Raw genomic sequence first — 57,671 nt, 5'->3', positions numbered from 1 at the left:
AGCATCTCCGGGTCCACCGCCTTCAGGCCGGTGACCATGGCGATCACGACCGGGAAGAACGCGATCAGCACGGCGACCAGGATCTTGGGTCCCATCCCGAAGCCGAGCCAGACCACGAACAGCGGTGCGATCGCGATCTTGGGGATGACCTGGGCGAACAGCAGGACAGGGTAGAGGGTCTTCTCCACCGTGGCCGAGTAGACCATCACAACCGCCGCGAGGATGCCGACGGCGGTCGCGATCGCGAAGCCGAGCAGCGTCTCGTACGTGGTCACCCAGGTGTGGTGCCAGATGTAGCCCCACTTGCCGGTGAGGACGTCGAAGGTCTTGCCGGGCGAGGGAACCTGGTAGGGCTCGACCAGCTCCAACGCGGTGATCGCCCACCAGGCGGCCACGCAGGCCGCCAGCAGCGCCACCGGGCGCCAGGCCCGGGTGAACCCGTCCCGTGCCCGTTCCGCGGCGCCGGGCCGGGTGCGCTCGGCGACCCCCGCCACCTGCGCACCGGAGACCGTGCCCGAACTCACCATGAGCGACCTCCATCGATGGCGTGGTAAGCGCATTCAGAAAGCGCTTTCTGTAGTACGATATGGACGCCCGATAGCCAGGTCAAGAGGGCCGGACGGGGCATCGTTCCTGATCGGGAGGAGCCAGGGTGGCGGGGGAACAGGCGCACGTGACGCTGCTGGACGTCGCAAAGCAGGCGGAGGTCTCGCTGGCGACCGCCTCGCGCGTTCTGAACGGCACCTCCCAGGTGCGGGCGGACCTGCGCGAACGCGTGCTGGCCGCCGCGGCGGCGCTGGCGTACACGCCGAACGCGCACGCGCAGGCGCTCGCCGGGGCGTCCAGCCAGGCCATCGGGGTGATCTGCCACGACGTCAGCGACCCCTACTTCGCCGCGATCGCGCGCGGGGTGATGCGCACCGCGGCCGAGCACGGGCAGCTGGTCATGCTGGCCAGCACGTTCCGCGACGCCGCCCGCGAGATCGACTACGTCGCCATGCTGCGCGCCCAGCGGGCCCGCGCGATCCTGCTGATCGGCTCGGGCTTCGAGGACCGCAACTGGGAGAACGCGATGGCCGCCGAGCTCGACCCGTACCTGCGTTCGGGCGGGCGGGTCGCGGTCATCAGCCGCCACCGCAGCCTCAAGGTCGACGCGGTCCTGCCGGAGAACCGCGAGGGCGCCGCCGAGCTGGCCCGCTCGCTGCTGGCGCTGGGCCACCGCGACTTCGCGGTGCTGAGCGGGCCACACGCGCTCACCACCGTGTCCGACCGGCTCGCGGGTTTCCGTGACGGACTGGCCGAGGCGGGCGTCTCCGTGGCCGACGACCACGTCATCGAGGCCGCGTTCACCCGCGACGGCGGGCACGCCGCCGCCACCGAGCTGATGCGCCGGGGGCTGCGTCCCACCTGCGTCTTCGCCGTCACCGACGTGATGGCCATAGGAGCACTCACGGCGTTCCGCGACGCCGGGATCAGCGTGCCGGACCAGCTGTCGCTGGCCGGGTTCGACGACATCCCGATCGTCGGCGACCTCACCCCGCCGCTCACCACCGTCGCGCTGCCGCTGAACGAGATGGGCGAGCGCGTCATGAACCTCGCCCTGCGCGAGCCGCGCGGCCGCCGGAGCCGGGTCGAGCGCGTTCCCGGCCGGGTCGTGATGCGGTCCAGCACGGCCGCTCCGCGCTGACGCACCTGGCCGAACGCCCCTGAATGTCCCTGCCGGGAGGTAGTGTCTCGCGGCGTGGAGATTCAGGCATTGCTGGACGGGCTGGCCGATTCCGACGACGAGCAGGTCAAGGCGGCGAGTGCCGCCCTGGTGGAGCTCGGCGCCGCGGCGGTCGGCCCCGTCCTGGCGGTGCTGTGCGACGAGTCGTCGGCGGTCGACTGGGTCACGAGCGCGGTCGTGCTGCGCGGCATCGGGACGCCCGCGCTGGGCCCGCTGACCGAGGCGATCGCGGCCGCGCCCACCCGCGAGGTCGCGCGGCGTGCGGGCTGGGCGTTCTCCGGGTTGCAGGTCGACGACCTGACCGCGTTCCTGCCGGCCCTCCACCATCCCCACCCGAGGGTGCGCGACAACGCGGCGTACGTCTTCCAGTGCCGGCCCGAGCCCGCGCTCCCCTACGCGGCCGAGCTGCTCGACCTGCTGGACGATCCGGACGACGAGGTGCGGCAGCGCACGCGCTGGGCTCTGGAGAAGCTCGGGCCCGAGGTGATCCCGCTGCTGCAGGACCGGCGGCGGACGACGCGGGGAGCGTCGCGCCGCCATGCGCTCGAGGCGCTGGCGGCTGTCGGCGGGCCCGGCGTTCTGGACGAGCGGGACCTGGCGGTCGTGCGCCGGTTGATCCGGCTCAAGATGCGGAGGGAGGAGCCCGAGCCCATGCATCTGTGCGGCTCGTGGTTCGCCCTGCCGACCGGCGACCAGGAGGCGGTCCTGGACGCGTTCGACCTCGGAGCGGCCGAGCCCGTCACGATGCGGCTCGGCGCGGCCGCGTGGAACCACGACTCCCATGCGTGGGACGTCGACCACGGCCGATGTTCCCGCGTGTACGTCAGCCCACGGCTCGACGGCTGGACACTGATCTTCGGGGAGCCGTCCGACGACGCCCACCGCTCCGAGCCCGGCACCTACGAGGAGCGCCGTGCCGCCATGCTCGCCAGGTGCGCCGCGCTCAGCCTGCGTTTCGGCACGGCCCACTGGTACGGCATGAGCGACGGCGACGGCTGGACCGGCTGGTGCGTCGCCGAGGGCGGGCAGATCACGCGCTACTACGACGTGCACGAGCCGGACGAGCAGCTCGGGCCGCCCCATCCGGCCGAGGCGGGCCTTCTGCTGCCGCATGTCGAAGGCCTCCCCGACGAGGCGTTCGACGGCGTCGACACCGGAGACCCCCACGCCCTCTTCGCGGCCTACGAGGCAGCCAAGATCAAATACGCCGTGCCCGACAGCTGCGACGCGGCCACGTTCGCCGCGCGGGCGTCGGTCGATCCGGGATCGCTCGGTCCGCACACCCGGGTCGAGGGCCACGGCGTGCTGGCCCTCACCGGCTGTGGCCGCGAGCGCGGCCATCCTCGCGGCGCCCTCCCGATCTGATCCGGTGACTCGGTGACCCGATGACCTTCATTACGGCATCATCGCCCCATGGAAGGACAGATCCGCCTCGCCGGACCCGGTGACGCGGCTGCGCTTCTGGAGCTGCAGTCGACGCTCGACCGCGAGTCCCGCTTCATGGTCCTGGAACCCGGCGAACGCCCCACCGACCCTGGTGACCTGCGCGACCGCCTCGCCGAGCAGCGCCGTCCCGGCGGGGACCCGTCCTACACCTACATCGCGGCCGACACCGGCGAGCTCGCGGGCTATGTCAGCGTGACCGTGCTCCCCTACGTGCGGGCCCGGCGCAGCGGCTACGTGGTCATGGGCGTCCGGTCCGAACGCGCCGGGCAGGGCATCGGGCGGGCGCTGCTGGACGCGGCCGTCGAACACGCGCGGGCCCGCGACATGCGGCGGCTCGAGTTGAACGTGATGACTCACAACCGCGTCGCCATGAACCTCTACCTGAGCTGCGGGTTCATGGTCGAGGGGCTGCGCCGCCGCATCCTGTGGATGGGCGGCTCCGACATCGACGAGTACTACATGGGGCTGCTGCTGTAGCCGGATCGGCGAGCCGAGCCGAGCCGGGCGGAGCGGTCAGGTCGCCGCGAGTTCGTCCCGGTCGGCCTGCGCGGCCTGCTCGTCATGCGCGGCCTGCTGGTCCTGGGCGTCGAGGATGGCGCCGCCGTTGGCCTCCGACCAGCGGGTCAGCATCGCGATGGGCTCGACCAGCGTGCGGCCGAGGTCGGTCAGGGCGTACTCCACCCGGGGCGGCGCCTCGGCGTAGGCCTGCCGGGAGACCAGCCCGTACTGCTGGAGCCTGCGCAGCGTCTGGGTCAGCACCTTCTTGGAGATGCCGCCGATGAGGGTGACCAGGTCACCGTGGCGGAGCGGGCCGTCGCTCAGGCCGTAGATCACGACCACGGCCCACTTGTCGGCGATGATCTCGACGGCCAGCCGGGCCGGGCAATCGGCCAGGAAGACGTTGCCGTACTCGTCGCGGGAGGTCACGGACCAAGGTTACCTACCGGTTCCCATCGGATACCTACTCTCATCCGCATGAGCACATCAATGAAGGCGATCGTTCAGAAGTCGTTCGGCGGACCCGAGGTCCTGGAGCTCGCGGAGGTGGAACGCCCGGTCCCGCTGGCGACGGAAGTGCTGGTCAGGGTGAAGGCGGTCGGCACGAATCCGGTGGAGCCGTTCATTCGGGGCGCCCACTTCCCGCTGCTCGGGGAGCCGCCGTTCATCCTCGGCTGGGACGTCTCGGGCGTGGTGGAGGACCTGGAGCCGGGAGTGACCCGCTTCGAGGTAGGCGATGAGGTCTACGGGATGCCGTTCTTCCCTCGTGCGGCCAACGCCTATGCCGAGTACGTGGCGGCGCCGTCGCGTCATTTCGCACGCAAGCCCGCCGGGCTCGACCACGTGCAGTCCGCCGCGCTGCCGCTGGCCGGGCTGACCGCCTGGCAGAGCCTGGTGGACACCGCCGACGTACGGCCGGGGCAGCGCGTCCTGGTGCACGCGGCGGGCGGCGGGGTCGGTCATCTCGCCGTCCAGATCGCCAAGGCGCGCGGCGCGTACGTGATCGGCACGGCGAGCGCCACGAAGGCGGATTTCGTGCGCGCGCTCGGCGCCGACGAGGTCGTCGACTACCGCAAGGTGGACTTCACCGAGGCCGTACGGGACGTGGACGTGGCCCTCGACACCGTGGGCGGCGACACCGCGCGGCGGTCGATCGAGGTGCTGCGACCGGGCGGCCTGCTGGTCACGATCGTCGGACGCCGCGACGTGGAGCTGGCCGAGCGGACCCGTGCGGCCGGGCGCCGGTTCGCGGGCATCGCGGTGGAGCCCGACCAGGTGGGGCTGGAGGCGCTGACCGAGCTCGTCGAGGCGGGGAGGCTGCGGGTGCACGTCGACCAGACGTTCCCGCTGGAGGAGGCCGCCAAGGCGCATCAGGTCCTCGAGTCCGGAAGCACCCAGGGCAAGATCGTCCTGACCGTCTAGCGGAGCTCGGCGGTGGTGATGAGCCGGATCTGCGCGTCCGTCCAGGCCCGGACCATGCGCGCGGTGTCGTCTCCAGCCAGGGCCGCGGCCAGGTCCGCGACCTTGGCGGAGGCGGCCCGCAGGCCCGCCTTCTCCAGGTCCCGCGCGGTCCGTTCGATCCGGCCACGCAGGCCCGGCGACACCTGGGCGAGCCCGTGGTGCGCCGCGTCCGCGCAGGCGGTGAGGGCCGCGTCGAGCGCGCCGGTGAGCGGGTCGGAGCCCGCCGCGGCCGCCTTCTCCAGAGCGGCGTCGCCCTCCCCCGGCGCCAGGTCGGGAACGGTGACGCCGTCCCGCCCGAGCACGGCGATCGGGTCGATGATGAGCGTCCCCCGCGACCGGCGCAGCGTGCCGCTGACGAAACGCGGCTCGGCGCGCAGGGCGGCGTCGAGCGCGTCCAGCGCCCCGGGCCGGACGGGATCGTAGGAGATCGAGACGACCGCGGTCGCCCCCTGGCCGTCGGCGATGACGGCGTCGAGCCGCTGGTCTCCCGCGTGGTAACCGATCTGGCGCAGCTCGGCGATCTCGGCCACCCGGACCAGCTCGGCCTCGATCCGCGGGCGGATCAGGCGCGGCGGCAGCAGGCTCAACCGTTCGGCGGCCCGCGTGAAGTCGCGGATCATGATCTGCTCGGGCAGGTTCTCCCAGGCCCTGCCGAGCGGGGTGACGGTCGTCTTGGCCACCCGGCCGATCGCGAGCCGGACCGAACGGCTGGCGCTGCGGGTGGCGCTCTCGGAGACGATGTTGGCGGTCGCGAACGTGCCGAGCGCGACCCCGGCGACGCGGCGCCCGGCCAGTGCGCTCCCGGTGATCTCCTCGGCCCAGCGGCGCTTCAGCGTCAGCACGATGCCCGCGTCCGGCTGGGCCAGGTAGACGTGCGCGGTGCGTTCGCCCTCGTCGCCCGCGACCCGGCAGCCGAGCGAGGTCAGCCGTACGCGGCGCAGCGGCGTCTCGGCGGACTCCTCGGTGCCCAGCACCTGGGATCGCGGCGAGGAGCCGTCGGCCCGGTGGCGGGCGTGCAGTTCGGTGATCAGCTCGGCGAGCCGTTCGGCGTGGTGGGCCGCGTGGCGGTCACGGTAGGCGGCCAGCTGCTCCACGATCTCCTCAGCCGCCGCGGCGGGCCAGTGCAGCCGTTGAGCCGTGAGGTCCCGCGCGACCCGTTCGAGGGTGGCGGCCAGCAGCGGCCCGGCGTGCCTGACCCCGTCAAGGAGGATCTGGTCGGCGATCTCGAGCGTGCCCGACAGGTCGCGGGCCGGGCCCGGCCCGCCCTCCCCCACCTCCAGACGCACGTCGTCGCCGGTCAGGCCGCGCTCGTCGGCGGCGCGGAACGCCCAGACCGCGAGCGCGACGACCTCGGCGCGCCGGCCCGCCGCGGCGTCGGTGTGCGCGTACGACAGCTCGTTCGGCACGAGGAAGCGGACGGTGCAGGTCGGCAGCTCGACGCTCGGTTCCGGGTCGGCCTCGGTGGCGCGGTGAACGCGGGCGACGTAACCGGCGTTGAGCGTACGGCGCGCGGCCGCGACCGGTCGCTCACCCAGCACCCGAGCGAGCGTCTCGTCGTCGATCTCGCCGGGCGACCACGACGCCCCGCTCCCGCTCCCCGCCGGGACCTGATCGGAGCCTTGCTCTGCGGCGCGCTGGTAGGCGAGCACCAGGCCGATCTGGTGGCGGCAGACGCCGTTGGCCGCGCAGGTGCAGGTCGCGGCCTCCAGGCCCGCCCCGGCGGGCAGCGCGGTCTCGGTGCCGTCGGGCAGCCGCCCGCGCACGGTGCCGTCGGGGTCCACGGTGACCTCTGGCGCCGTCCCGGCGTCGAGGTCCTTGGTCGCGCGCTTGACCAGGCCACGGTTGGCGAGGGCGGCGAGCGCCTCGGGGGTGAGCGCGAGCAGGTCGGCGCGGGCGGTCATCTCTGCCTCCCGAGGGGAGACGACCCCCCACGCCCCCCGGAGCGCTCGCTCCGCTCGCTCATCGGGTGATCCTCTCGGCCACGAACGCGGCGAGCTGCCCGGGCGTCATGGCGCCGACGTGCGCGCCGACGTCGGCGAGGCGCTGGGCCATCTCGTGGTCGTAGGCGGGCGTGGCCTCCTCGTCGAGCGCGGCCAGGCCCAGCACGTGCGTGCCGTTCTGCACCAGGCCGTTGACCGACCGGACCAGGCGGCCCGCGTCGCCGCCCTCGAAGAAGTCGCTGATCACCACGAAGATCGTGCGGCGCGGGTTCTCGATCAGGGAGGCGCCGTAGTCGACCGCCCGCGCGATGTCGGTGCCGCCGCCCAGCTGGACCTTCATCAGCAGCTCCACCGGGTCGGTCACGTCGGAGGTGAGGTCGACGACGTCACCGGCGAACGCGACCAGATGCGTCTTGAGGCCGGGCAGCCCCCACAGGCAGGCGGCCGTGACCGAGGCGTGGATGACCGAGCCGGCCATCGATCCGGACTGGTCGACGAGCAGGATCAGCTGCCAGCGCTCCATGTGCCGGTTGACTCGCGAGACGAAGCGCGGCTCCTCGATGTAGACGCGGCGTTCGTCGGGCCGGTAGTGCCCGAGGTTGGCGCGGATGGTGCCGTGGAAGTCGAAGTTGCGCGACTGCTTGAACCGGCTGCGCTGCCGTGACCGGGTGCCGGAGAACGCCCGCCGGACGTCGGTGGCCAGCCGTTCGAGCAGGTCGCGGACGACCGCCTCGACGATGCGGCGGGCGAGGGCGAGGACCTCGGGGTTCATCAGGTGCTTGGTGCGGAGCACGGCGCGCAGCAGGGCCGGGTTGGGCTCGATCCGCTCCAGCACGGACGGGTCGGTGACGACGTCGAGGATCTCGTAGCGCTCGATCGCGTCCCGTTCGAGCCGCTCGATGGTCTCCTTGGGGAAGAGCCGGTGGACGTCGTCCAGCCAGTCCACGGTGGTGAGCTCGGCCTGCCCGGAGCCGCCTCGCCGCGGCCCCTTCCGCACGCCGCGCTTCTCCAGGTCGCCGTCGCGGCCGTAGAGCCAGTCGAGCGCGGCGGCCTGCCCGGCGGCGTCGCCCTCGGGGGTGCCGCAGGCCTGATCGGCGGGCGCGCCGAGGATGAGCCGCCAGCGTTCGAGGCCCGGATCGGTCACGACAGCCCCTCCCCCGCCAGCAGCCGCTCCACCTTCTCCTCCAAGGCCCGCGCCTCGGCGATCAGGAGCGGGTCGCCGCCGCCCTTCAGCAGGCTGCGCGCCGAGCCTTTGAGCCCGCGCAGGTCGAGCAGGCCCTTGGCGATCGTCTCGCGCTCGCGCGGTGGGAAGTACTCGAACGCCTGCCGCAGGGCGGGCAGCGCCACCAGGAAGTCCTCCTCGCCGAATCCGCTGACCATCTCGTCCAGGACGGTCAGCACCCCGGACTCGGTCAGCACCTCCTCGCGGGCGAGCGCGAACAGCCCGGCGAGCCAGTCGCCCAGAATGTGCGGACCGGCGGCGCCCCGTACCGCGCGGACCGGGTCGGCGGCGTCGCCGAGCGACCAGCCGAGCCCGAACGCGCCGCCGCGCAGGTCGGGCGGAGCCTCGGCGTTGAGGCTGATCCGCCGGGCCACGCCGGTGGCGACGTCCCGGTCCAGCCCGAGCGGCCCGGCCGCGTGAACGAGGGCGTCGCGGGTCGCGGCGAGCGCGTTCAGGCGCCCGAGGTCGGCGGGCGCCGGACCGCCGCGCACCCCCTCGACCAGCCACAGCACTCGGGTGACGCAGAGTTCGACGACCGTGCCGAGCAGCGCGCTGCGCGCCGTGCCGAGCAGCCGGTCATGCCGCCAGAGCCCCAGTGAGGTGGCGAGCACGCCTCCGAGTCCGGCGACGTCGGAGGCGCTTCCGACGCTCGCCGTGATGACCTTGGTGATCTCGTCGGACAGGTCCATGCAGCCGCAGAGCGCGGTGTCGAACAGGACTCCGCCGAGCCGTCCCATGTCCGTGCCCGCGGCGGCGGTCCGTTGGCCCAGCACGGCGGCGGCCGCGTCGAGCAGCGTCGCGCCGTGCGCGCCCGCCTCGATGAGCGCGGACAGCCGCATCTCGTCGCGGGTGAGCGTCCAGCGTTCCTCAAGAGTCGGGTCGTCGCCCGCCGCCGGACCCGAGTCGCGTTCCACCCCGGGAATCCCCAGGACGCTGAGCCGGTGCAGCACGCGGCTGCGCGCCAGGTCGGCGTCGTCGCCGAGGCTGAGCGTCACCGTGCCCTCGTGGTCGAGGCCGAGCCGTTCGAGCTCGGCGGTGACGTCGTGGACCAGCGGCGGCGCCGGGGTGTCGGGATGCAGGCGCCCCACCCGGTCGCCGCTCAGCGCGGCCACCATCGCGGCGACGACCGGATGTGTCCCGCGAACGATCGTGCCCCGCCGCGTCCAGGGCAGCGGCTGTTCGAGGTCGTCGGAGACCAGCGCGGCGACCAGGCCGTCCAGCAGGTCCGTCCGTGCCAGGACGCGGTGCCCGCGCAGCCTGGCCAGGCCTTCCGTCAGCGTCCGCGCGGCGATCAGGTCGGCGGTCGAGACATACTGCTTGCGCTTGCGCAGCCGGGCGACGACGACCTCGGTGAGGCCCGCGGCGGCGCCCTCCGGCCCGCTCTCCCACAGCCGCTGGTAGTACTCCGGCGACGGCATCCCGGACTGGTAGCCGGTGAAGGAGTCCAGGCGCCGGAACGAGTAGGGGACGAGGTAGCTCCCGCCCTTGGCGCCGTCAGGCAGGAGCGGCACCTGCGGCCATTCCGTCGGCCCGTTCGCGGCGAGTTCTTTGAGGGCGGGGCGGTGGAAGCCGCCGCTCACGACCACGACCGGCCGATCCCCCGCCTCGGCCTCGGCCGCCCGCACCCACCCGGCCATGTAGGCCTCGCGCGCGGTGTCGCTCTCGCCCGCCGACGCCTCGCCGCGTACGAGGTCGAAGTAGGTCTCGAGCCTGCGTTCCAACTCGTCGTCCGGCTCGACCTCGACCATGTGGTCCCAGAGCACGTCCACGTTGTCGACCGCGAACGCGCCGCACAGCCGTTCCATGACGTCGGCGTAGCGCTGCTCGGCGTCGGCGTAGCGGTTGCTGCGGTCGGCGAAGGCCGGATGCCAGGCGGGCAGGTCGATGAACCGCACCTGCGCGCCCGCCGCCTGCCCCGCGGTCAGCGCGACCCACTCGGGCGAGTACGCGCAGAACGGCGTCCACGACAGGTGCGCACGCTCGTCGTCGCGGTAGTGGGTGAAGACGGCGACCGGCAGGTCGTGCCCGAGCGTCAGCTCACCGAGGCGCCCGTTGATGTCGGCGGGGCCCTCGATCAGCACGTACGCGGGCCGCAGCGCCTCGATCGTCCGGCGGACGAGCCGCGCGCAGGCCGGGCTGTGGTGCCTTACGCCGATGAACGAGACCGTCATCCAGTCATCACCGTCATCAGCCCGGGAGCCGGTGCCGGGCCTCGTACAGGGCCTTCCACTGCGCGCCCGGCCGCGCCTTGGCCTGCTGCTCCAGGTAGCGGCGCAGCCTCGCCAGGTCGTCGGCGTTGTCCTTGGCCGCCGTTCCGGCCAGGCACTCCACGATGTCGGAGGGGGTGCCGTGCTCGCCCCGCAGGAACCAGCCGCGCACGCCGATCGCGTGCGCGACCGAGACGGCCTCGGCGGTGCTCATCACCGTGGACAGCCGTTCCATCGCCTCGCCCTTGGCCGTCATTCCGCCGCGCAGCTCGCGGAACGTGGTGACCAGGACCTCCAGCACGTCGCGGCGCGGCGGCACGGCCACGCCCGACCGTTCCAGCAGCGCGGACGCCTCCGACTCGACCAGGTCGAGCTCGGTCTGGAAGTCGGCGATCGGGAACACGGTCTCGAAGTTGAACCGCCGCTTCAGCGCCGCGCTCATCTCGTTGACTCCGCGGTCGCGGGTGTTGGCGGTCGCGATGACGTTGAAGCCCTCGCGCGCGAAGACCATCGAATCGGCGCCCGCGAGCTCGGGAACGGCCAGCACGCGTTCCGACAGCAGGGACAGCAGCGAGTCCTGGACCTCCAGCGGGCAGCGGGTGATCTCCTCGAACCGCACGATCTTGCCCTCGGCCATGCCGTTCAGCATCGGCGCGGGCACCAGCGACCTGGGCGACGGCCCTTCGGAGACCAGCAGCGCGTAGTTCCAGGAGTACTTGATCTGGTCCTCGGTGGTGGCGGCGCCGCCCTGGATGGTCAGCGTCGAGTCGCCGCTCACCGCCGCCGCGATCAGTTCTGAGAGCAGCGACTTGGCGGTGCCGGGCTCGCCGACCAGCATCAGCCCGCGGCTGGTCGCCAGCGTCACCAGCGCCCGGTCGATCAGCGACGGGTCGCCGACGAACTTGCGGTGGATGCCGCGCACCTCGTCGCCCACGATGAACCGGCGGGCGGCCTCCATGCTGAGCGCCCATCCGGGCGGTCGCGGCGCGTCCGCGTCGCCCTCGCGCAGCAGCGCCAGCTCGTCGGCGAACCGCACCTCCGCCGGGGGCCGCTGCAGCTTCTCTTCGGTCGTCTCGGTGGTCTCGGTCATCCCAATTCCGCTCGGTTCGCTCAGTTCCGCTCGTCGCGGGTCAGCCTGGTCAGGTCGTGCAGGATCTCGGAGGCCGTGACGGGGTCCAGGCCTCCGAAGGTCAGCGAGCCCTCGGCGCCGAGGCGGTAGCGGCCCGGACGTCCCGCCAGCCAGACGTCGGTGATGACCTGGTCGGGGTAGTCGGCGCGGGCGCCGGCCGAGCCGATGCCCGGGCTCAGGCCGACCACCACGTAGGGGCCGCCGGGCAGCTCGCGCGCGATCCAGCCGCTGCCGGTCTCGCTCCAGCGGCCCTGTGACAGGCCCTTGGCCCGCCCGTACGGAGCCGTCTTCCCCTCGAACCGGCGCAGCAGCCCGCTCCGCCGTTCCTCCTCGGTCAGCGTGAAGACCGGGCGGCCGAGCTGGTCGAACGGCTGGAGGATCTCGTAGTCGGCGAACATCTCCGTCCAGGCCTCCAGGTCGTCCCCGAGCCGGACCGGGTGCGCGATGGAGATCTGCGCCTCGCCGTCCAGGAGCGCGAAGGCGTTGTCCTCGACGTCGGCGAACGTCCGGTCCTCGGCGAGCCGGAACGCCGTTCCGCTCGCACCGCCCGTGTCGTCCGCGCCATCCAGACCGTCCGGGCCGTCCGCCAGCCAGACCAGCCGCCGGGCGATGTGCCAGATGAGCGGATGGTCGAGCAGGCCGCACCGGAACTCCTCTAGCGACCAGCGACGGCCCCGCACCATGGCCTCTTCCAGCCTGCGGATCTGCTCGTCGGCGACCGCGCGGACCTCCTTCTTCAGCTCACTGAAGCGCCGCTTGGCGGCGGGAGCGAGCACGGGGTCGTCGGACGCGGCGGGCTTGGGCAGGTCGGTGCGGCGCCGGCCGTTCTCCTCGGTGACCTGAGGCCTGAGCCGCTCGTCGAAATCGACCCGGAAGCCGCGCGGCCCGTAGTCGAGCGTCAGGCCACCGTCGGCGTCGAGCCCGAAGTCGGGCACGGCGAGGTCGGCGAGCTGGTCCGCGCTGAGCCCGCGCGCGGCGGCGACCTCGGAGATCTTCTCGTGGACGCGGGTGGTGAACGTCTTGGACCGCATCTTGCGGGTGAGGCCGAACAGGTGCATGAGCGCCACGTCGGTCCCGATCTCGGCCAGCACGTCCAGTCCCGCGACCGCGCGGGCGTGGGACCGTTCCTCCGGCCAGGCGCGGATCACCGGCGCGAGCCGCCGTACGGTCTCGTCGTCGCCGCACCGGCCGAGCTGCGTCAGCGCCCAGCCGTCCTTGGCGGGCATGCCGTGCAGCCGCCACTGCTGGAAGACGGCCCAGGAGAACGCGGCGAGCGATCGCGGGTCGCACAGCTGCTTGAGCGCGTCGATCCCGGCGTACGGCTCCCCCGGCTTGGACATCGCCAGCAGGGTCAGCACGTGCCGGACCGCGTCGAACGGCAGCGCGCGGCCGATCTCGCGCAGGAGCAGCGGCGGGAGCAACTCGGGATCGGCCCAGGGGCCGACCTTGGGGACCCTGGACGGCAGGACCTCCAGCGGGTCGGCGGCCAGGACGTTCCCGACGGCCGCCGCCGCGTCGTCGCCGTGCGCCCGCGCCGCCTCGATGATCGGCTGTGTGCCGTGCGTCGCGGCGAGCAGGCGGAGCGCGCCCTCGGCGTTGGTACGGTCCCCACCGGGCCGGTCGAGCGCGGCGGGCAGCAGCAGCGGCACCGCGTCCAGGCCGTGCCGGGCGAACCAGCGCCGCGCGAAGACGCCCGAGGCCCGCAGCCGAGCGAGCCAGTCCGACATCACCCAGGCGACCTCGGCGTCGAAGAACGGCAGGAGGAGTCCTCCGAACGCGGCGGGCACCTGGTCGGCGATGGTGAGCGCCAGCGGCAGCGCGTCCAGGCCGAACCGGCTGATCAGCGGCTGCATCCACCGGCCGGCGCCGGCGGGGTCGGGGTCCCAGGCGGTCAGCAGCGGGCGGAGCGTCGCCTCCGGGGCGATCGCGAACAGGCCCCCCATCGAGTCGGGCCCGACGCGGCCGAGCCGGCAGCGGGCGACCTCGTGGTCCCAGTCGACGTCGTCGCGGCCGGTCCAGTAGTCGGCCCACCAGCGCGAGCCCTCGCCCCAGCGCTCCCGTTCGCCCGGCGTCCAGGCCATGCGCTGCTCGCGGGACTCGGGGAGGCCCTCCAGCACGAACGGCTTGCGGCGGGTCCGGCGGCGCGTCCACGGCGGTTCGGCCAGGAAGCGCGGCACCTCGTCCGGCGTCGCCTCCTCGACCCCCTCGACCGTCGACGAGATGGGCCGCAGCCGCTCGCGCACATCGTTGGGGAGATCGGCCAGCACGTAGGAGTAGGCGCGCAGATGGGCCGACATCAGCATCGCGGCGAGGTCGGACGAGCCGGATCCCCCGGTCGAGCCGGACGGCCCGCACGCGACGGGGGCCAGCATGCGCGCGGCCCGTACCGGGTGGCGGTGCATGGCGGCGCGGACGACCGGCTGGAACCGTTTCTGCTCCAGCCGGTCGGCGAGGGCGCTGAACGCCGCGTCGGACGGCAGGATCATCAGCGCCTCGGTCAGCGTCGCGAAGTCCTCGTCGCTCAGGTGCGAGCGCAGCGCCCTGGTCAGTATCGGGACGGCCGCCTCACCGACCCCGTCGAGGAGGGTGGCGACCACGCCGGGGCGGAAACCGTTCCAGCCGAGGATGTCCCAGTCCCCGACCGTCTCGGCCTGGCTCGCCGTGCCCAGCGCGCACGCCAGCGCCTCCTGGAGGAAGACCTCGGCGGCGCCCTGCAGCGGGTGCTCGCAGCACTCGTCCACCCAGTCCACGCGGGTCGGCGCCAGGTAGGCGACCATGATGCGCTGGGCGGACGTGACGCGATGCCCGGCCAGCGCCTCGACCGCCTGCCGATAGTCGTCGTCGGGGCAGGTGGCGAGGAACGTGCGCATCCGGCGGGCGAACGTCTCCAGCGGCCAGCGCCCCTCGGCGGCCGGTCCCTCCGCCAGGCCGATGCCTTCGAGCGGCCCGAGCCGGTGCCGGGACCCCGTACGGACGACGCGGCCGTACTCGGCGAACGCGCAGGCGGCGAACGCCGGGCCGTGGTCGTCCACCCACACGTCCACAAAGCCCGACAGGCGTTCCTCGTCCCACAGCCACATCGACGACGCGGCCACCATCGCCACGGCCGCGGCCCCCGCCGGGTCCGCCTCGCCCGCGAGGTGGGCCCTGGTCCGCGCGACGAGATCGGCGCCGGTCGCAGGATGCCCGAGCACCCGTTCCAGCAGCGGAAGCGACTCGGCTGCCAGAGTCCGCGCCTCCCCGGCCAGGGCGTGATCGACCTCGGCGGTGGGAACGCGGACGCCGCCGCGCCGCGGGTGCATGCGGCGCAGCCACTCGTGGGGGAGGACGAGCACGTCCTCGTCGGGGATGCCCACCTGTCAGCGGGCCACGTCGGCGAGCGCGGTCAGGTCGGCGAGGATCTCGCTGGCCGTCACCGGATCGAGGTCGCCGAACCGGAGCCGGGTGCCCACGCGGGGGTGGTAGTCGTTCGGTTTGTCGGCGAGCCAGACGTAGTCGAGCTTCTGCTCGGGGAACTCGGTGAGCAGGCCCACGGCGAAGCCCGGATCGAGGTCGATGACGACGTGGCGGTTGCCGGGAACGCGGCGCGAGATCCAGCGTTCGACGCCCGCGTCCAGCGGGACGCCGCGCTCCCAGCCGTGCTTCATCAGCGCCAGGACGTCGCCGAACGGCACCGTCAGCCCCTCGAAGCGGGTCAGCCGCCCGCTCTCGGCCTCCTCATCGGTCAGCGCGTGGACCGGGCGGCCGAGCTGGGGGAACGGCTGGAGGATCTCGTAGTCGGCGAACACCTCCGACCAGGCCTCCAGGTCGGCGCCGAGGTCGAGCGGGTGGGCGATGCCGATCTCGGCCGAGTCGGGGACCGTGACGATCTCGTCGTCGACGTCGGCCGCCGTACGGTCCTCGGCGATCCGGAACGTGGTCGTCTTGCCGCCGTCCTCGGCGAGCCAGACCAGGCGGCGCACGATGTGCCAGAGCAGCGGGTGGACCACGAACAGGTCGCGGAACTCGGCGGCGGTCCAGCGGCGCCGGCTCACCATCGCGTTCTCCAGGCGGGAGACCTGGTCGGCGGCGACGGAGCGGACGTCCTTCTTCAGCGCGGAGAACGCCTTGTAGGCGGCGGGGGCCAGCTCGGCGTCGTCCTTGGCGCCCGGTTTGGGCAGCGCCTTGCGCGGCTTGCCGTCCTCGTCGGCGACGAACGGCTTCAGATGCTCGTCGAAGCCGACCGTGAAGCGGCGCGGGCCATAGTCGAGGGTGAGCGTGCCATCGACTTCGAGGCCGAAGTCGGGCACCAGCCGGTCGGCGAGGCGTTCGGGGGTGAGGCCGAGGTCGGCCGCCACCTGGTCGATCTTCTCCTGGGCCTTGGTCTTGAGGCCCTTGAACTTCACCTTCTGGGCGATGCCGTGCAGGTGCATGAGCGCGACGTCGGTGCCGATCTCGGCCAGGATCTCCAGCCCGTTCACCGCCTTCTTGTGGCCGCCCTCGCCCGGCCAGGCGCGGATCAGCGGGGTGAGGCGGCGCACGGTCTCGTCGTCGCCCAGCCAGCCGAGCTGCGTCATCGCCCAGCTCTCCTTGGACGGGCCGCCGGACGCCTGCCACCGCTGGAACAGGCCCCACGAGAAGTCGGCCAGCGACTCCGGGGTGGCCAGGTCGCCGACCACGTCGAGCCCGGCGTAGACGTCGCCGGGCTTGGACATCGCCAGCATGGTGATGAGGTGCGCGGCCGCGGCGTCCGGCAGGGCCTGCCCGCCCTCGCGCAGCAGCACCTGCGGGAGCACCGCCGGGTCGGCCCACTCCCCCACGGCGGGGATCTTGGCCGGGAGCTGCTCCAACGGGTCGGTCGCGAGCAGCGCCTCGATCGCGGTGGCGGCCTTGTCGCCGTGCTCGCGTGCCGCGTCGACGATCGGCTGAGGCCCGAGCTTGCCGGCGAGCAGGAACAGCGCACCCTCGGCGTCGCGGCGGGCCCTGCCCGCCTTGCCGAGCGCGACGGGGATCAGCAGGCGCGCGGCATGGACCTCGTGGCGTGTCAGCCAGGCGATGGCGGCGGGCCGGGCGGACTTGTGCCGCGCCAGGTAGCCGGCCATCAGCCCGGCCACCTGCTCGTCGGCGAACGGGACCAGGAGGGCGGCGTTCGACGAGGCGTTGGTCTCGGCGGCCAGCAAGGCCTGCGGGAGCGCCTCGAACTCGAAGCGGGCGATGATCGGTTTCATCCAGGCGGACGCGTCCCACTGCGCCCTCGGCCGCCAGGCCGCCAGCAACGGCCGGACGAGCTCCTCGGGTCCGCCGACGAACAGGCTCACCTCGTTCGACCAGTACTTCAGCTTGCCCTCGCGGAAGTCCTGGACCTCCTTGACCCAGTCCACGCCGGGCACAGGGCTCCAGTATTCGCCGGTGGTGTCGTCGGCCCACTTCTCGCGTTCGCCCGGCGCCCACACGATCGCCGGGTCGGACGGCGCGGGCAGGTCCGCGATGACGACCGGCTTGGCGGCGCTGCGCTTGCGGGTCCACGGCGCGTCGAGCAGCAGGGGCGGGAGGGCGTCGGCGGGCGCGGCCTCGACGCGGACGTTGTCCTCCGCGATGCGCTCGACGACCGCCCGCGCCTCGTCGGGAAGGTTCGGCAGCATGGCCGCCGTCAGCTCGGCGTTGGCCAGTACGTGGCCGGTCAGCAGTTCGGTGATCGTCTTCCCGGACTTGCTCGTGGGGGTGGCGGCCGCGGAGGCGGCGGACAGGAGCCTGAGCGCGCGAACGGGGAAGCGCCGCATCGCCTCCAGCAGGACGGGCGGCACGTACGCGCGATCGACCCGGGCCACCAGCGCCTCGAACGCCTCGTCGGTGGGCAGGACGGCGAGGGCCTCGGCACGTTCCTTGTTGTGGTCGTTGCTGCCCCGGTCGGAGTCGAGCGCCTCGATGAGGACCGGGATGAGGGCGGGGCCGAGTCCCTCGGTCATCGTCGCGATGACGTCCAGGTTGCTGTCGTCGGCCCAGTCGAGCCGGATCTGGTGGCCGAGCCGGTCGAGCCGGTCGAGCAGCCGCGACGAGCCGAGGGCGCACCGCAGCATCCACTGCAGCGGACGCTCGAAGTACTCCGTCGGCGGCTCGCCACTGCACTCGTCGGCCCAGTCCTGCCGGGCCGGCACGAGGTAGGACGCGACGATCCGCCGCTGCCGCGTGGTGCGGTGCTCGGCGAGCCGGGCCTCGATCTCCTCGTACTCGGCGTCGCTCGCGGCGGCCACCAGCGTGCGCATGCGGCGTGCGAGCCGCTGCTGGGTCCACCATGGGTGGCGCGGCGTGTCGCCGTTCCAGAACCGGAGCGCCAGGTAGTCGTCCCGGCGCGAGTCGATGTTCACGGTGAACGTGGCGAGCTCGACGAACGCGCACGCGGCGAAGGCCAGCCCGTGCTCCACCACCCAGGCGTCGAGGCCCGGTTCGTGGTTGGCGTCGCGGCGCTGCGACCGCGAGATGTCGGTGACGACGGCCGCGCCCAGCGGATCGGGTTCGCCGCCCAGGTGACGCCGCGCGGCCTCGACCAGCTCGGGGGCGCTGCCGCCGCAGGCGAAGACCCCCTCCAGCAGCCGCTCGGACGCTCTGACCAGCTCGGCGACGGTCTCGGGGGCGCTCCGGTCGAGCTTGATCCCCGCGACGGGGATGCCGCCGTGCCGGGGGTGCAGGCGGCGCAGCCAGGCGGCGGGCAGCACGAGGGCGTCCTCGCCTTCCGGCGCGGAGATGTGGGGAGCGTCCATAGCGCCTCACGCTATGGGACGAGGCCGACATTTGGCGGTGAGATCACCCGATCTTCAGCCGGACGCCGACGTACTGAACGGGCGCTCTAGAATTTTGTTCTATGACGATCGAGGCGTTCTATGAACCACTGGACACCGACCTGTTCGCCAGCTCCCCCTCGACCGCCGGTCCGTGGTCGCCAGGGTTCCAGCACGGGGGTCCGGTCTCCGCGCTCATCGGGCGCGCGTTCGAACGCCATGGCACCCGCGTCGCGCGGGTGACGGTCGAGATCCTCGGGCCCGTCCCGGTCGCTCCGCTGCGGGTCGCCACCCGCGTCGTCCGGCCCGGCCGCCGGGTCAGCCTGCTGGAGGGCGAGCTGTTCTCCGGCGACGGCGACGGCCGTGCGGACAGCCCGATCGTGCGGGCGCGGGCCTGGCGCATCGCCGAGGCGCCCGCCGAGCTGGAGCCGATCGACAACGCCGAGGCTCCCGCGCCGTTGCCGGGGCCCGGTGCCCCCGGCCTGAGCGGCTGGCCGGGGGCGCATCTGGACGGTTACCTGTCGTCGATCGAGTGGCGGTTCGTGCGGGGCTCGTTCGCCCAGCCCGGCCCCGGCGAGGTGTGGGGCCGTCCGCGCATCCCGCTCATGGCCGGCGAGGACGACTCGCCGCTGGTCCGCACGCTCGTGCTCGCCGACAGCGGCTCGGGCGTCGGCAGCCAGCTCGACTTCGCCAAGTGGATGGTCATCAACACCGACCTCACCGTCGCGCTGAACCGGGATCCGGTCGGCGAGTGGATCAACATGCGGTCCCGCCTCCAGGCCCAGCCGGGCGGCAGCGCGCTCGCCGACACCGAGCTCGCCGACGCGTCCGGGACGTTCGGCCGCGGCCTGCAGACCCTGATCGTCGACACGCACTGATCCGCCCGGCGTTCATAGGCCCGGGTCCGCATCGGTCAGACGCTCTTCTGGTAGGCGCGGAACGTGGCGACCGAGAGGGCGACGCACGCGACCGCGACGACCAGCAGCCCGCCGACACGGACGCTCACGAACGCCCAGTCGGGGTCCGCGCTGAGCGCCGAACGGCCCGCGCGCACCGCCCAGTCGAGCGGGTTGCAGGCCGCGATGCGGCTCATCCAGCCGGGCATCAGCTTGGTCGGCATGAACGCCGACGACAGGAACGTCAGCGGCAGCATGAGCATGATGTAGATCCCGATGATCGCCTCCCGCTTGCGCAGGACCATGCCCGCCGCGTTCGACAGCGCGCCGAACACGACGCCGACCAGCATCGACGCGCCGACCACCACGGCGATCCCGGCCGCGCCGCCGGGCAGGTGCGCGCCCGCGAGCCACCCGAGCACCAGGATGATCGCCGACTGGACGGCCGTGTTGACGATCTGCTCGACCACGTTGGCGTTCATCAGCGCGACGCGGCTCGCCGGAGAGACCAGGAACCGGTTCAGCGTGCCGCGGTCGATCTCGTCGATCGCGCCCATGCCGGCGAACATGTTGGCGTTCATCGCGTTCATGGCGACGATGCCGGGGATCAGGTAGTCCAGGTACGAGCCGCCGCCGAAGCCGGGGATCTCGACGACCCGCTTGAACAGCGACCCGAACAGGAACAGCCAAATCGCGGGCTGGACGACGTTCCCGACGACGAGCGCGGGCTGCCGCAGCACCGCGTGCAGGCGACGGCCGGTGAGGTACCAGGTGTGGGTGAACGTGGTGCCGAGTGAGGCGGTGGTCATCGGCCCGCTCCTTCCGTGACGAGGGCTTCTGCTTCGTCGCCGGCGTCGGCCTCCGCGTCGTGATAGCGGCGGCCGGTGTGCCTCAGGTAGACGTCGTCGAGTGAGGGCCGCGCGACGGTGACCGACGCGGCGGACGTTCCTGCCTGCTGCAGCGCGGCGAGGATCACCGGGACCATGCCGGCCGCGTCGTCGCTGCGGGCGCTCAGGCTCCGGCCCGAGAGGCGCACCTCCTGGACGCCCGGCAGGCTCGCCAGCGCGCGGCGCGCGGCGTCGAGATCGGCGCCCGCGGGAAGCTCCAGATGGACGGCGTCGCCGTGCAGGCCGCCCTTGAGCTGGTCGGGCGTTCCCTGCGCCACGACCCGGCCGCGGTCCACGATGGCCACGTGGTCGGCGAGCCGGTCGGCCTCCTCCAGGTAATGCGTGGTGAGCAGGACGGTCAGCCCCTCGTCACCCGCCAGCCGGGAGACCTCCCGCCACAGTGCGGTCCGCGACTCGGGATCCAGGCCGCTGGTCGGCTCGTCCAGAAAGAGGACTGCCGGCCGGTGCATCAGCCCGAGCGCCACGTCGAGGCGGCGCTGCATGCCGCCGGAGTAGGTCTTGACCATGCGGCCGGCGAACTCGGTGAGGTCGAGCCGCTCAATGAGCTCGTCGGCGCGGGTCTTGGCCGCCGCACCCATCCCGTACAGGCGTCCCTGGAGGATGAGGTTCTCGCGGCCGGTCGCGCCGAGGTCGCTGCCGGAGTTCTGCGCGACGACGCCGATCACGTGCCGCACCTGGTCCGGTCGCCGCAGCACGTCGATGCCCTCGACGAGGGCGGTCCCCTCGTCGGGCCGGGCCAGGGTGGTGAGGATCTTGACGGTGGTGGACTTGCCGGCGCCGTTCGGGCCGAGCAGCCCGAAGACCGTTCCGGCGCCGACGGTGATGTCCAGCCCGTCCAGCGCCCGGACGTCGCCCGGATAGGTCTTGACGAGGCCTCGGGCCTCGATGGATGCGGACATGGTGGAGTACTCCTCCGATCGATGGGTGGTGAAGCGAACCGATCGGCGGAAGGCGGCCCGGGTAAGCTGGGCAAAGCCGCACCTCGGCCATCGGCTCGTGGTGTCGCGACCCCGGTGCGGTGCCCGATTCTTGGCGGAGTGGGTGCACCGCCCGGGGTTCTTCAGTGGTCAAAGGTCAGTCGTCGAGCCTGCCGGCCTCGCTTTCGTGTCCATGGAGGGCCTGGTCCTCCTTGAACCACTCGGCCTCGCGTACCTCCGCTGGGAGTTGCGCCTTGTCGTGCCAGGCTCGCCAGGCCTCCAGGTCGGCGAACGTCCCGTCGGCCAGTTCCGCGGCGAAGGCTCCGACCCAGGCGGCCTCGGCCTCCTTCATCGCCAGCGCGTACTCGACCTCCAGGAGGAAGATCCGAGGGAAGCCCTCCGCGCGAGCATCGGCCAGCGCGGCGCGCATCTCGCCGATCTCCCGCTCCAGGGCCGTCAGCCGCCGGCCGAGCTGCTCGGCGACGTCGTCGGAGCTCAGCGCGCCGAGCAGCGACAGCGCCGACTCGAACCGCGGGTACTCCTTCACCGGCTCGCTCAGCAGCTCCCGCATGACCTCGGTGATCTCGTCGCGGCCCGCGTCGGTGATCCGGTAGACGGTCCGTTCGGGCCGGCGTCCGGCCCGCGTGGTGCCCTCGGCCTCGACCAGCCCGCGGTTCTCCAGGCTCTGCACCACCGTGTAGAGCGAGCCGAACCGGATCTTGATGCTCTGGTCCTTGCCGCGGTGCTTGAGAAGCTGTGCGATCTCGTACGGGTGCATCGGACCCTCGATGAGCGTCGTCAGCACGGCCAGCGCCAGCGGCGTCGTCCGTCCTCGTCCGCCCGCCATCGCGCTCACTCCTCGCCCTCTACTCGCACTCGTATATCCGTCTACGAATATACGACCGCGGATGTCAGGCGGCAAGGGGAGGTTCTGAGCGAAATGGCAGAATCGGCGTCGTGACCGACGGCACCGAAACCTGGCATCAGCGGATCGAGCACATCAGGGGCGGCGGGCTCACGTCCGACACCACCCAGACCGCGGGCATGCGGCGCTTCGAGGCGATCTCCGGCAAGACCGTGGGCTCCCAGCGGCTCTGGATGGGACGCACCCACGTGGGCCCGGAGACCAACTCCGGAGACCACCATCACGGCGAGGCCGAGACAGCGATCTATGTGGTGTCCGGCCACCCGGTCTTCGTGTTCGCCGAGGGCGACGAGGAGGTGCGCCTGGAGACCGAGCCGGGCGACTACATCTTCGTCCCCCCGTACGTGCCGCATCGCGAGGAGAACCCCTCCCCCGACGAGGAGGCGGTCGTGGTGATCGCACGCAGCACGCAGGAGGGCATCGTGGTCAACCTGCCCAGCCTGTGGGCCCAGGTGGAACACCCCGACGCCTAGACCTGGTCAGAGGGGGGTCAGGGGTTGGTGTGCATGGCGGACTCGACGCGTTCGGCGGCCTTGCGGGCGGCGATCAGCACCGGGTCCCAGACGGGCGAGAACGGCGGCGCGTAGCCGAGGTCCAGGCCGGTCATCTGCTCGACGGTCATGCGGTTCCACAGCGCGATGGCCAGGCCGTCGATGCGCTTGGCGGCGCCCTCCTCGCCCACGATCTGGGCGCCGAGCAGGCGACCCGAACGCTGCTCGACGATGAGCTTGGTCTTCATCGGCACGGCGCCCGGGTAGTAGCCGGCCCGGGTCGTGGACTCGACGACGACGCTGTGCGTCTCGAAACCGGCGGCCTCGGCCTCTGCCTCGTTCAGCCCGGTCCTGGCGACCTCGACGTGGCAGATCTTGGACACGGCGGTGCCGACGACGCCGGGGAACGTGGCGTACCCGCCGCCGATGTTGACGCCCGCGACGCGGCCCTGCTTGTTGGCGTGGGTGCCGAGCGCGATCGCGACCGGCGCCCCCGACACCAGGTGCCGGGTCTCCACGCAGTCCCCGGCGGCCCACACGCCTTCGGAACGGGTGCGCATCCGCCGGTCGGTCACGATGCCGCCGGTGACGCCTGTCTCGATCCCGGCAGCCTGCGCGAGTTCGGTGTTCGGCCGTACGCCCATCCCGAGGATCACCAGGTCGGCGGGGAGCGTGCGGGCCTCGGTGACGACCGCGTCCACCCGGTCGCCGGAGGTCTCGAACGCCTCCAGCCGTTCGCCGAGGTAGAGGGTCACGCCCACGCTCCGCAGGGCGTCGGCGACCAGCGCCCCCATGTCGGGGTCGAGAGTCTTCATGGGCTGCGGCGCGGCGTCGACCAGGCTGACCTCGAGCCCGCGGTGCACCAGCGCTTCGGCCATCTCCAGTCCGATGTAGCCGCCGCCGACCACGACGGCCCGGCGCGGCGCGTCCTCGTCGAGGGCGCGGCGGATCGCGATGCCGTCGTCCAGGACCTGCACGCCGTACACGCCCTGCGCGTCGGCGCCGGGCAGGCGCGGACGCCGCGGCACGGCTCCGGTGGCCACGATCAGCTGGTCGAAGCCCTCCCAGCGTTCGGCCCGGGCAGCGAGGTCGCGCACGCGGACCGCCCGCCGGTCGAGGTCGATCTCGACGACCTCGTGCTCGATGCGGGCGTCGATGTCCTGCTTGCTGCGGAACTCCTCGGGCGTCCGCACGATCAGGTCCTCGGCGCTCTCGACCTGGCCGCCGGTGAGGTACGGGATGCCGCACGCGGAGTAGGAGGTGTGGCCGCCGCGCTCGAACACCGTGATCCGCAGATCGGAGGGGTCGCGGCGGCGCCGGGCCTGAGAGGCGGCGCTCATCCCGCCCGCGTCGCCCCCGACGACCACCAGCCGTTCAGCCGCGCGTCCGGCCGCCGGGCCCGCCGCGTGATCGGCCGGGCGTTCAGCCGCCATCGCCGAGCCCGAACTTCTCGCGGTCGCCCTCGGCGACGAGGTCGCGGTACTCGTCGTGCTTGACGATGAACTTGTTGACGTACGGGCAGTACGGCCGGACCGACAGGCCGCGTTCACGCGCCTCGTTCAGGGCCTGCTCGACGAGCGTGCCCGCCAGCCCCTGGCCCTTGAACTTGCCGTCGACCTCGGTGTGGGTGAAGTCGATGATCCCGTCGTGGACGCGGTATTCGGCGAAGCCCGCCAGCTCGTCGTCCACGTGGACCTCGAACCGGCCCGCCTCCGGATTGTCGCGAACGGTCACTGCCATGGCACGCCCCCTAGTTGAATGCTCAATTTTCTTTGTCGGCATCGGCAGACTACTGCCCTTGATCAAGACGGTACGCGCGCCGGCCATTTCCCGCCGCGACCAGGTCGGCAACACGCTCGGCATCGGCCGCCGTCCAGGCGCCCTCCTCGATCCCGGAGCCGAGGAACGCCCCGAGCCCGCGCCGGAACAGCAGCGCGCCCAGGTAGTAGAGCTCGGCCAGCCCGTAGGCGTCGGAGGAGAAGAGCACCTTGCCGAACGGCGCCAGCTCCAGCAGCTCGGCGATCAGCGTGGGCGACCGGTGGCCGATGTTGTGGGTGGCCAGGCCCGCGTCCACGAAGACGTTCGGGAACACCTGCGCGAGGTAGCCCGCGTTCCGGTGGAACGGGTAGTTGTGCAGCAGCATGATCGGCACGCCCGTCGGTGCGACCGCACGCAGCAGGGCGGTCAGGAGCAGCGGATCGCCGCGCCGCAGGTCGGTGTCGGAGTCGCCGTACCCCACGTGGAACTGCACCGGCAGGCCGCGTTCGACCGCGCACCACACCAGGAAGCGGTGCAGCACCTCGTCGTTCACACGTGGTGAGGCGCCGCTGCCCGCCATCGCACGTTCGGCCTCGCGGAGCAGACGCCCGGCCGCCGCCTTCACCTCGACCTCGGTGGGCCGTTCACCCGCCATCTCCAGCCCGGCACGGTAAGCGGCGATCGACTTGCAGCCGACCACTCCCCCGCCGGCTCCCGCCCGTCCGGCCGCTCGCTCACTGGCCGCCCCTCCATTGCCGGCGGTCCGGGCGTCCAGACGGCGGCGTACCTCGTCCGCGAAGGCGGCGGCGGTCACCTCCTCGGCCGCCACCTGCTCGGCAAGGCGTTCCAGCCGAACGATCTCGTAGGCGGCGCGTGCCCCGGCGAGCTTGCCCAGCTCCTCCGGTTCCAAGATCGGCTCGGGCGTGTAGCCGGTGTCCACGCACAGCGCGTCCAACCCGGCCGCGGCCAGGAACCGCTGGTTGACCTCGGCCGCGCCCAGCTCCGCGCGCCGCGCCAGGTAGTCGTCGGGTTCGGCGTGCGCGGGCAGATCCAGTACGGACGGGCACCAGCGACGCAGCGCGAAGCCCACCTGCGAGTCGAACAGGCTGCCGCCGAGCGGCGTCGTATCAGGCGCCTCCGTCAGCATCGACTCGAAGTCGGCACGATCCAGTTCACGGCCGACCACACCGTGGCAGTGGTGATCCACCAGCCGCAGCGACTCCAACCGTTCCAGCACGACACGCCACCTCCGTGAAACTGGCCGAATGTCTTCATACGATGCCCGTAAGGGCCTGACCGAGGCCCGAAACCGCCTTCCGAACACCATCCTCCAACCGGGAGTCCCACCGTGGAAATCGCCCCAGACGCTCAGCGGATTCTGGACGCAGGCGAACGCACCAGGCGCGGCGAGCGGGCCGCCGTAGCGGCGGCCGATCTGGCCGGAAGAGACATCACCGCCGTGGCGATGACATGGGTCGATACCAGCGGCATCACGCGGACGAAGGCGGTTCCGGTGGCCCGGCTGGAGCACGCGGCGGCGTGGGGCGTCGGCATGTCGCCGGTCTTCGACGTGTTCCTGCTCGACGACTCGATCGTCTCGGGCCGGCACGCGGGCGGGCCGACCGGCGACCTGCGGCTGCACCCGGACCTGGACCGGCTGGTCCCGATGGCGGCGCTGCCCGGCTGGGCCTGGGCGCCGGTCGAACGGTTCGACCAGGACGGCGCCGAGCACCCGCTGGACGCGCGCGGGCTGCTGCGCCGCGAGATCGCCCGGATGGCCGCGAAGGGCTGGTCGGTGCGCGCCGCGTTCGAGATCGAGTGGGCGGTGTCGGACGGCGACGACGGCGAGGAGGACTTCACCCCGGCCTGCAACGGGCCCGCGTACGGGATGACGCGCATCTCCGAGGTGTCGGGCTACCTGCGGGACCTGCTGAAGGCGCTGGCCGCGACCGGGGTGTCGGTCGACCAGATCCATCCCGAGTACGCCGAGGGGCAACTGGAGCTGTCGGTGTCGGCCGAGGATCCGCTCGGCGCGGCCGACACCGCCGTCCTGGTCCGCGAGACGATCCGCGCGGTGTCGTTCGAGCACGGCCTGGCCGCCTCGTTCTCCCCCAAGGTGATGGCCGACTCGGTGGGCAACGGCGGTCACGTTCACCTGAGCCTGTGGAAGGAGGACGCGGCGGAGGGCCCGGTCAACGCGATGGCGGGCGGTTCCGGCCCGGCGGGGATGACGCCCGAGGGCGAGGCGTTCGCGGCGGGCGTTCTGGAACGGCTGCCCGCGCTGCTGGCCGTCGGCGCGCCGTCGGTCGCCAGCTACCTGCGGCTGATCCCCTCGCACTGGGCGGGCGCGTTCGCCTGCTGGGGGCGGGAGAACCGTGAGGCCGCGCTGCGGTTCATCACCGGGGCCATGGGCGAGCGCGCCCAGGCGGCCAATCTCGAGGTGAAGTGCTTCGACGCCGCCGCCAACCCGTACCTGGCGCTGGCGGGGCTGCTGGCCGCCGGGCGGGCCGGGATCGAGGCGAAGGCGCGGCTGCCCGAGCCGGTCGAGATCGACCCGGCCGGGATGGACTCCAAGGAACGTTCGGCACGCGGGATCACGCCGCTCCCGAGTTCACTGGCCGAGACGGTGGCCGCCTTCGAGGCCGACCCGGTGCTGGGCGAGGCGTTCGGCGAGGCCGTGATCGACACGGTCGCCACGGTCCGGCGGGGCGAGATCGCGCTGTTCGAGGACGCGACCCCGGAGGAGATCGCCGCCACCACGCGCTGGCGCCACTGAGGATCTTCTGGCGCCGCTGAGGGTCTTACCGTGCGGGCGGGCCGGTGGTCACCACCCGGCCCGCATCGTACGGCTGGAAACGGACCTGCACCTCCCCGCAGGCGCAGCGGGTGTAGCTCACCACGCCCTCGGAGGTCAGATGCCGGGACATCACCTCGTAGGTATCGCTCTCTGGCCAGCCGCAACGCGGGCAGTCGCTCACCTGAATCCCATCGTTCCCGTCACTCGTCGGCGTGATCACGCCTGTTGTCGCCTGTAAGGTTTATATCTAGAATAACGTTTACAGCATGCCACGTGTGCGAGGCTGGAGGCAATGCAGAGAACCGGATACAAGAGCAAGGCGGTCGCCGCCGCCGTCGAGCTCGTGAACGCCGTCACCGCAGCGGACGGCGACGACGGCGACGACGCGCTGAGGGAGCTCCTGCGCGTCAACGAGTTCTTCTGGCGCGACTTCGAGACCGCCGACGGCGACTCGTTCCGCGCCTGGGGCCGCACGCTGCGGCCGTTCTTCGAGGCCACCGACCTGGACGAGGCGGCGGACCTGCTGAACGGCCTGATGCTCGCCATCCCCATGCACCCGCACATCGCCGACCACGAGCCGCACGGCGTGCACATGCACTACGCCCCACCGTCGGCCCGCCTCCCCGACCGCTTCCGGGCCGCCACCCTGGTCAAGCTCTCGGAGCTGGTCTGCCAGTACGGCCTGGGCCGCACCGGCGTCTGCGCCGCCGAAGGCTGCGACCGCGTCTACGCCGACACCTCACGCGCCGGCCGCCGCCGCTTCTGCTCGGAAACCTGCGCCAACCGCACCAACGTCGCCGCCTTCCGAGCCCGCCAACAAGCCGGCCCCCGCCCGCAGTCCGGCTAGCCCCGGCAACGGCCACGCCCACAGTCCAGCCACTGACGCAGCTCAACCGGCGGGTCGACCTGTGACCTCGGGCCACCCGGCCGCAGACCGACCGGCGGGTCGGCCTGCGGTCGCGGGTCTGCCCCTGGACACAGACCAGCCTGCCGACGCGGATCAGCCTGCGGACACAAACCGGCCCGGCGCGCACAGACCGGCCAGCAGGGGTCGGCCTGCAGTCGCGGGTCTGCCCCCGGACGCAGACCAGCCCGCTGACGCCGACCGACCCGCGGACATAAGCCAGCCAGCGAATGCAGACCGGCTCGCGAGCGCAGATCGACCGGCGGCCACCAATCACCCAGCTTCAGGTCGGAGCTCAGCAGCGACGGTTCGGGACGGGCGGGATGGACGCAGAGTGACGGCGGGGTCGCGGGGCGGCGGGTGATCGAGACTCGCTTGAGCGAGGCGGCCGATCCTTTGTGTCGGTTTTGCGTTGTGTGTGGATTTTGCCTGGAATTAGTTGGATTGGGTGGAGGGGTGACCACCGCAAGCCACCGCTTCGCCCCTGCCCACCGTTCGCCGCTCCGCATCGCCTCCGAGGTCCAGTCCACCGCGTTCCGCATCACGCGCCTGACCGTCACGGCGATGGTCGCCTACCTGCTGGCGCTCGCCGTGCTGCCCGACGACGGGCCCGTGCCACTGCTGGCGCCGCTGACCGCACTGCTGGTCGTGCAGTTCTCGGTGTACGAGACGATCAAGTCGAGCGTCTCCCGCATCACCGCCGTCGGCTCGGGGGTGCTGGTCGCGGTGGCGCTCGCGGGCGAGGTCGGGTTCTCGTGGTGGAGCCTGGGCATCGCGATCCTGGTCGCGCTGGTGATCGGGCACCTGCTCCGGCTAGGGGACCACGTTCTGGAGGTGCCGATCAGCGCAATGTTGATCTTCGCGCTGGGCGCGGGCAACGGGATCGGCACCGAACGGATCGTGGAGACCCTGATCGGCGCGGCGGCCGGGCTGCTGGCCACCATGCTGGTCCCGTCCGTGCGCGTACGGCCCGCGCAGGAGGCGGTCGAGGACCTCAGCGACCGCCTTGCGGCTCTGCTGGATCGGATGGCGGCCGACCTGAGCCAGGGCCCGTCCAAGGGCGAGGCCGAGGGATGGCTGCGGACGACCGAGGAACTCTTCCGCGACATCGGCCGTACCGACGCCGAGCTGGGCGCCGCCGAGAACAGCGTCCGCCTCAACCCGCGCGCCCGCGGCCTGCTGGACGCCGGGATCGCGCTGCGGAACGGCGTCGAGACCATGGAGCACTTCACGCTGTCGCTGCGCGGGCTCACCCGCGCCCTCGCCGACATCGCACGGCTGGAGGACGACGACCGCCTGATCGGCGACACCGCCGTACGGGACCGGCTGTCGGCGACCGTGACGGAGATCGCGGCGAGCATGGCGGCGTACGGTCGCCTCGCCCGCTCCGACCTGCGCCGGAACGCCCGTACCGCCGCGATGGAGGACACCCTCGAACGGCACGTGATGGCGGCCCGCGCCCACCGCGACGCGCTCGCGTCCCTGCTGCACGACCCCGAGGCCGGCGAGGAGCGCTGGGCCCTTTACGGCGAGATCGTGATGCACCTGGACCGCCTGATCGACCAGGTCCGCTTGGAGCACCGTACGCGCGCCCGCGAGGCCTGGCGCCGCCGCAGCGGCGTGGCCCGCCACCTCCCCGAGCGCCCCGCCTCGATCGTCAGCCGTACGGGCACAAGGCTGCGCTGGGCCGCATCGATCACCTCAGCCGCCGTCGAGGGCCATGCCAAGGCCGTCGAATCACGAGCCCTCCGATCACGCTGACCCACCCGTCCAGCACACGGCCCGAACACCGAAGCCCGCCCCCGAAGCGGACGCCCGAAGGCGAGAAGCTGGCACTCCAAGGCGGAGAACTCACACCCGAAGGCGGGAGGCACCCGCCCAACGGCCGGAGGCAGCCGCCGGAAGGCCGGAGGCACCCGCCGGAAGGCCGAGGGCACCCGCTCGACGGCGGGAAGCAGCCCCCAACGGCGGAGGGCTGGCGTCTCAAGGCTGAGGCATTGGGCCGGAAGGCGGGGGCTGCGGGCCGAAAGGCCTAAGGCCCGCCTCCGGAGGACAGAGGCGGGCCCGATACGACCGTAGTGGATCTCTAGCGGAAGGTCGGCTTCAGGACGTCGATGCCGCGGGTGTTGTCGGCGACGTAGACGTACTGACCGTGCCAGTACGGCTCCCACGAGGCGGCGTCGGTGGGACGGAAGTAGCCCACCTGCTTGATGTTCGTGGGGTCGCGGACGTCGAGGAACCGGGTGCCCTGCGAGTAGAACGACTGGGCCAGCACGCCGTCGCGGACCGCGAAGTAGTGCGCTGAGCAGTCGGTGCTGGTCGGGTCGCTGCCCTCCTTGCCCGCCACGCCCCAGGTCGAGACCGTGTGCAGGCGGAACTTCTTGTCGGGCGTGGACTTCCAGCCCTCACCCTTGAAGGAGCCCTTCAGCGAGGCGATGACGAGCAGGCCGTCGTCGGCGCACCCGTCGTTGAAGGTCTCCTCGGTGATGTAGAGCAGCTGGCCGTTGCCCCACTTGCGCGGGTCTGCGCCCTGGTTCTTGGTGGAGCCCACGGCGCGGAAGCTGTTGTGCATGAACGAGGAGTTGGTGGTCGCCTCGTCGATGCCGCCGCCCGCGTACGGCACCGGGTCGAACGCGGTCGCCTTACGGGACTTCTTGGCCACCGGGTCCCAGTGCCTGCCGCTGGTGTAGTAGCCGCGCACACCGCCGCGACCGGACGCCCAGGCGACGCCGTTGGAGTCGACCTGGATGTCGTGGGTGTAGTCGGTCTTGCCGTCGTTGCGCCCGGTGTCGATCGGGTCGTTGTAGACCTTCGGCTTGGCCGGGTTGCGCACGTCGGTCACCCAGACCGGGCGGCCGCCCCAGTCGGCGGGCATCCAGCTGGCCTTGGCGGGCCCGCCGGTCCACAGGTAGCGGCAGTCGTTCACACACGTGGTGGTGTGCCCGGCCGGCACCTTCACGTAGGTGATCTGCTTCAGCGCCTCGGGCTTGGAGGCGTCGATGATGTAGATGCCCGACTCGCCGGTGCTGGTGTTGCCGCCGAACGCGCGCGGGTCCCGGGACAGGTAGATGATCTTCCGCTTCGGGTCGAAGTCGGTGTCCTCGGTCTCCCACATGCCGGGCATGTTGAGCTGCCCGACCAGCTTGGGGCTGCGCGGGTCGGCGGTGATGTCGTACGCCTTCAGGCCGAACTCGCCCGTCGCGTACAGGACCGTGCGCTTGTGCCGGCCCTTGCCGTAGTCGATGAACATGAGCGAGATGGCGCCCTTGGCGTCCGGCACGCCGCCGACGCGCTCGACGCCCTTGATCGCCTCGGACTTGGTCTTCGAGGACGCGTCGACGCGCCGGTAGTGACCGGCGTGGCCACCGACGTTCTGGCCCTCGGCCTGCGCCGCGGCGGTGCCGTCGGCGCTCTTGGTCTGCGGGTATCCGGGCTCGGGCGGGCAGGCCCAAGCGGTGCCGGCGGTCAGCGCCAGCACGGCGGCGATGGCGCCGGTGCCCTGCATGACCCGCTTGGCAGGAAGTGAGGGGAGTGACTTGCGGGGGGACATCAAGCCTCCACGTTGAACGATCTTGCAAGCCAGTGTGAGCGGTGTTGCCGAGGTGATCAATGACCTGGGAGTCACGAAATGGCCTCAGCAGTGTGAGCCGGGCTGACTCCTGTCTTCCGGGACGGGTGGGGCGTGCCGTACGCTCACCCGGCATGAGGAGCACCACCCGTACGGCGGCCCTGCTCACCGGCGCGGTGGTAATGCTCGCCGGCCCGGTGGTGGCATGGAAGGTCATGCAGGACCCGGCCGACCCGCGCATTTCGGTCGGAGCCGTACCCGCCGCCACGCTGATCCCCGGCGACGTGCGCGACATGACCGGCCGCATGATCGCGAGCGCGGTGTGGACCGGCCTGGTCTCCTACGACCCGCGAACGGGCGCCCCGGTGAACGCGGCCGCCGAGTCGGTGACCAGCGACGACCGCAAGGTCTGGACCGTGAGGCTCAAGCCCGGCGGGCACTTCCAGGACGGCTCGCCCGTGACCGCCGAGTCGTTCACCGAGGCCTGGACCGCCGTACTCCACGAAGGCTGGTCAGGCGCGCGCCTCTTCACCGACATCGCCCACATAAAGGGCGCCAAGGCCGCCGCCACGGGCGGTTCGAGCGACTCCGGCACCACTGACGGCTCGAGCGGCTCGGGCGCCGCAGACAGGTCGAGCGGCTCGAACGGCTCGGGCCCCGTGGCCAGCTCGGGCCCAACGGACGACTCGAACGCCTCGGGCGGCTCGAACGCCTCGGGCGGCTCGGGCGCCGTGGGCGGCTCGGGCGCCGTGGGCGGCTCGAGCGGAACGGACGGCTCGGGCGCGACGGACGGCTCAGGGGGCCCGGGCGCAACGGCCGACAAGGCGGCCGAGGCCACCAAGGCGAAGTCCAAGCCCATCGACGGCTTGAAGGTGGTGGACGACCGGACGTTCACCGTCACGCTCGACCGCCCCCTGAACGGCTTCCCCGCCCTGCTCGGCGACCCGGCGTTCTTCCCGCTGCCCGACTCCGTGCTGCGTTCACGCGACTGGACGTCGTACGGCCGCCGCCCGATCGGCAACGGCGCGTACAGCATCCGTTCGACCGGCCAGGCCGAGACCGTCCTCGACCGGCCCGGCGCCCGGACCATCGTGGTGAAGGCGATGCCGGACCCCGCCAAGCAGTATTCGGCGGTGCGCGCCGGTGACCTCGACATCGCGACCGCCGTTCCGGCGAACAAGCACGGGTCGATGGAGGCCGACTTCCGCAAGCGCCACCTCGCGCCGCCCGGCCGTTCGATGACCTACCTGGCCTTCCCCGAGTGGGACAAGCGCTACGCCGAGCCATCCGTACGCCAGGCGCTGTCGATGGCGATCGACCGGAGCGCGGTGTCAGAAGGAGCCCTCGGCAACCAGACCAGCCCGGCCGACTCACTCGTCCCGCCCGGAATCCTGCCGGGCAAACGCGAGAGCGGTCCGTGCCGCCCGTGCGTCCACGACTCCCGCGCCGCGGTCGCAGTCATGGCCGACGCGGGCGGTTTCAAGGGCCAGGTCCGGATCTGGCACGAACCTGCGGACTCCGCGTGGGTGAAGGTCGTCGCGGGCGAGCTGCGCAAGGAACTCAAGCTCGACGCCCAGCCCACCCAGGTCAACGACCTGGCCAAGGCCGTCGCCGACAAAAAGGTGGACGGCCCCTACGTCCTGCACTCCACCCCCGCCTACCCCGCCCCGGTCGCCGCCCTAGAGCCCCTCCTCAACGCCGGAACGGGCTACAGCGACGACTACACCACCGACCTGATCAACCAGGCCGAGAGCGCGGCCACTCCCGAGGACGGCGTGACCCAGGCGCGCATGGCCGAGACATCCCTGCTGCGCGACATGCCCGCGATGCCGCTGTGGACCGCGCACGACCACCTCGTGTGGTCCGAACGCCTGCGCGGCGTCACCTCCGACGCGTTCACCGGCCTCCATCTCAGCGCGCTCACCGTCAAGGACTAAACTGTCAGCTTGTGACATATCGAATTCTCCTGGTCTGCGGCAGCCTGCGCGCGGGTTCCACGAATGAGGCGGCCCTCCGCACCGTCGCCGACGTGGCGCCCGAGGACGTCGAGACCGTCTTCTATGAGGGCCTGGGCGACCTGCCCCACTTCAACCCCGACGACGACCACGACCCCCTGCACCCCGCCGTCGCCGCCCTCCGCACCGCCATCGGCGAGTCCGACGCGGTCCTCATCTGCACCCCCGAATACGCGGGCGCGATGCCGGGCTCGTTCAAGAACCTGCTCGACTGGACCATCGGCGGCGGCGAGATCTACGAGAAGCCCGTCGCTTACATCAACGTCTCAGGCCCCGCCGCCCCCACAGGCGGCGCCGACGCCCACGACTCCCTCCGCAAGGTCCTCGGCTACGCCAGCGTCGACCTCGTCGAAGCCGCCTGCGTCCGCATCCCCGTAACCCGCAAAGAGTTGAGCGAAGACGGCCTCTTCCACGCCCCCTCCCAACGAGCCCAATTCACCGCCGTCCTAACAACCCTCACCACCCACCTACAACCCGCCCCCTGACCCACCCACCGCTCCAAACGCATGCGCCAGCGTGCAGCACAATCCAACGCGTCCTGCACACCCAACGCAGCACGCTCCACAAACCCACCCGACACAGCGCAAACCACACCCCCGCGCAACGCAGCACGTGCCACACCCCCGCACGGCGCAGCACGTGCCACACCCCGCGCGGCGCAGCCCGCGGCGCGTCCCGGCATGTCCATGCGCCCCACACCCCCACACAGCGCGGTACGCCACCTCCCAGCCACCCGGCAGTGCGCGACACGTAGGGCGTCCCAGCACATCCCGCACGCCCTGCGCCGCACGCTCCACACGCCCGCCCGACACCGCGCGTGCCACCCGCCCGCCCGACGCGACGCGTGCCGCCCCGCCCGCGCGGCGCCGTGCATGGCGCGTCGCGGCGTGTCCGGCACGTCCCGCACACCCCACACAACGCGGTACGCCACCTCCCACCCGCCCAGCAGTACGCGACACGTAGCGCGTCCCAGCACATCCCGCACGCCCTGCGCCGCACGCTCCACACGCCCGCCCGTCGCCGCGCGTGCCACCCGCCCGCCCGGCGTGCCGCCCGCCCGCGCGGCGCAGTGCGTGGCGCCGGCAGGCGGCACGCGCAACGCACACCCCACACGACGCGGCATGGCACCTCCCGCCCGCCCAGCAGTGCGCGACACGTGGCGCGTCCCAGCACGTCCAACCCGTCCCACACACCCACCCAGCAAGGCACCTCCCACCCCGGCAGGGCGCGACGCGTGGCGCATCCCAGCACGTCCAACCCGTCCTGCACGCCTCTTCATCTCCTCCATGCCCTGGCCCGCCTCGCCCCGCGAAGTACGGTCAGCGCAGCCCACACGGCAAGCACAGCCACCCGCTCGGTCCGCCCCTTGTTCGGCACGTCTATTGCAGCCAGCACATCTAGCGCAGTCGAGCGCGCAGGGCTGCTTCTATATCGAGCTTGCTCGGACCTAGGCGCGGGTTCGACGTCCTGTCGGGTCTCAGGAGCGCGTCTGTCGGCAGTCAGGCCGCCTGGGCGCATGCTTCGTTCGGAGGCGCGCGGCGCTCTTGGGTCAGCGAGCATGTCCAGCCGTGCAGTCTCCGGTCGAGCCGTTGTCACACAGGCGGGTCGTCGGCATACGGCAGGTCATCCACGACGGCGGTCATCGACATCCTGCGGACCCTCGGCATGCCGCAGGTCTCAGCGTGGGGTGGCTTGTGTCGACTCTCAGGGACGGTCTGGGGATGGTCAGGCCTCCTGAGCACGTGCCGCGTTCGGAGGCTCGGGGCGCTCGTCGGTGTCGGCGGCCGCGTCCAGCCAAGCAGTGTTTGACCCGATCATCGGGCGCGCCGGGTCGTCGACACGCTGCTGACCGTCTGCTTGCTGCGAGTCGGCGGCGCAGGGTGCCTTCTGTCAGATCTCAGAAGCGGGCCTGGCGGTGTTCAGGTCTCCTCTCTACGGGTCGATTTCGGGGGCTCGCGGCGCTCGTCGGTGTCGACGGCCATGTCCAGCCGAGCAGCCTCCGGCCGGGTCGTCGGCGCACGGCGGGACGTCGACAGACGGCGGGACATCCGCGCGGCGATTCATCCGTGTGCGGTCCGGCGCCGGCGGGGCGCCAGCGTGCCCCGGAACGTCAGCGGGCAGCGGAACGTCAGCGGGCAGCGGGCAGCCGCACGTTGGCAGGCGGCGGGACGTCAGCGTGCCGCAGGACGTCGGCGGGCGATGGGACGTCAGCGGGCAGTGAGACGTCAGCGGGCGGCGGCACGTCAGCGGGCAGCGGCACGTTGGCAGGCGGCGGCACGTCAGCGGGCGGCGGCACCTCGGCGGGCGCCGAAACGTCGGCGGCGGCGGCACCTCGGCCAGCGGCGGGGCTTCAGCGTGCCGCGGGTCGTCGGCGGGCGACTTCCGCGGGCGTCGAGGCGGCGGGGCGGTGGGTTGATCGCCAGAGCCAGAGGGCGGGTAGGGCGCCGAGGAAGCCGATTGTGGCGGCGGTGGCCAGCATGGCGCCGAGGCCGGATTCGCCGTAGGGGATGCCGAGGACGGCTATGCCCACGGCGATGCCGAGTTGCTTGGCTGTCTGGGTGAGAGCGGAGGCCAGCCCGGCGCGTTCGGCCGGTGCTGAGGCGAGGCCGATCTGGCCGGACACGAGGTTGCCGACGCCGATGCCCGTTCCGCCGATGATGAACGCGGGTAGCAGCGCCGGCCAACTGTGCAGGCCGTACGTGAGCGCCGACAGAACGGCCGACACCGCGCACAGCAGCGGGCCGATCGCTACCAGCGCGGCGGGCGGGAAACGGTGCACAGAGCGGCTGAGCGCCAGCGGCGCGGCCAGCGCGGGGATGCTGAACGCGAGGAACCACAGCCCTGCCTCGGCCGGGCGCGCGTGCATAGGCCCCTGCACGTAGAGGGAGAAGTACGCCGTCGAGCCCGCACCGACGATGTTGAAGGTGAAGCCACCGAGGGCGTTCGCCGCGTAGAGCTTGTTGCGCAGCAACGACAGATCGATCATCGGCTCAGCGACGCGGTGGAGCGCGAGCCCGGTGAACGCCAGGGCTGCGACGGCGAGAGCGGCTAGTACCTGCGGCGATCCCCATCCGGCGTGCGGTCCGTCGATCAGCGCCCACATCAGCGCGGCCAGCCCGCCGGTCAGCAGCCCGGTGCCGAGCAGGTCGAGCGGGCGGGGACGCGGATCGTAGGACTCCTCGAGCATCCTGAGTGCGATCACGAACCCGATCAGGCCGATGGGCACGTTCAGGAAGAAGATCGCCCGCCAGTCGAAGAGCTCGGTGAGCCCGCCCCCGACCAGCGGCGCTGTGGCGATGGCGCCGCCCGACGCGGCGGAGAAGATGCCGAGCGCCCGGTTACGTTCCCGCCCGGCCGGATAGGCGGCCGCGAGCAGCGCGGCCGTCGTGCCGAAGAGCAGTGCCCCGCCGAAGCCCTGCAGCGCCCGTACGACATCCAGCACCGGTGCGGACGGCGCGAGCGCGCACCCGAGGGACGCCGCCGTGAACACTCCGAGCCCGAGCAGAAAGAGTCTCCTCCGCCCATACCGATCGGCGAGCGCGCCTGCGGCCAGCAGCAGCGACGCCAGGGTGAACGCGTAGGCGTCGACGGTCCACTGCACCTCGGCCAAGCTCGCGTTCAGGCGTTCCTGCATGTTCGGCAGGGCGATGTTGACGCCGACCAGGTCCAGGACCAGTAGGTATCCGGCGGTGGAGGCGACCGCGAGGGTCCAGGCCGGTTTCGTCACGTTCGCCTCCCAGGGTGGAAAATATACGCCGTATATTAAACGCTAGAGTTGAGGCCGTGAAGACCCCGGCCAAACGTGGACGCGGCTCCCGCGGCCTCAGCCGCGACGAGGTGCTGGACGCGACGCTCGCGCTGGCGGAGGAGCGCGGCCTGGACGCGGTCAGCATGCGCGCGGTCGCCGACCGGCTGGGCGTGACGCCCATGGCCCTCTACCGCTACGTCGGCGACAAGCAGGGGCTACTGGACGGCCTGGTCGAACGCATCGTGCGTGAGATGCCGGTTGACGACCCGACCCTCCCGTGGCAGGACCGTCTCCGCTCGTTCGGCATGGGCATCCGTTCGGTAGCCAGGCGCCACCCGGACCTCTTCCTGCTGCTCTTCCAACGCCCGACCGTTACTCCGGAGGCCCGCCGCCCCCGCAACGCGGTCCAGTCAATGCTCCGCGACGCCGGTGTCCCCGAGGAGATCATCACGCCGCTCCAGCGACTCCTCGACACCGTCGGCATGGGCCTCGCCGCCTCCGAGGCAGGCGGCCGCTTCAGCGGCGACCAGTCCGAAGTCGACGCCGTCTACGCCCTGGCCGAGCAGATCTTCGTCAGCGCCATCGAGCGATACGCCTCCACCTCTCCCGCCCCATCCGCAAGCTCCACACCCTCCGAGCCCTCCGGCGACTCCTAGCCCGCCACCCCTTCCCGAGCCTCCCGCAAGCTCCTGGCTTCCACACCTGCCATGCAACCCTCGCCGGTCTGCGCATGCGCCGTAGTTCCTTAGCCGTCTCGGCAGCGATCGCGAAGTGGCACGCTCGGCGGGGTAGGCCCGACCATCATCTGCCGGACAGTTCCGATGCCTTCCAGACGTTCCAAGCCCTCCAAATGATCTGAGCGCCGAACGGTCCGCCCCCAGATGGTCCCGGCCCGGCACAGACTGCGCATCCCCTGGCAATCTGCCCTTCAGGCAATCCGCCCCCGGACGATCCGAGCTCACCAGATAAATCCCCCCGGGAGGCTTCGCCCCCCGGACAGCCCGGATGCTCCGACCCCCGGAAGCTCCGGCCCCAAAAGGACCAAGCCCCCCGAACGGCCCGAGCCTTCCAGATGGATCCAGGCCGCCGGACAGCCCGCCCGGACAGCCCGCCCGGACAATCCGAGCCCGCCAGACAGTCCGTTCCCGGATGGTCCGAACCCCCTCGATGGTCCAAGCCCTCCAGGTGATCCGAGCCCTTCAGATGGTCCCGGCCCGCCGGACTTCCGTTTCCAGACAGTCCAAGCCCCCAGACGGTCCAAGTCCCCCGAACAGTCCGAGCCCTCCAGCTGGTCCCGGCCCGCCAGACTTCCGTTTCCGGACGGTCCGAACCCCCTGAACGTCCAAGGCCCCGGACGGTCCAAAGCCCTCGAACGGTCCGAGCCCCCGATGGTCCGAGCCCGCTGGAAGGGCTAAGGGGCTGGGTCTTGGGGTTCAGCCAGTTGCGCTTTGGGCGAGGCCAGGCGGTGGGCGAGGGCGGTGTGGCGGCGGCCGGCTCCCGCCGTACGGACTGCGGCGGCGAGCGCGCGGCGGGAGCCTACGAGGACCACCAGCTTCTTGGCCCGGGTGATACCGGTGTAAAGGAGGTTGCGGCGCAGCATCATCCAGGAGCTCGTGGTGAGCGGCATGACCACGGCCGGGTACTCGCTGCCCTGGGAACGATGGATGGTGATGGCGTACGCGTGGGCGAGCTCGTCGAGTTCGTCGAAGGCGTAGTCGATGCTCTCCTCCTCGTCCGTGAGGACGGTCAGGGTGTGGTCTTCGAGCGAGACGGCGGTGATGATCCCCACCGTGCCGTTGAAGACACCTGCCTCGCCTTTGTCGTAGTTGTTGCGCAGCTGGGTGACCTTGTCGCCGACCCGGAACGCGCGTCCGCCGTAGCGGCGTTCCGGCTTGCCTTTTTGGTGGGGCGTGAGGGCCTCCTGGAGCAAAGTGTTGAGGGCACCGGCGCCTGCGGCGCCTCGGTGCATGGGAGCTAGGACCTGGACGTCGCGGCGGGGATCGAGGCCGAACTTCCTGGGGATGCGATTGGCGATGACGTCCACGGTCAGCTCTGCCGCCTCATCGGACTCCTCGCAGGGGAAGAGGTAGAAGTCCTTGTAGCCGTGGGTGTGGGGATGCTCGCCCGCGTTGACCCGGTGGGCGTTGACGACGATGCCGGACTCCTGAGCCTGCCGGAAGATCTTCGTCAGCCGCACGCGCGGGATGGCCTCGGCGTTCAGCAGATCGGCCAGCACCTCCCCTGCACCGACGGACGGCAACTGGTCGACGTCCCCGACGAGCAGGAGGTGCGCGCCGCGCGGTATCGCCTTCACCAGCTTGTTGGCCAGGATCAGGTCGACCATGGAGCTCTCGTCGACCACGACCAGGTCCGCGTCCAGTGGGTTGTCGAGGTCGTACTTGGCGTCCCCGCCGGGCTGGAGTTGGAGGAGGCGGTGAACGGTCGCGGCCTCGTGACCGGTGAGCTCGGCGAGGCGCTTGGCTGCGCGGCCGGTCGGGGCGACGAGCGTGATGCGGGCCTTCTTCGCGGCGGCGAGCTCGACGATGGAACGGACCGTGAAGCTCTTGCCGCAGCCGGGCCCGCCCGTGAGAACGGCGACCTTCGTGGTGAGTGCGAGCCGTACCGCCTCCTCCTGCTCGGGCGCCAGCTCCACGCCCGTGCGCTGCCGCAGCCAGCCGAGCGCCTTGCCCCAATCGACGTCGGCGAACGCGGCGAGGCTGTCGTGCCGGGCGTCGAGGAGGTCGCGCAGGCCGCGCGCCAGTGACCGTTCGGCACGGTGGAAAGGCAGCAGGTAGACGGCGGGAACGGTGACCGCCTCGTCGTCCGGGATAGTCAGGTCTCGCACGACCGCCACGCGCTCCCGTACGACGCCCTCCTCAGCGGCCAGCACGTCGAGAGCCGGAACGACCAGGTCGCGCGGCACGCCGAGGATCTTCTCTGCCTCCGAGACCAAGTTGGGCTCGGGCAGGAAACAGTGCCCGCCGTCTGCCGCCTCCGACAGCGTGTGCTGCAGTCCGGCCTTGATGCGTTCGGGACTGTCATGCGGTATCCCGACCGCCTGGGCGATCGTGTCAGCGGTCTTGAAGCCGATCCCCCACACGTCTGCTGCCAGGCGATAGGGCTCACGGCGAACCGTGTCGATCGACGCGTCCCCGTATTGCTTGAAGATCCGTACGGCGAGGGAGGTAGAGACCCCGACGCCCTGCAGGAAGACCATCACCTCCTTGATCGCCTTCTGCTCTTCCCAGGCGTCGGCGATCCGCTGTGTGCGCTTGCGGCCGAGGCCGCGGACTTCAATGAGACGTTTCGGTTCCTCCTCGATGATGCGCAGGATGTCGGTGCCGAAGTGCTCCACCATCCGGTCGGCCATCACGGGCCCGATGCCCTTGATCATCCCCGAGCCGAGATAGCGGCGAATGCCCTGCGTGGTGGCGGGCAGCACGGTGGTGTACGACTCCACCTCGAACTGCTTGCCGTACTTCGGATGCGAACGCCACCACCCGGTGAGCCGCAGGCTCTCCCCCGCCTGCGCGCCGAGCAGCGCGCCCACCACAGTGAGCAGATCGTTGCCCGTCCGCTCGGTGGCCACGCGCGCGACCGTGTAGCCGGTGTCCTCGTTCGCGTACGTGATGCGCTCGAGGACGGCCTCCAGCACCGCCGCCCGCGGCGCCGGAGGGACCGCTGAGGCGCTCGCCATGAATCACATCGTGTCCGATCCGCACCACCCCGCGAAATAGAACCACATTCTGTGGATAACTTTCCGATCGGAACCTCAGCCGAAGCCAGAACTGCATCCGAGGGCGAGCCCGCCGTCCGTGTCAGGGTCCGATTCCGGGACTGCGATCCAAGCCCAGCTGCGGTCCACGTCCAGGTCCAAGTCCGGGGCCGGGGCCGCGGTCCAAGTCCAAGTCTGAGTCCGGGGCTTGTGGTCCAGGTCCGGGGCGCGGCTGCGGGGGCGGGGGCGGCTGCGAGGGCTGGGCTACGGCCAGGGGTGGGACTGCGGACGCCACCGGAGCTTCGGCTGCCGCCTGACATTTTGAGGGCCTGTGTCGTCAGTAGTGCATCGATCCGATCGGCACGCCGATACGACACGGGAGAGATCATGAGCGACAAGCTCGACATGACGTTGATGTTCGCGATGCACAACGCGCTGCGGCGCGAGCTGGAGTTCATCGCCAAGACCGCCGCGCGCACGGACGACGATCCCCGGCGGATCCTCGCCACCGCCGTCGGCTGGGAGATGTTCAAGAAGGCCCTGCACATCCACCACACCGCCGAGGACGAGGCGATCTGGCCGGTGATGCGCGAGGTCCTGACCGGCCGGCCCGACGACCTGGCTCTGCTGGACGCGATGGAGTCCGAGCACGCCGCCATCGACCCGCTCCTCGATGCGATCGACGCCGCCCTGGCCGACCGCGAGTCCGGGCCGGAACACGTTGCGGCACTGACGGAAGCGCTGGCCGACGGGCTGCGCGGCCACTTGAAGCACGAGGAAGACGAGGGCCTGCCGCTGATCGACGCGACCATGACGCTGGAGCAGTGGATGCACTACGGCCAGGTCCACAGCACCCGGACCGGGCCGGACACGCCCCGCCTGGTCCCGTGGCTGCTCGATGGTGCGGACGAGGAGGTCGTCGCGTTGATGCTGACCGTTCTGCCGGATCCGGTACGCGCGGCTTATCAGAACGAATGGCAGCCCGCGTACTCCGCCCTCGACAGGTGGAACGCCAGGGCCTGAGCGTCAACAACTCTGATTGGAAGGGCAAGACTGATGACCGATCTTCAAGCCATCGCCGACCGCGTAGAGATCGAAGCCCTGCGTAGCGAGTTCTCCGACGCCGCGATGATGCGTGACCGCGCCCGCCTGGCGTCACTCTTCACCGAGGACGGCGCGCTGCGAATGCCCAACGTTCCCACTGAGGCGGTGGGCCCGGCGGAAATCCTGGCGCAGGGTGAACGGCTGCAAGCCCGATGGGACTTCTTCGTGCAGAACACGCACCCGGGGGCCGTCCAGATCGACGGCGACACCGCTACCGGGCGCGCGTACATCCACGAGGTGGTGCGCACTCTGGACGGCATCGAGGGGGTGAACTTCGCCGTCTATCACGACCGCTACCAGCGGACCCCGGAAGGCTGGAAGTTCAGCGAACGGGTCTACGAGGTCAGATATCTCGACACGACGCCGCTGGCAGGCTCAGCCCCCGGCGCAGCAGGGTCCGCCCACTAAGGGCTGCCAGCCATATCCCCTCGGAACGCAGGCCCTCCCCTCGAACGCAGGGCCCTCGTCGCCTACTGCAGCTGCATCTGAACGTTGGCGGCCACGGTGGCGAGGGCCTGCCAGGAGGGCTCGGGGCGCAGCGTCTCGTCCGGGTCGCCGCTGAACGGGTCGAGGACGACGCTCTCGGCACCCAGGCGCCTGAGTTCTTCCAGATCGTCCATGACCTGATCGATCGTGCCTTCGCCCGCTTGCCGGTCAGTACCGGTGGCCCGCTTGTCGGTTAGCCGCAGAACGATGCGCGGGGCTAGGAGCGGGACTGGCTTCTCATGCTCGTCCGCAATACTGCTCAGCCGCTCCAGCGCCTCGTTCAGCCAGGGCAGCGTGAACCTCAGCGGGTGCCAGGCATCCCCGAGCCGCACCGCCCTCCGCAGGGCGGCGTCGCTGTTGCCGCCGATCCAGATTGGCAGGGGTCCGCTCCGGTAGTCGTACTCGTTGTCCCAGGCGGCCCGTACGGCCGTGATGTGCTCGTCCGTCAGCCGCCCGCGCCGTTCGAACGGCACTCCGAGCGCCTCGAACTCCTGCCGCGCCCACCCGACGCCCACGCCAAGGACGAACCGCCCGCCGCTGAGCTGGTTGAGGTTGGCCGACATCCGGGCGACGAGCAGTGGATGGCGGTACGGAGCGATCAGCACGGTGGTGCCGAGCCGGACTCGCGTGGTAAGCCCCGCCAGGTAGGACAGGGCGGTGAAGGGTTCATAGAACGGCGCCGGGTACTGCTCGGCGACGTCGGGCGTGATGGCCACGTGGTCGGAGACCATCAGCAGCCCGTAGCCGAGGCCCTCGACGGTCTGCGCCCAGGAGCGCAGCATCGCCGGATCGGTGCCCGGTCCGAAGTTCGGGACATTCACTCCAAGCAGCACTCGCCCAGGCTATCCGCGTGATCGTCGCGGACTGAAGGCGGTCCGCCAGATCAGTCCTGTTCAGAATCGTTCGACGAATGAGTTATCCACAGAATCCCGTTCCACTATTTCTGCCGTCACACCGGCCGCACGATGGTCACCAGGCATACCGGCCACACCATCGAGAAAGGGGCCTGACATGCACGGCGGCTTCCCCGGAATGGGGTTCAGCACGATCATCTACGGCGCGGTCTGGCTTGCGACGAGCACCGGCCGCACCTACCGGCGTCTGCGAGGCGCCCGATGACCACCCTCACCCCTCCCACCATTCCCGCTCCGCCCACCACCCCGCCCGAGCCGTCCACCGCCACGCCCTCACGGGCGGGTTCCACGCTGCCCACCGGTGCATCGACGCAGACCGGCAAGTCCGCGCCCGCCAGCGCCTCAACGCGCACCGGCTCGGTCATGCGATCGGACATGGCGACGCGCGTTGCAGCTCTGGTGCCCTCCGGCGTCTCGCCGCGCACCGGCCCGGTTGCGCAATCGGACACGATGCACGTTGCCTCGCTGGCACCTACTGGTGGTGAGACGCTCACCGCCACGCCCGATGTGCCCCACCCGTCGTCGCAGGGGCCGACGCTGACGTTCATCGTGCCTGCGCATAACGAGGAGGAGGGGTTGCCGGCGACGCTCGAGTCGTTACTGCGGCAGACCGTGACCGCCGAGGAGATCATCGTGGTGGACGACGGGTCCACCGACCGGACGGGCGAGGTCGCCAGGGCGTACGGCGTGACCGTGCTCCGCCCTGAGCGCAACCTGGGCAGCAAGGCGCGGGCGCAGAACCACGCGCTCCCCCACTGCCGTACGGACCTGGTCCTGGCCGTCGACGCCGACACCGTGCTGGCGCCGGACTACGTCGAACGGATCAAGCCCGTCTTCGCCGACCCTCAGGTCGTCGTCGCGGCGGGCAACGTGCAGACCAGGTTCACCCGTACGGTCTGGGAGCGCGGCCGCTCGATCGAGTACCTCTTCGGCTTCCACTTCCAGCGCCCGATCCAGGCCGGTGCGCGCAGCCCGGTCGTGTGCTCGGGATGCTGCTCGGCGTTCCGCCTGGACGCGCTCCGCGAGCTGGGCGGCTTCCCCGAGCGGACGATCGTCGAGGACATGGACGCGACCTGGTCGTGGCAGATCGCCGGGCTCAAGGCGATGTACGTGTCCGACGCCGTGGCGTGGGCCGCCGATCCGGAGACACTCCTCTACCTGCGAAAACAGGTGTGGCGCTGGATGGCCGGCTTCTTCCAGAACGTGCGGCTGCACATCTGCCCGATGGCCAGACGCAAACCGATGCTCGCGGTCTGGGTCGCACTGGCGGTGATGGAGATCCTCCTGGCTCCGCTCTGGTGGGCGAGCCCGATCCTCCTCACCTTCGTCTGGCACGTCTCGCCCGTCCATGCGATCGCCGCGTGGCTGGGCTCGGAGCTGGTGCTCATCACCCCGCCGCTGCTGTACGCGGTACGAAGACGTCACCTTTCCGTTCTCAAGGTGCTCGGCAACGTCCCGTGCATCTATCCGACGCGCGCAGTCAACACCTACTACGCGTGGAAAGCCCTGGTCATCGAGCTGATCCTGGTGCCGCTCCGGCTCGCCAGCAGCCTGACCGTCTACGAGAAGGGCCGCGGTTGATGAACGTTCCGCGCCGGGACCGGTCGTTGTGGCCGGTTCCGGCAGGCGATCTAGATCTTCGGGTGATCGCGACGTACGGTCCGGGCGCACCCGTACCACAAGTACCGGGAGGTGCCGCAGGTGTTCCGGCCTCGATTCCTGGCCATGGCGGCGGCCGCCGCCACCACCGTCTCCCTTGTCGCCGCACCCGCAACGGCGTCGGCGCAACCCTCCGATTCCAGTCCGATCCCCGGCTTCACCGCCGCCCATTCCAAATGGCAGCGCCAGTACGAGAAGGCGTTCAGCGCGATCCCCTCGGGCGCGAAGGGGCGCAGCCTCGACGCGGAGCTCGCCTCCGAGCCCGCGCTCGCCGGCACGACCGGCGACTGGCACCGCGTCCAGCGCGTGGTCCGCGAACTGCGCTCGTACGGCCTCAAGCCCGAGATCAAGACCTACTACACCTATCTCTCCTATCCCAAGCACGTCAGCGTGACGATGACCGCACCGACCCGCCAGTCGCTGCCGGTCAAGGAGAAGCGCCAACCCTGGCAGCAGCACTACGAAGACATCATCCCCGGCCACAACGGCTACTCCCCGTCCGGCAACATCGAGGGCGATGTCGTCTACGCCAACTACGGGCGGCCCGAGGACTTCGCGCTGCTCGCCAAGAACGGCGTCTCGGTCAAGGGGAAGATCGCCCTGATCCGCTACGGCGCGACGTTCCGCGGCATCAAGCCTCGCGAGGCCGCCAAGGCGGGCGCGAAGGGCGTCCTGATCTACTCCGACCCCAAGGACGACGGCTTCACCAAGGGCAAGGTCTATCCCGAGGGGCCCTGGCGAGCGGCCGACGGCATCCAGCGCGGCAGCATCGAGCAGATCCAGCTCGCCGTCGGCGACCCGCTGACACCCGGCTGGGCGTCCACCAAGCACGCCAAGCGGATCAAGCCATCCGAGGCCCCGGCACTGCGCGGCCTCATCCCCACGACCCCGATCTCCTACGGCGCCGCGCAGCCGCTGCTGAAGGCGCTCAAGGGCACCCAGGTCCCCAAGGAGTGGCAGGGCGGTCTCCCGTTCCCCTACCGCTTCGGCCCGGGCGGTACGAAGGTCCATCTCGATCTCAAGAACGACTTCAGCATCAAGCCGATCTGGGACGTCATCGTCCGCATCCCCGGCACCGAGCGCCCTGACCAGGAAGTCTTCCTGGGCGGACACCGCGACGCCTGGGTTTACGGGAGCGACGACAATCTCTCCGGCACTGAGAACGTTCTCCAGGTGGGCCGCGCCCTCGGTCAGCTGCTCAAGAAGGGCTGGCATCCCAAGCGCTCCATCGTCCTCGCCAACTGGGACGGCGAGGAGTACGGCATCCTCGGCTCCACCGAATACGCGGAGCAGCGCGGAAGCCAACTGCGCAATGCCGTGGCGTACGTGAACATGGACGGCGCGGGCGGCTCCCAGTTCGGCGCCGCGGCGACGCCCGCCCTGGACGACACGGTCATCGACGCCACCAAGGCGGTCGACTGGCCCGGCACCGGCGGCACCATCTACGACGCATGGAAGAAGGACAACGACGGGAAGACCCCCATCGACCGCATCGGCGGTGGCTCGGACTTCCAGCCGTTCTTCGAGCGCTACGGCGTTCCGGCGATGGACATGGGCGCCTCGACACCGGGCTCATCGGGCAACTACCACTGCTCGTGCGACGACTTCTACTGGATGTCCCACTTCGGGGACCCGTCGTTCGAGTACCACGCGGCGATGTCCCGCCTGACCGGCATCGCGGTCCTGCGCATGGCCAACGCCGACGTCCTGACCATGCACTATCAGCCGTACGCCGCCGAGACGGTCACCTACCTCAACGACTTCACCGCCCAGCAGCAGAAGCAACTGGGCAAGGTCGTGGTGGACGTCTCGCGTGACACCGCCCAGGCCAAGGCGTGGCAGCAAGCAGCGCAGGCCCTCCAAGCCCGCGCCGACGCCGCGCTCCAGCACGGCGACACGGCCGCGTTCCGCCGCCTCAACGACAAGCTCATGCAGGCCGAACGAGACCTCCTGACCAAGCTGGGCCTCCCCGGCCGCCCCTGGTACCGGCACCAGATGTACGCGCCCGGTATCGACACCGGCTACGCGACCCAGCGTCTTCCAGCCCTCTACGACGCCCTGTTCACCAACAAGGACGTCCCGACCGCCAAGGCCTACGAGGCCCACCTGTACGACAGCCTCAAGGCCACCACCCACACCCTCACCCCGTAAGGCCCATCGGGGCTGCGGCGCGGCCTAACCACCGCGCCGCAGCCCCACCCGGGCCGCTTTCATGCGCCCCAACCAACCCCGCCCCCCATCCACGTCACGCACACCCTCCGCGCATGGCCCGCATCGCCCGCGCGACGCCCCCGCCCTCGCCTTCACCCGCAAGCCCCACCAAGGCTGCGGCGGCCCGCACGCAGCGGCCCCCACCAAGGCCGCCTTCCACGCCCCAATCAACCCCGCCCCATCCATGTCACCCGCGCCCGCGGCGTATCCGCCACACCCACTGCACGACGTCCCCCGCGACCCACATCCCCGGCTCACACCGTCCGCCCTCCACCCGCACAGCCCTCGCCGTCCGCCTTCCACACGGCGTCCGCATCACCCCGATGCCCACCCGCACACACTGTCCGCCATCCGCACTGTGCGCACAGCGTCCACACCACCCCGTCGCACGCACCACCCCGTCGCACGCATGGCCACGTCGCACGCAGCGCCACGCGTCATCGGCACGGCCGCGGAGCGTGCCCACCGCCCCCAGTTCTTCCGCAGCGATCCGCTTCCTACAGAGCACCCGCCTCCTCGTGACCTCCCGCAGCGCCTAGTCCACCCCGCGGCGTCCGCACCCACATCGCCGCGCCGCCCCGCCCCCGTCCGCGCCACCCGCCCCGTCCGCATCTCACCAGCACGTCCGTCCGCACCTTCCGCGCTTTGTGCGCACCGCCCACGCTTTGTGCACCGCCCGGCGTCGTACGTACGAACCCGCGACCTATCCCGTCCCCTAATCACAAGCCCGCCCGCACTGACCTGACCAAATGCCGTCTCGTCCCATCGCTGTCGGGATGCGTTCACAGGTGCTGGAGGCGAGGGCCCGAGTCCTCGCTGGTGATCCGGCGAACCGTTCACCGTGTGGCCCTTGCTCCCACTTGCCAGCCGCTACGAAGAGCCAGATCTCAGTCGAACGAACCGCCGGATTCATGGGAGCGGAGCCTTCCGCACGTTGTTGCAAACGTTTTCAGTCGTCGATCCAGCCATTACGGCAGAACCGAGGAGACCATGAGGAAGAGCATCGTCGCCGTCACCGCAGTCGGCTCCGCGCTCATCGTGTCGGCACCACCGTCGAGCGCGGCTCCCAGCGCCGAGGGCTCCATCACCAAGGAGGCGTTCGGCAAGCTCGCCGACGGTACGAAGGTGGATCGGTACACCCTCACCAACGGGCGGACCAGGGTGCGGATCCTCACCTATGGCGGGATCATCCAGACCCTCGAGGTCCCCGATAGGCATGGTCATCGTGGCAATGTCGTGCTGGGCTTCAGAACGCTCAAGGACTACGTGGACAAGAACGGCGGCCCCTACTTCGGCGCGCTCATCGGCCGTTATGCCAACCGCATCGCCAAGGGCCGTTTCACCCTCGACGGCAAGACCTACCAGCTGGCCATCAACAATGGGCCCAACAGCCTGCACGGCGGGCTCAAGGGATTCAACACCAAGGTCTGGAAGGCCGAGCCCGTTCGAGGCAAGGACAGCGTGGGGCTACGGCTGACCTACACCAGCGTCGACGGCGAGGAGCACTACCCCGGGACGCTGAAGACCACGGTCACCTACACCCTCACCAGGAAGAACGCCCTTCAGATCGGCTATCACGCCACCACCGACAAGGCCACGATCGTCAACCTGACCAACCATTCCTACTTCAACCTGGCCGGTGAGGGCTCGGGCGTGGCGTACGACCACCGCCTGCAGCTCAACGCCGACCGCTACACCCCGGTCGACGACACCTCCATCCCGCTGGGCCCCATCGCGTCGGTCAAGGGCACCCCGTTCGACTTCATCAGCCCCCACGCCATCGGCGAGCGCATTCGCGACAACGACCCGCAGCTCCTGATCGGCCACGGCTACGACCACAACTACGTCCTTAACAAGCCCAAGCCGAATGCCCTCACCCTGGCCGCAAAAGTCACCGACCCCCGCAGCGGCCGGGTCATGGAGGCCAGCACCACTCAGCCCGGAGTGCAGCTCTACACGGCCAACTTCCTGGACGGCACCCTGGTCGGTACGAGCGGCCACGCCTATCGCCAGGGCGACGCGTTCTGCCTGGAGACCCAGCACTTCCCCGACTCCCCCAACAAGCCGAACTTCCCCTCCACCGTTCTGCGCCCGGGCCAGGCCTTCGACGCGACCACCGTCTACGCCTTCTCCACGAAGTAACCCCAGGAGACAAATCGAGCCACGCCAGCCACCCGAATCACCGGCGGCCGCATCCCTCCCGGCTCGCCACCAACCGGCAGGGATGCGGCGGGTAAGGATTTCTATAAGGGGGGACGACCTTTCTCTGACTATCTAGATGTAATGCTTGAATTCGGCGAATAGGGGCGGCGTCGTTGTGTTCGCACGGCCGCATCCGTTCTCGCCAGCCGATCGGGGGTGCCGTGAGCGCGAAGTACGGAGTTCATTCGGAGGTCGGGCGGCTCCGGCAGGTGATCGTGCACCGGCCGGACCTGAGCCTTGAACGGCTGACACCCGACAACAGGGACGAACTGCTTTACGACGACGTCCTGTGGGTGCGCCGCGCGCAGATCGAGCACGACGCGTTCGTCGCTATGATGCGAGAACGCGGCATCGAGGTCTTCTACCATCAGGAACTGCTGGCCGAGGCCCTGGGCACCGGCCCCGAGGCCAAGCGCCAGGCGGTGGAACGCGCCGTCACCGAACTGTCGGTCGGCCCCGCCCTCGTGGACGACATCCGCAACGAACTCGCCTCGTGGGACGGCACCAAACTCGCCCGCCACCTCATCGGCGGCCTCACCAAACAGGAACTGCTCGACGAGACCCAGCGAGTGGGCTTCGACGGAAAGTCATTGGTCGCCGCAATGGCCGATCCAGGTGCTTTCGTTCTGCCGCCGCTGCCGAACTCCCTCTACCAGCGCGACCCCGCCGCCTGGCTTTATGAAGGCGTCTCGCTCAACCCACTGTTCTTCCACGCCCGGAGGTTGGAGACCCTCAACCAGACCATCGTCTATCGCCACCACCCGATGTTCGCCGACGCCGGCTTCGCCTACTGGTACCCGCCGATGGGCGACGACGGCCGCTTCGACGAGGAGGACTTCGGGCAGGCCAGCATCGAGGGCGGCGACATGATGCCCATCGGCAATGGGGCCGTCGCCATCGGCGTCAGTGAACGCACCACCAGCCGCATGATCGAGCACCTCGCCCAGTCCCTGTTCGCCGCCGAGGCCGCCACCCGCGTCATCGCCGTCAACATCCCGCCCAACCGCTCGTACATGCACCTGGACACCGTCTTCACCCTGCTGGACGTGAACAAGGCGACCGGCTACCCGCCCGTGGTCGACGAGGCCGAGGTCTATTCCGTACGCCCCGGCGACAAGGAAGGGACGCTGGAGGTCCACCAGGACAAGAGCCTGGCGGCCGCATTCGAGGACGCCCTGGGGATCGGGCATCTGGACATCATCCCCACCGGAGGCGACGACCATCAGCAGGCCCGCGAGCAGTGGGACAGTGGCAGCAACTTCGTGGCCCTGGAGCCAGGCGTGGTCGTCGGCTACCACAAGAACGAGTTCACCAACCGCAAGCTGCGCGAGCACGACGTCGAAGTCATCGAGATCGAGGGCTTCGAGCTGGGCAAGGGCCGTGGCGGCGGGCACTGCATGACCTGCCCGATCCTCAGGGACCCGGTATGAAGGCCTTAGCCGCCCCGCTCGTCGCCCCGCTCGTCGCCGCACTCCTGGCGCTGACCGCATGCGGCCCGTCCCTGGCAGACCGCAAGCGCCACGTCAAAGGCGCCAGCGCAAACGTTCCGAGCGCCGCGAAACCCTGGGTCAAGGTGCGCAACCTGTTCATCCTCGGCCCGGACGAGGACAACGCACTGCAACCGGGAGCGAACGCCCCCGTCTACGCCTATCTGACCGCCAGGGCGCCCGACGGGCAGCCCGACAAGCTCGTCTCGGTGTCCTCGCCCGCGTTCACCGGCTCCCAGATCAAGAAGGGCGGCGTCGAACTCCCGGCCGGCCGCCTCGTGGAGCTCCAGTCCGACGACAAGCCGCTCGTCCTGCTCACCGGCCTGAACGAAAAGGTGCAGGGCGCCGAGCAGTTCCCGCTCACCCTGGTGTTCGAACGGGCCGGACGCACGCAGGTGGACTTCGTGCCCGTCGTAACACACCGTGGGCTGTACGCGACCTATCCGCCCGCGCCCTGAGAGAGGAGTCCCGATGAAGGCGCTGCTGAGCTCGATGACCGAGAACGAGCAGGACCTTGTCCGCGAGACCGAACGAGACCGGCTGAAGGACCTCGACGAGGACGCCCTTCTGGAACTGCATACGCGCATCCGCCGGGCCCGCGACAAGCACGTGAAGCTCTACCGCAGGGAGGCCGCCACCCGCGTCGCCGAGCACGGCGGCCGTGGCATGGCCCGTCCCAAGAACCGCCGCAACGCCCAGAAGGCCGAGGTCTTCGAGGACGCCCTGGCCCGAGTCAGCCGGCACCTGGCCGCCGCCGCCCGCCGAGCCGCCTCCTCACTCAAGGCCGAACGTCTCAAGGCCGCCAAAGCCGAACGAACCTCAGGCCCCGCCAAGAAGGGCGCCCAGGTCCCCGCCACCGAAAAAGCGTCCCAACGCTCAGTCCGTTCACCCAAGTCCCCATCCCTTCTGAACGCACGAGGCAGGCAACGAGGCTCCACCCAGGCCACCGGAGCCCAACGCCAAGCCAAACGCGACAGCCGCTGACCACCTCACCTCACCCGGCTATTCGAACGCGCCAACCGCTCACAGTCTCGAACGGCCACAGAAAGGCTCACGCGACCGCAGACGCCACGCCCGCCAGCGACAGCGTTGCGCACCGCCCGGCGCTGGCACGCTGCACGGCGCCCAGGCCAGGGGCTGCGGCGATCTCCGGTGGCGAACATCGGCTCGCGCGCTGAGCAGCCGTAGCCGTGGGGAACACCGCGGCCCGTACCCGCCCGGCGCGCAGCCCGGCGATGGACCGCACTGCTGCCCGACGCGCTCACCGCACTGCTGCCCGACGCGCTCACCGCACTGGTGCCCGACGCGCTCACCGCGCTGCTGCCCGACGCGCTCACCGCGCTGCCCGACGCGCCGCACCGCCGCGTCCCCGGCGTCACCGTCACCCTGATGGAGTCGCCGCACAACGGCGACCACCTGCCTCGACGCGATCGCGGCGCCCACGGCCCACTTCGGGCAACCAAGCAAACCCCGAGTTTGGCAGTAAGAGCCGACTGCCCACGATGGCTGAGGCCCGGCGGCGGCATAGCTGCGCGCCGGCCTTCGCTTAACCCTTTGCCGAGGAATCGATAGGCCAGCTAGGTTGTCGCAGCCGTCCAGGTCGTTCCGGAGTCGTTCCGGACGGGCGCTGTCGATGAGGAGGCGTGGAGCACATGCGCACGAGTGCCCAGCAGGTGAGCCCGCGTACTGACCTTTGCCACCTCCTCACGACGGAGACACCTTGTCGCTTCGCATCACCCCGCTGACCGACCCCGCTCACGGGGCGCACAGCCGGCGCCTTGCATGGCTGGCGTCCGACGCCGATTCCATCCCCGTCGGGACGGCCTTTCTGCGCCTGTTCGACGGCGGACAGCAGCACCTGGCCGAACTGACCCTCCACGTCCATCCCGTGGAACGCCGCAGGGGCGTCGGCTCCCGGCTCCTGGACACCGCCGTGGTCGCCGCCCGCGACAACGTCCGACGCTGCGTCAGCGCGCAGGCCGAGGCCGGATCGCCCGGCGACCCCTTCCTGGCCGCCCGCGGGTTCCGCAAGGTGCTCACCCTGAGGTACGCCCGCCTGCCCCTGGCCGACGTGGACACAGCCGCCCTCGCCGAGATCATCGAATGTCCACATCCCGGCTACCGGCTGGCGTCATGGCAGGGAACCGTCCCCGACACCCTCGCCGAGACCTTCGCCGCCTCACGCCGCGCCATGGACGACATGCCCATGGAAGACACCGACTACGGCACCGTGGCCTGGGATGTGGACCGGGTCCGGGCCGCGGCCAAAGCCGTCGAAGAACGCGGCGACCAGTTGCACACGGTCGTCGCCATCGACACCCGCGACGACTCGATCGCTGGATTCACCGAACTCGTCGTCCCCGGCAACGGCACCGGTGACGGCCAGCACTACGGCACCGGCGTACTGCCCGAGCACCGCGGGCACGGCCTTGGCCGATGGATGAAGGCCGAGTCGATCCGGCAAGCCCACGGGCGCTATCCAGACCTCGGCGGCCTCCTGACCGACACCGCCGACAGCAACACGCACATGAGACACATCAGCGACAGCCTCGGCTACCTGCCCACGCACACCACCCTGCGGTATCAGCTCGACCTGTAGAGACAAGCCGACGGGCCGGACCTGGGCACCAGCTCGCCCGGCCCGTCGACACTCTCACAACTGGTTCCAGGGCGGCGTGGGGGTGGGCGGCGTGGGGTGAGCGGCGTGCAGCGGACGGCGTGCAGCGGGCGGCGGGCAGCGTGCGGCGGGCGCCGGGCAGTGGGCGCCGGGCAGTGGGCGGCGTGCGGTGAGCGGTGGGCGGCGGGCAGCGGGCAGCGGGCGGTGAGCGGCGGGCAGCGGGCAGCGGGCAGCGGGCAGCGGGCGGTGGGCAGCGGGCGGTGGACGCCGGGCGGCGGGCAGCGGGCGGTGGGTGGCGGGCGGCGGGCGGCGTGGAGCGGGCGGCGGGTTGGGGACCGGGTGGGTCAGATGGTGATCCAGCCGGTGGTTAGGCCTATGAGGCCTACTACGAAGCCGACGATGAGGGCTGTTAGGAGGATGGCTTCGGGCGGGGAGAAGGGGCGGCGGCCGTGTTCTCGGCGGGTGAGGACGAACAGGGCCGTTCCGGGGGCGTAGATGATGCAGGACAGGAGCAGGAACTCCAGGCCCGCGGCGAAGATCAGGAAGAGCGTGTAGACGACTGCTATCGCGGCGATGATCAGCTCTTTGCGGCGGCCTTGGGGCTGGGTGTCGTAGGTCTCGCCTTGGACGGAGAGCTTCAGGGCGTACGCCGCCGCCAGGAGGTAGGGGATCAGGGAGAGGGAACTGCAGAGCTTGAGCGTGAAGGTGAACGCGTCCTCGGAGAACAGGGTGACGAACAGGACGGCGGTGATCAGCGCGCTGGTCATCACGAGGGCGCTGCTCGGTGAGCCCTGCTGGTTAGAGCGCTTGAGGAACGCGGGCATGTCGTCGTCCTTGGCGGCGACGTAGAGCACCTCGGCGGCCATCAGCGTCCAGGCGAGGTAGGCGCCGAGGACGGAGATGATCAGGCCGATGCCGATGAACGTGCTGCCCCAGCTTCCGACCACCGCTTCCAGGACGCCGGCCATCGACGGCTGCTGCAGGCCCTCGAGGTCGGCGCGGGGTAGCGCGCCGTACGAGAGAAGCGTGACGGAGGCGAAGAGGGCCAGGACGCTGAGGAAGCCGAGCACGGTCGCGCGGCCCACGTCGCTGCGGCGGCGGGCGTAGCGGGAGTAGACGCTGGCCCCCTCGACGCCGAGGAACACGAAGACCGTGACCAGCATCGTCGAACGCACCTGGTCGAAGAGGCCGCCGAACGACGAGTCGCCGCCGTCGCCCCAGAAGTTGCCGCTGAAGATCCCGCCTTGGAGGGTGATGGCCAGGATGATGACGAACAGGATGATCGGCACGAGCTTGGCGACGGTGACGATCTGGTTGATGAACGCGGCTTCCTTGACGCCTCGGACGATCATGTAGTGGAACGCCCAGACGCCCACCGCCGACACCGCTACAGCGAACAGCGTGTCGCCCTCACCGAACGCCGGGAAGACCAGCCCCAGCGTCGATTTGATCAGCACCCAATAGGTGACGTTTCCGACGCAGGCGCTGGCCCAGTAGCCGAATGCCGACAGGAATCCTGGAAATTCTCCGAAGCCTGCCTTGGCATAGGCATAGACCCCGGCGTCCAGTTGCGGCTTGCGTACCGCGAGGGTCTGGAACACGAACGCGAGCATGAGCATGCCGGTGCCCGCGATGACCCACGCGATGATGGCACCGAAGGCACCTGTGGCCTGCGCGAAGTTGCGCGGTAGGGAGAAGACGCCAGCGCCGACCATCGACCCGACCACCATGGCGGTCAGGGTCGGCAGACCCATTTTGCGGGTCGAGCGCACCTCAACGGGCGCGGTTTCGGCCGATGTCACGGTGGCACCCCCGCAAACTCCCGTGGCGTGACAACGGTTGATCTACCCGCGCCAGAGCCCCGGAAGGCCAAAGCCGCCCCACGGTATGGCAACGGCGGAATTGCCAATCCGTTTCGCCGACTCGGGTTCTGTTGTCCTGCTCAGGTCATGTTGGCCTGCTCATCAGAGCCTGTGCTTGGTCAGGCGGCGGCCATCGCTTCCAGGGTTTGTTTGGTCGTGTATTGCGGGGTCCAGCCGAGGTCACGGCGTGCCTTGGCGGTGTCCATGAGCATCGGATGGCGTGCGGCGTGGATCCATTCCGCCTGGGTGGGCAGCAGCGGGACGAGGTCGACGAACTCGGCCGTCAGATCGACGAGCTCACTGGGGACGGGAACGGCGTATGCGCCGATGGCGTGGGCCAGGTCAGAAATGGTGATCTCGCCGTCGCCCGCCAGGTTGTACGCGCCCGCAGGTCCGTCACCCGCGACGCATGCCGCTGTCGCCGAAGCCACATCGTCGTGGTGAACGAGCTGGAAACGTACGCCAGGATCGGGCAGGACCGGCTTCAGCCCCGGCACCGCACCGAGCAAGCGACGGACCTGCTCGGGAACGTACGAGGCCGCCTGTTCCCAGGGGAGATTGCGCAGCAGAACGGTCGCCTCGGGACCTCCCACGATGCAGGGGCGCAGTACGTAAGTGTCCAGGTCACCGGCGGTCTCGGCCAGCAGCGCCTCGCAGGCCGCCTTCTGCGCTGAGTAGTAATGCTGCTTCGAGCCACGCGGCGGAACGTCCTCGGTCAGTGGCACCGGATTGTCGCCGTGATACCCGTACGCCGCGACCGACGAGGTATAGACGAGACGGCCAGGCCGCTCGGCGCCAGCGGTGGCCTCGAACACGTTCCGGCTGCCGGCCAGGTTGACGCGTTCGCTCTCCTTGCGAGAGCCCAGGATGATGAACGCGAGGTGCACGACGACGTCGGCGCCGGCCACGAGGTCGTCGACCGCGCCGCGATCAAGGATGTCGCCCTGGCGGTATTCGGTCTTCTTCCAGCCCCGCGAGGACGGGTCGAACGGGCTGCGTGCCATGCCCAGAATCCGTTCGACGCGCTCGTCGTTCTCAAGAGCACGCACGGCCGCCATCCCGATCTCGCCGGTCGGTCCCGTCACAGCCACCGTCAGTCCCATGAACGCCCTCCCTGTCACGCGGATGCCCGCAGTCTCCCCCGATTCGCGTGGGCGATTACACCGCCCGAATGGCCGGGAACTGCCTTGCCAGGGCGTTCTCCAACTGGGATGACCACACGTGGTCAAATGCGCAGCAAAGACCTCAACTGTCCCACCCACCCCACTCCACGCTCGCCGAGCGCACGACCCTCAGGCCCCGCGACCTCAGCGTCAGTGGCGAGCCGGAGTCCGGCCTGCGGATACCTCAAGAACGCCGGTCTCGGTCACCAAGGCGGTCACCAGACGGGCCAGGGTGACGTCGAAGGCGGGGTTGAACGCCTCGGCATCGGACGGGGTCGTACGGACACCACCCCAGTTCAGGACCTCGTCAACCGACCGTTCCTCGATCGGGATGTCGTCGCCCGACGGGGTGGCGAGGTCGACGGTGCTCCAGGGGGCGACCACCACGAACGGAATGCCCGCGGCGGCGCAGGCCAGAGCCACGCCCACCGAGCCGATCTTGTTGGCCGTGTCCCCGTTCGCGGCGATGCGGTCGGCGCCGATGATCGCCACGTCCACCAGGCCGCGCAGGATGGTGCTGGCCGCCGCGCCGTCGGCCTGGACCACGTACGGAATCCCGGCCTGCCCGAGCTCCCAGGCCGTAAGCCGCGCGCCCTGCAGTAGTGGACGAGTCTCATCGGCGTAGACGCGTTCCACGCAGCCCCGCTCGTGCAGTTCCCGAACGACGCCAAGGGCCGTACCCCAGCCCGAGGCCGCGAGCGCGCCGGTGTTGCAGTGCGTCAGAACCCGCAACGGCCGCCCGCCACCAGCACGTCCATCACCCTCACCGTCAGCGCGAACATCATGCTCGGCGCGGGCGGCGTCAGCGCCAGCAGCACCCGCAGAGCTGACGGCACTCTCCGTGCGCGCGGCACCCTCGGCGCGGACGGCACCCTCGGCACGCGCGGCACCCTCGGCACGGGCAGCACCCTCGGCACGGGCAGCACCCTCGGCACGGGCA

The 57,671-nt window shown here is 70.9% G+C and carries 43 protein-coding genes (1 of these 43 running past the window's edge); 21 read left to right on the top strand and 22 right to left on the bottom strand.

The window, feature by feature from the left end; genetic code table 11:
• Window positions 1–527, bottom strand: partial view of an ABC transporter permease gene (locus J4573_RS26340; RefSeq protein ID WP_208258542.1) — the 5' portion only. The gene continues 334 nt to the left of window position 1, outside the view; the window shows 527 of its 861 coding nt (coding positions 1–527); its start codon is at window positions 525–527; the stop codon falls past the left edge of the window.
• Window positions 528–652: 125 nt separating this feature from the next.
• On the opposite strand from J4573_RS26340, the gene J4573_RS26335 reads away from it, so the two are divergent.
• From J4573_RS26335 to J4573_RS26325, 3 genes are read left to right on the top strand one after another with little or no spacing between them, the layout of a single operon-like run.
• The gene (locus J4573_RS26335) at window positions 653–1,687 is read left to right on the top strand and encodes a LacI family DNA-binding transcriptional regulator (RefSeq protein ID WP_208258541.1); all 1,035 of its coding nucleotides are present in this window, start codon (window positions 653–655) and stop codon (window positions 1,685–1,687) included.
• 54 nt (window positions 1,688–1,741) lie between these two features.
• Window positions 1,742–3,091, top strand: a complete 1,350-nt coding sequence (locus J4573_RS26330) for a HEAT repeat domain-containing protein (protein WP_208258540.1) — start codon at window positions 1,742–1,744, stop codon at window positions 3,089–3,091.
• 48 nt (window positions 3,092–3,139) lie between these two features.
• Window positions 3,140–3,649 (top strand): GNAT family N-acetyltransferase, encoded by a 510-nt coding sequence (locus tag J4573_RS26325; RefSeq protein ID WP_208258539.1) that lies wholly within the window; start codon window positions 3,140–3,142, stop codon window positions 3,647–3,649.
• A 36-nt stretch (window positions 3,650–3,685) separates the two neighbouring features.
• Here the strand turns inward: J4573_RS26325 and J4573_RS26320 are convergent, their stop codons facing one another.
• Window positions 3,686–4,099, bottom strand: a complete 414-nt coding sequence (locus J4573_RS26320) for a winged helix-turn-helix transcriptional regulator (RefSeq protein WP_208258538.1) — start codon at window positions 4,097–4,099, stop codon at window positions 3,686–3,688.
• A 48-nt stretch (window positions 4,100–4,147) separates the two neighbouring features.
• On the opposite strand from J4573_RS26320, the gene J4573_RS26315 reads away from it, so the two are divergent.
• Window positions 4,148–5,092 (top strand): NADP-dependent oxidoreductase, encoded by a 945-nt coding sequence (locus J4573_RS26315; RefSeq protein ID WP_243773614.1) that lies wholly within the window; start codon window positions 4,148–4,150, stop codon window positions 5,090–5,092.
• Here J4573_RS26315 and J4573_RS26310 read toward each other — a convergent pair.
• From J4573_RS26310 to J4573_RS26285, 6 genes are read right to left on the bottom strand one after another with little or no spacing between them, the layout of a single operon-like run.
• Entirely contained in the window at window positions 5,089–7,032 is a 1,944-nt protein-coding gene (locus tag J4573_RS26310; protein ID WP_208258537.1) for a YehQ family protein, read from the bottom strand. The two genes, J4573_RS26315 and J4573_RS26310, sit on opposite strands and share 4 nt — an antisense overlap.
• Window positions 7,033–7,090: 58 nt before the next feature.
• Window positions 7,091–8,215, bottom strand: coding sequence for a VWA domain-containing protein (locus J4573_RS26305; RefSeq protein ID WP_208258536.1), 1,125 nt, complete (start codon window positions 8,213–8,215; stop codon window positions 7,091–7,093).
• Window positions 8,212–10,464: a DUF5682 family protein gene (locus tag J4573_RS26300; RefSeq protein WP_208258535.1), complete on the bottom strand. Its 2,253-nt coding sequence runs from the start codon at window positions 10,462–10,464 to the stop codon at window positions 8,212–8,214. Before J4573_RS26300 ends, J4573_RS26305 begins: the two co-directional genes overlap by 4 nt.
• A 16-nt stretch (window positions 10,465–10,480) precedes the next feature.
• On the bottom strand, window positions 10,481–11,590 hold the full coding sequence (locus tag J4573_RS26295; protein ID WP_208258534.1) for an AAA family ATPase: 1,110 nt from the start codon (window positions 11,588–11,590) through the stop codon (window positions 10,481–10,483).
• Window positions 11,591–11,610: 20 nt separating this feature from the next.
• Window positions 11,611–14,985, bottom strand: coding sequence for a DUF4132 domain-containing protein (locus J4573_RS56200; RefSeq protein ID WP_208258533.1), 3,375 nt, complete (start codon window positions 14,983–14,985; stop codon window positions 11,611–11,613).
• Window positions 14,986–14,988: 3 nt separating this feature from the next.
• Complete coding sequence (locus J4573_RS26285; RefSeq protein ID WP_208258532.1) at window positions 14,989–18,366, bottom strand: DUF4132 domain-containing protein; 3,378 nt, start codon at window positions 18,364–18,366, stop codon at window positions 14,989–14,991.
• Window positions 18,367–18,467: 101 nt separating this feature from the next.
• Between J4573_RS26285 and J4573_RS26280 the strand changes: the two genes are divergently transcribed.
• A complete protein-coding gene (locus tag J4573_RS26280; RefSeq protein WP_208258531.1) occupies window positions 18,468–19,262 on the top strand; it encodes a thioesterase family protein in 795 nt (264 codons plus the stop codon).
• A gap of 35 nt (window positions 19,263–19,297) precedes the next feature.
• Here J4573_RS26280 and J4573_RS26275 read toward each other — a convergent pair whose 3' ends face one another.
• The 3 genes from J4573_RS26275 to J4573_RS26265 all read right to left on the bottom strand — a co-directional run bounded on the left by J4573_RS26275 (window position 19,298) and on the right by J4573_RS26265 (window position 21,952).
• Complete coding sequence (locus tag J4573_RS26275) at window positions 19,298–20,089, bottom strand: ABC transporter permease (RefSeq protein WP_208258530.1); 792 nt, start codon at window positions 20,087–20,089, stop codon at window positions 19,298–19,300.
• Complete coding sequence (locus tag J4573_RS26270) at window positions 20,086–21,087, bottom strand: ATP-binding cassette domain-containing protein (protein ID WP_208258529.1); 1,002 nt, start codon at window positions 21,085–21,087, stop codon at window positions 20,086–20,088. The genes J4573_RS26275 and J4573_RS26270 overlap by 4 nt, the downstream gene beginning before the upstream one ends.
• 175 nt (window positions 21,088–21,262) lie before the next feature.
• The gene (locus J4573_RS26265; protein ID WP_208258528.1) at window positions 21,263–21,952 is read right to left on the bottom strand and encodes a PadR family transcriptional regulator; all 690 of its coding nucleotides are present in this window, start codon (window positions 21,950–21,952) and stop codon (window positions 21,263–21,265) included.
• A 110-nt stretch (window positions 21,953–22,062) separates the two neighbouring features.
• Between J4573_RS26265 and J4573_RS26260 the strand changes: the two genes are divergently transcribed.
• Entirely contained in the window at window positions 22,063–22,503 is a 441-nt protein-coding gene (locus J4573_RS26260; RefSeq protein ID WP_208258527.1) for a cupin domain-containing protein, read from the top strand.
• Window positions 22,504–22,520: 17 nt separating this feature from the next.
• On the opposite strand, the gene J4573_RS26255 is transcribed toward J4573_RS26260, so the two are convergent.
• The 3 genes from J4573_RS26255 to J4573_RS26245 are packed head-to-tail and all read right to left on the bottom strand — an operon-like array spanning window position 22,521 to window position 25,516.
• Entirely contained in the window at window positions 22,521–23,954 is a 1,434-nt protein-coding gene (locus tag J4573_RS26255) for an FAD-dependent oxidoreductase (RefSeq protein WP_208258526.1), read from the bottom strand.
• Window positions 23,944–24,261 carry a GNAT family N-acetyltransferase gene (locus J4573_RS26250; protein WP_208258525.1) on the bottom strand — a complete coding sequence of 106 codons (318 nt, stop codon included), beginning with the start codon at window positions 24,259–24,261 and terminating at the stop codon, window positions 23,944–23,946. The genes J4573_RS26255 and J4573_RS26250 overlap by 11 nt, the downstream gene beginning before the upstream one ends.
• Window positions 24,262–24,310: 49 nt before the next feature.
• A complete protein-coding gene (locus J4573_RS26245) occupies window positions 24,311–25,516 on the bottom strand; it encodes an amidohydrolase family protein (protein WP_208258524.1) in 1,206 nt (401 codons plus the stop codon).
• A gap of 111 nt (window positions 25,517–25,627) precedes the next feature.
• Here J4573_RS26245 and J4573_RS26240 point away from each other — a divergent pair, with 111 nt between their 5' ends.
• On the top strand, window positions 25,628–27,055 hold the full coding sequence (locus tag J4573_RS26240; protein ID WP_208258523.1) for a type I glutamate--ammonia ligase: 1,428 nt from the start codon (window positions 25,628–25,630) through the stop codon (window positions 27,053–27,055).
• 25 nt (window positions 27,056–27,080) lie between these two features.
• Here the strand turns inward: J4573_RS26240 and J4573_RS55495 are convergent, their stop codons facing one another.
• Window positions 27,081–27,206, bottom strand: coding sequence for a hypothetical protein (locus J4573_RS55495; protein ID WP_279575590.1), 126 nt, complete (start codon window positions 27,204–27,206; stop codon window positions 27,081–27,083).
• 162 nt (window positions 27,207–27,368) lie between these two features.
• Here J4573_RS55495 and J4573_RS54220 point away from each other — a divergent pair, with 162 nt between their 5' ends.
• Both J4573_RS54220 and J4573_RS26225 read left to right on the top strand, forming a co-directional pair.
• Window positions 27,369–27,923: a CGNR zinc finger domain-containing protein gene (locus J4573_RS54220; protein WP_243773613.1), complete on the top strand. Its 555-nt coding sequence runs from the start codon at window positions 27,369–27,371 to the stop codon at window positions 27,921–27,923.
• Window positions 27,924–28,436: 513 nt separating this feature from the next.
• Window positions 28,437–29,741 carry an aromatic acid exporter family protein gene (locus J4573_RS26225; protein WP_307796898.1) on the top strand — a complete coding sequence of 435 codons (1,305 nt, stop codon included), beginning with the start codon at window positions 28,437–28,439 and terminating at the stop codon, window positions 29,739–29,741.
• A gap of 325 nt (window positions 29,742–30,066) precedes the next feature.
• Here the strand turns inward: J4573_RS26225 and J4573_RS26220 are convergent, their stop codons facing one another.
• On the bottom strand, window positions 30,067–31,530 hold the full coding sequence (locus J4573_RS26220; protein ID WP_208258522.1) for an LVIVD repeat-containing protein: 1,464 nt from the start codon (window positions 31,528–31,530) through the stop codon (window positions 30,067–30,069).
• Between the two features lie 152 nt (window positions 31,531–31,682).
• Here J4573_RS26220 and J4573_RS26215 point away from each other — a divergent pair, with 152 nt between their 5' ends.
• Both J4573_RS26215 and J4573_RS26210 read left to right on the top strand, forming a co-directional pair.
• Complete coding sequence (locus tag J4573_RS26215) at window positions 31,683–33,485, top strand: peptide ABC transporter substrate-binding protein (RefSeq protein ID WP_208258521.1); 1,803 nt, start codon at window positions 31,683–31,685, stop codon at window positions 33,483–33,485.
• Between the two features lie 11 nt (window positions 33,486–33,496).
• Entirely contained in the window at window positions 33,497–34,048 is a 552-nt protein-coding gene (locus J4573_RS26210) for an NADPH-dependent FMN reductase (RefSeq protein ID WP_208258520.1), read from the top strand.
• A 1,865-nt stretch (window positions 34,049–35,913) separates the two neighbouring features.
• Here J4573_RS26210 and J4573_RS26205 read toward each other — a convergent pair.
• A complete protein-coding gene (locus J4573_RS26205; protein WP_208258519.1) occupies window positions 35,914–37,290 on the bottom strand; it encodes an MFS transporter in 1,377 nt (458 codons plus the stop codon).
• A gap of 56 nt (window positions 37,291–37,346) precedes the next feature.
• Between J4573_RS26205 and J4573_RS26200 the strand changes: the two genes are divergently transcribed.
• Window positions 37,347–37,967, top strand: coding sequence for a TetR/AcrR family transcriptional regulator (locus J4573_RS26200; RefSeq protein ID WP_208258518.1), 621 nt, complete (start codon window positions 37,347–37,349; stop codon window positions 37,965–37,967).
• A gap of 755 nt (window positions 37,968–38,722) precedes the next feature.
• Here the strand turns inward: J4573_RS26200 and recD2 are convergent.
• A complete protein-coding gene (gene recD2 / locus J4573_RS26195; RefSeq protein ID WP_208258517.1) occupies window positions 38,723–41,008 on the bottom strand; it encodes an SF1B family DNA helicase RecD2 in 2,286 nt (761 codons plus the stop codon).
• Between the two features lie 405 nt (window positions 41,009–41,413).
• On the opposite strand from recD2, the gene J4573_RS26190 reads away from it, so the two are divergent.
• Window positions 41,414–42,049, top strand: a complete 636-nt coding sequence (locus J4573_RS26190; RefSeq protein ID WP_208258516.1) for a hemerythrin domain-containing protein — start codon at window positions 41,414–41,416, stop codon at window positions 42,047–42,049.
• A gap of 33 nt (window positions 42,050–42,082) precedes the next feature.
• On the top strand, window positions 42,083–42,538 hold the full coding sequence (locus J4573_RS26185) for a nuclear transport factor 2 family protein (RefSeq protein WP_208258515.1): 456 nt from the start codon (window positions 42,083–42,085) through the stop codon (window positions 42,536–42,538).
• A 62-nt stretch (window positions 42,539–42,600) separates the two neighbouring features.
• Here J4573_RS26185 and J4573_RS26180 read toward each other — a convergent pair whose 3' ends face one another.
• Window positions 42,601–43,449, bottom strand: coding sequence for an LLM class flavin-dependent oxidoreductase (locus J4573_RS26180; protein ID WP_208258514.1), 849 nt, complete (start codon window positions 43,447–43,449; stop codon window positions 42,601–42,603).
• A 282-nt stretch (window positions 43,450–43,731) separates the two neighbouring features.
• On the opposite strand from J4573_RS26180, the gene J4573_RS26175 reads away from it, so the two are divergent.
• The 7 genes from J4573_RS26175 to J4573_RS26145 all read left to right on the top strand — a co-directional run bounded on the left by J4573_RS26175 (window position 43,732) and on the right by J4573_RS26145 (window position 53,688).
• Window positions 43,732–45,111: a glycosyltransferase family 2 protein gene (locus J4573_RS26175; protein ID WP_208258513.1), complete on the top strand. Its 1,380-nt coding sequence runs from the start codon at window positions 43,732–43,734 to the stop codon at window positions 45,109–45,111.
• A 120-nt stretch (window positions 45,112–45,231) separates the two neighbouring features.
• Entirely contained in the window at window positions 45,232–47,340 is a 2,109-nt protein-coding gene (locus tag J4573_RS26170) for a M28 family peptidase (protein WP_208258512.1), read from the top strand.
• A 1,050-nt stretch (window positions 47,341–48,390) separates the two neighbouring features.
• A complete protein-coding gene (locus J4573_RS26165) occupies window positions 48,391–49,542 on the top strand; it encodes an aldose epimerase family protein (protein ID WP_208258511.1) in 1,152 nt (383 codons plus the stop codon).
• Between the two features lie 221 nt (window positions 49,543–49,763).
• Entirely contained in the window at window positions 49,764–51,032 is a 1,269-nt protein-coding gene (locus J4573_RS26160; RefSeq protein WP_307796897.1) for an arginine deiminase, read from the top strand.
• Window positions 51,029–51,547 (top strand): copper chaperone PCu(A)C domain-containing protein, encoded by a 519-nt coding sequence (locus J4573_RS26155; RefSeq protein WP_208258510.1) that lies wholly within the window; start codon window positions 51,029–51,031, stop codon window positions 51,545–51,547. The genes J4573_RS26160 and J4573_RS26155 overlap by 4 nt, the downstream gene beginning before the upstream one ends.
• A gap of 13 nt (window positions 51,548–51,560) precedes the next feature.
• On the top strand, window positions 51,561–52,073 hold the full coding sequence (locus J4573_RS26150; protein ID WP_208258509.1) for a hypothetical protein: 513 nt from the start codon (window positions 51,561–51,563) through the stop codon (window positions 52,071–52,073).
• A gap of 736 nt (window positions 52,074–52,809) precedes the next feature.
• Window positions 52,810–53,688: a GNAT family N-acetyltransferase gene (locus tag J4573_RS26145; protein ID WP_208258508.1), complete on the top strand. Its 879-nt coding sequence runs from the start codon at window positions 52,810–52,812 to the stop codon at window positions 53,686–53,688.
• A 362-nt stretch (window positions 53,689–54,050) separates the two neighbouring features.
• Here J4573_RS26145 and J4573_RS26140 read toward each other — a convergent pair whose 3' ends face one another.
• The 3 genes from J4573_RS26140 to J4573_RS26130 form a co-directional block, all read right to left on the bottom strand.
• On the bottom strand, window positions 54,051–55,508 hold the full coding sequence (locus J4573_RS26140) for a basic amino acid/polyamine antiporter (RefSeq protein WP_307796896.1): 1,458 nt from the start codon (window positions 55,506–55,508) through the stop codon (window positions 54,051–54,053).
• Window positions 55,509–55,687: 179 nt separating this feature from the next.
• Window positions 55,688–56,671, bottom strand: coding sequence for an NAD-dependent epimerase/dehydratase family protein (locus J4573_RS26135; RefSeq protein WP_208258507.1), 984 nt, complete (start codon window positions 56,669–56,671; stop codon window positions 55,688–55,690).
• Window positions 56,672–56,881: 210 nt separating this feature from the next.
• On the bottom strand, window positions 56,882–57,671 hold a 790-nt coding region (locus J4573_RS26130; RefSeq protein WP_208258506.1), incomplete at its 5' end, for a s-methyl-5-thioribose-1-phosphate isomerase.

Source organism: Actinomadura barringtoniae (assembly GCF_017573505.1).
GTDB classification, from domain to species: Bacteria; Actinomycetota; Actinomycetes; order Streptosporangiales; family Streptosporangiaceae; genus Spirillospora; species Spirillospora barringtoniae.
The sequence above is the reverse complement of the archived record's forward strand: the minus strand, read 5'-3'. Positions and strand labels throughout refer to the sequence as shown.

Coding starts and splice junctions, on each gene's coding strand:
- J4573_RS26175 (WP_208258513.1), top strand. CDS start 43,732: ATGACCACCCTCACCCCTCCCACCATTCCCGCTCCGCCCACCACCCCG.
- J4573_RS55495 (WP_279575590.1), bottom strand. CDS start 27,206: ATGTCCCGGCATCTGACCTCCGAGGGCGTGGTGAGCTACACCCGCTGC.
- J4573_RS26275 (WP_208258530.1), bottom strand. CDS start 20,089: ATGACCACCGCCTCACTCGGCACCACGTTCACCCACACCTGGTACCTC.
- J4573_RS26325 (WP_208258539.1), top strand. CDS start 3,140: ATGGAAGGACAGATCCGCCTCGCCGGACCCGGTGACGCGGCTGCGCTT.
- J4573_RS54220 (WP_243773613.1), top strand. CDS start 27,369: ATGCAGAGAACCGGATACAAGAGCAAGGCGGTCGCCGCCGCCGTCGAG.
- J4573_RS26285 (WP_208258532.1), bottom strand. CDS start 18,366: ATGGACGCTCCCCACATCTCCGCGCCGGAAGGCGAGGACGCCCTCGTG.
- J4573_RS26280 (WP_208258531.1), top strand. CDS start 18,468: ATGACGATCGAGGCGTTCTATGAACCACTGGACACCGACCTGTTCGCC.
- J4573_RS26150 (WP_208258509.1), top strand. CDS start 51,561: ATGAAGGCGCTGCTGAGCTCGATGACCGAGAACGAGCAGGACCTTGTC.
- J4573_RS26215 (WP_208258521.1), top strand. CDS start 31,683: ATGAGGAGCACCACCCGTACGGCGGCCCTGCTCACCGGCGCGGTGGTA.
- recD2 (WP_208258517.1), bottom strand. CDS start 41,008: ATGGCGAGCGCCTCAGCGGTCCCTCCGGCGCCGCGGGCGGCGGTGCTG.
- J4573_RS26185 (WP_208258515.1), top strand. CDS start 42,083: ATGACCGATCTTCAAGCCATCGCCGACCGCGTAGAGATCGAAGCCCTG.
- J4573_RS26295 (WP_208258534.1), bottom strand. CDS start 11,590: ATGACCGAGACCACCGAGACGACCGAAGAGAAGCTGCAGCGGCCCCCG.
- J4573_RS26265 (WP_208258528.1), bottom strand. CDS start 21,952: ATGGCGGGCGGACGAGGACGGACGACGCCGCTGGCGCTGGCCGTGCTG.
- J4573_RS26165 (WP_208258511.1), top strand. CDS start 48,391: ATGAGGAAGAGCATCGTCGCCGTCACCGCAGTCGGCTCCGCGCTCATC.
- J4573_RS26315 (WP_243773614.1), top strand. CDS start 4,148: ATGAGCACATCAATGAAGGCGATCGTTCAGAAGTCGTTCGGCGGACCC.
- J4573_RS26300 (WP_208258535.1), bottom strand. CDS start 10,464: ATGACGGTCTCGTTCATCGGCGTAAGGCACCACAGCCCGGCCTGCGCG.
- J4573_RS26220 (WP_208258522.1), bottom strand. CDS start 31,530: ATGTCCCCCCGCAAGTCACTCCCCTCACTTCCTGCCAAGCGGGTCATG.
- J4573_RS26310 (WP_208258537.1), bottom strand. CDS start 7,032: ATGACCGCCCGCGCCGACCTGCTCGCGCTCACCCCCGAGGCGCTCGCC.
- J4573_RS26250 (WP_208258525.1), bottom strand. CDS start 24,261: ATGGCAGTGACCGTTCGCGACAATCCGGAGGCGGGCCGGTTCGAGGTC.
- J4573_RS26135 (WP_208258507.1), bottom strand. CDS start 56,671: ATGGGACTGACGGTGGCTGTGACGGGACCGACCGGCGAGATCGGGATG.
- J4573_RS26190 (WP_208258516.1), top strand. CDS start 41,414: ATGAGCGACAAGCTCGACATGACGTTGATGTTCGCGATGCACAACGCG.
- J4573_RS26270 (WP_208258529.1), bottom strand. CDS start 21,087: ATGTCCGCATCCATCGAGGCCCGAGGCCTCGTCAAGACCTATCCGGGC.
- J4573_RS26255 (WP_208258526.1), bottom strand. CDS start 23,954: ATGGCGGCTGAACGCCCGGCCGATCACGCGGCGGGCCCGGCGGCCGGA.
- J4573_RS26155 (WP_208258510.1), top strand. CDS start 51,029: ATGAAGGCCTTAGCCGCCCCGCTCGTCGCCCCGCTCGTCGCCGCACTC.